This window comes from Cohnella sp. GCM10012308, from assembly GCF_042649185.1.
Taxonomy (GTDB): Bacteria; Bacillota; Bacilli; order Paenibacillales; family Paenibacillaceae; genus Cohnella.
Genome location: NZ_JBHRYU010000031.1, coordinates 53,608 through 111,278 on the forward strand (window position 1 = coordinate 53,608; position 57,671 = coordinate 111,278).

Sequence of the window (57,671 nt, forward strand, 5' to 3'; positions counted from 1 at the left end):
CGACTTCGACGACGTCGAACGTCGCGCCGGTCGCCATAAACTTGATCGGGGTGCCGGCGCGGAGCTTGCCGTCGATGACGCGGATATAACAGATAACGCCCTTGTAAGCATCGTAGTAAGAGTCGAAAATCAGCGCCTTAAGCGGCGCTTCGGGGTCGCCCTGCGGCGCCGGCACCTTTTGCACGACCTGCTCGAGAATCTCCTTGATACCGATGCCGTTCTTCGCGGACGCGAGGACCGCTTCGCTCGCGTCGAGGCCGATGACGTCCTCGACCTCCTGCTTGACCCGCTCCGGCTCTGCGCTCGGCAAGTCGATCTTGTTGATGACCGGGAGAATCTCCAGGTTGTTGTCCAGCGCGAGATAGACGTTCGCCAGCGTCTGGGCTTCGATCCCCTGCGCCGCGTCGACGATCAGCAGCGCGCCCTCGCAGGCCGCAAGGCTACGCGACACCTCGTACGTGAAGTCGACGTGCCCCGGGGTGTCGATCAGATGCAGCGTGTAAGTCTCGCCGTCGTCGGCCTTGTACTTGAGACGGACGGCCTGCAGCTTGATCGTGATGCCGCGCTCCCGCTCCAGGTCCATCGAGTCGAGCACTTGGTCCTGCATTTCCCGCGCGGTCAGCGTGCCCGTATATTCCAAAATGCGGTCGGCCAGCGTCGACTTGCCGTGGTCGATATGCGCGATAATGCAAAAATTGCGAATATGGCTTTGCTTGTGTTGGATGTCTGCCATCTTCTTTGTCCTTACCTCCACCGATACATGCCGTTGTCCGGCTATCCCATCTATTATATCAGCAGGGTCAAGACGCATCAATCGGCAGCTCCCGACTTTCCTGGCGCCGTTTCATCGTATGCCGACTTGACGAGACGATACGCCTCGCTGTCCTCGGCGGAATCGGGATCCTTTTCCAGCTTCCTCAGATTTTCTTTGTGCGACTTCAATTCCGACGTATAATCGGCGCGGCCTTTCTCCAGCTCTTGCTCCCGGCGCAGCAGGTTCTGAATGCGAGGGTCCGAGGGGTCCAGTCCTTTGAGCGCATCAAGCTTGCCATTGACAGCGGCGATCAAAAAAGCGAGATGCGCCAATTTTTTGAGCGTTTCGTCGATTTTGTTTCTGTACGTGTCGGCAGCCTGCGTGTACGCGCCTGTCTTGAGCTTGGCCCGGGACTGATCCTGTACCGCCTTGAATGCCGCCTCCTTAACGTGGTCGGAGAGTCCGGCGGCTGTCAAAACGCGTCTTGACTCCTTCTCCCAAGCTGCCACCGCCGTGCCGAACTTGGCGGGGTCTGCGCCCGCCATCGGCGGCTTGGTCGAACCCAGTGCCGTCAGCGCGCCGGTAAGCGCCTTGATATCGCCGTAACCCATCGTTTCAAGCGCACTCCCGGCTCCTGCAGCCTCCAGATAAGCGGCCGTCTCGCCCGGATGCGCAAGCGCGATCTGCTTGGCCGCCTCCGCCAGATCCGTCAAATGCTTGCGAAACGCTTCCCGGTCGAAAACTGAGGAATTCGCCGACATGCCGTACGACTCCAGATGAAGGCTCGCTCCGCCGAAGAACGCGTCGAAACGGGCGGTCAGCCGGTCCGCGGCCTCACCCGTCACTTCGCCGTATACTTCGTCCAGTAGCTTCAGCGCTTGCGACGAATCCGCCGCTTCGCCGCTCAGCAGCTCCTGCCGGATCTGGCCGTAGGTTTCTGCGTACGATGACAAATAGGCGGCCTGATTCGCTTCGCCATCCATCTCTTTGCGGAATCGAACGAGAAAGTCGGACTTGATGCTGCCGGCATCGGAGATGGACACGGCTATCGGAGATGCCGCGGCGTCCGCCAATCGCCGGATTTGAAATGCGGAATGACTGGCCGTCAGCGGCGACAGCGCCGGCGGCAGGTTCGCGCCATGGATTTTCATCGTCGAATGCCTCCAAAAAAGGGTTATTCACCTTTTATCGGCAGGGTAATTTTGGTAATGAAGAGCAAAAAGAAGCTGTCCCAAAAGTCATGAACTTGACTGGACCGCCATATGAATCGAGGCAAAGAAGCTCCACATAGAGCTACATCGCGAGAATGCGGCACCAACCGAGACGAAGAAGCTCTATATAGAGCTATATCGCGAGAACGCGGCACAACTCAAAAAGTAGCGACAGACCAAAAGCAAACGGGACGAAGCAGGAAATTCCTCTGCTTCGTCCCGTTTGACGTTTACGGCTTGGTTTGAAGGGTTTACAGGGCAGTATCAATCGATCAGTACATTCCTAAGCTCGCCCAGCTTCTCGATCCGGATCTCCACCCGATCGCCGGCCTTCAAGTAGACCTGACGATCCTCCGGATACCCCATGACTACGCCTTCGGGCGTTCCCGTCAAAATGACGTCGCCAGGCTGCAGCGTCATATGACGGCTGATGTAGCTGACGATCGTTTTGCAATCGAAGATCATGTCGCTCGTGTTGGAGTTTTGCCGCCGCTCCCCGTTCACGAAGCTCTGAATCTCCAGCCGGTTAGGATCGCCGACCTCGTCGGCAGTAACGAGCCAAGGCCCGAGCGGACAAAAGCCGTCGAGGCTTTTGCCGAGCAGCCATTGAGAGGTGCGAAGCTGCAAATCCCGGGCCGACAAATCATTCGCCGCGCAATACCCGAATACATAATCCAGCGCATCGCTCTCGCTCACGTTAAAAGCAGTTTTGCCGATAACGATGGCCAGCTCCGCTTCGTAGTCCATCTTGGCAGTGACAGTAGGGACGCGGACAGGCGCTTCGTGGGCAGTCAGCGCATTGGCGAATTTGTTGAAGAGAATCGGAAAGGCGGGAATCGGAGAGTTGGTTTCTTCGGCGTGCTTCTTGTAATTCAAGCCGACGCAGATGATCTTTCCCGGCCTTGCGACGCAGGGAGCCAATCTCGCTTCTCCCAGGCCGAGCGCGGATGCCTCTGCCAGCGCCTCGTCGCGAAGCGCTCCTTCGACTCGAGCAGCGAGCGCCGCGAGCCCTTCGTCGCCCATGCCGATCAGATCGTCGGTCGATCGGACGGTCCACGCCGCCTCCGAGCCCGCCGTCATCCGCTCGACGTCCAGCAAGCGATCCTTTACGACCACGCCCAGCTTCAGCGCTCCGTTATCGTCCCAATAGTTAACCAGCTTCAAGGTCTATTCCTTCTTTCTTGAAAATTAAGGCTGCAGCAAAATCTTGGCGATCGAGCCCGGCCCGCCGATCAGCGTCTCGAAGCATTCGCCCCCCTGCTCGAGCGGCCGATGTATCGTCCAGGGCAGCAGATCCACCTTGCCCTCCGCGATCCAACGCAGCGCTAGCTCGAAGTCCTGCGAATCGTAGGCGAAGGCGCCCAACAGCTTGAGTTCCTCGCGGATGATCGTATTGACGGGCAGCGTGCTGTCCGCTTCATGCAGTCCGGTAAGTCCGATCCGCGCGCCTCTGCGCACCGAGGCGATGCAGCGCAGCCGCGTCGCCTGCAGGCCGACGGCGTCGACCGCCGCCTCGAAGCCTTCGGCCGGCTTCAGCCGTTCGATCTCGGCGTCGCCGTTCGCAGGGATGCCGCCAAGCTCGGCCGCGATGCGCAGCCGGTCGGCGTTCAGATCGGCCACGACGACTTCGCGCACGCCGAGCAGCCTCGCCGCCGCGACCGCGAACAGGCCGATCGGACCGGCACCCATCACCAGAAGCCGGTCTTCCGGTTGCAGCGCGATCAGCCGGCACAGATGGACCGCGCAAGCCAGCGGCTCGGCCATCGCCGCGAGGTCAAAAGACAAATCGTCCGGTATGCCATACACGTTGGATTCCGCCACGACGGCGTATTCGGCGAATGCGCCGGGCAGGTGCGCGCCGAGCAGCTTGCGCTCCGGACACAGCTGCGCTTCGCCGCTCAGGCAATCCCGGCATTTGCCGCAAGTCTGAAGCGGATTGACGGCTACCCGGTCTCCGGGCTTGAAGCGCGACGCGCCCTCCCCCGTCTCCGCGACCGTGCCCGCGAATTCATGCCCCATCACAAGCGGAGGCTTGCGCAGCGTGTTATGTCCCAGGTAGCCGCTCAGCTCGGAGCCGCAGATGCCGACTCGCTCGATCTTGACCAATACTTCTCCCGCCGCCGGCGCCGGCACCGGAAGCGTCCTCATGTTCATCAGCCGCGGTCCTTCGTAGACCAGCGCCCGCATCGTCTGCGTCATGCGCGTATTCCTCCTATCGGACTCTGTAGCGGTTCAGCACCTGCTCGTCGATCTCGATGCCGAGTCCCGGCCGATCCGTCGGTACGGTCACATAGCCGTCCTTGAACTCGATCTCCCGGCTCACCAGATCCCGCGCGAGCGGCGAATTGGATACGGTGTATTCGATCATGAAGCCATTCGGAATGGCTGCCGCGAAATGCGTGCTCGCCGCGACGAGAATCCCCGTCTTGAAAGCGTGGGGCACGACCTTCTTATGCCGGTCGTAAGCCAGGTACGCGATGCGCTTGCCTTCGGTCAGGCCGCCGACGCGGGCGAGATCCGGCTGAATGATGTCGAGGTGACCCTCGTCCAGCAGCCGCTGGAAAGCCATCCGTCCGCTCTCCTGCTCCCCGCCCGCGATCGAGATGCGGCTGCGGTCCGCAAGCGCGCGGTAGCCCGCGATATCGTTCGAGTGCACGGGCTCCTCCAGCCAGTAGACGCCATACCGCTCGTACACCTCCGCCATGCGCAGCGCGCCCTTCAGATCCCAGGCAAGCCCCGCGTCGATCATGACGTCGACGTCGTCTCCGACGGCTTCGCGGATCGCCTTGATCTGCGCTTCGTCGAACTTGGCGTCCCGGCCGATCGGCCCCCAGCCGAACTTCATCGCCTTGTAGCCCAGCTTGGCGTACAGCTCCGCCATGGCCGCAGCTTCGGCGATCGTCTCGGGCATGAGGGCGCTCGCATAGGCTTTGAGCTTGCCGTTAAATACGCCGCCCATCATTTCGCACACCGGCCGGTTCATCGTCTTACCCAGAATGTCCCACAGCGCGATATCCACGCCGCTGATCGCGTGCAGCGCGGGACCCGTGCGGCCAAAGTAGATCGTGCCGCGGTACATCTTGTCCCACAGCCGCTCGATCTCGATCGGATTCTCGCCGATCAGCAGCGTGCGCAGACCCGTCGCGATCGAATGCGAGGCAGGCGCTTCTACGACCGCCTTGGCGACCAGCGGCGACGAATCGACCTCGCCGACGCCCACGATGCCTTCGTCCGTATGAATGCGGATGACGAGCGTATCCTGCGTGCCGTCGCACTGTTCGGCGTCCAGGTCGGGAATGCTCAAGTATATCGCTTCGACTTCGGTAATTTTCATAAGACCAGCTCCTCTTCTATCGTTAACTTCCCAGCAAATCGTCCCGCAAAGGGGTGAACACTTCCAGCACCAGCGAATCTTCCAGCGCTTCGACCGAATGTGAGACGCCGCCCGGAACGACGACCTGCTCCCCCGCCGACGCGACGATCTCGGCGCCGTCCAGCAGCATCCGGATTTTCCCCGATACGACATAACCTAGCTGCTCGTGCGGATGCGCATGCTCCGGACCGATGCCGCCTTTTTTAAATTCGATCGCCATCCCCATCAGCCGCTCTCCCGGAGGAAATATTTTGCGGCGAATGAGCGGATTAATCTGCTGCCACTCGTCAATCGGCATCTTGACCCCTACCTTTCTAAAACGTAATCGATAATCCGCCGTCCACGGGCACGATCGCGCCCTGCACGTACGAGGCCGCCTCCGAGGCCAGGAAGGCGATCACCGCCGCCACTTCTTCGGACTGGCCGGGGCGCGCTAGCGGAATCTTGCGTTCCCCGACGTAATAACGCTTGAACCACTCGGTCTCCAATTCGTTCTCGCCGCCGACGACGGACAAGCCCGTATCGATAAATCCAGGCGCCACGCCGTTCACCCGGATGCCGTGAGGCGACAGCTCTGCCGCCGTGCATCGCGTCAGTTGATCGAGCGCGCCCTTGGCCGAATTGTAATGGCTGGACTTGTTCAGGGCGCGAACGCCGTTGATCGAAGAGACGTTGACGATGACGCCGCCGCCCTGTTCCTTCATCGCGAGCGCGGCTTCGCGCGTGCACCAGTAGGCGCCGTTCGCGATCGTGTCGAACACCGCGCGCCAGCGGTCCGTCGTCTCCTGGAGGAAATCGCTTTCGTAAAACATCGCCGCGTTGTTGATCAATATATCGATGCGTCCCGTATGCGCCTTCGTGCGATCGATCAAATGCCGCACGGCGTCCTCGCTGCTGATGTCGGTCCGGACGAACAGCGGCTTACCGCCGATTGCCGCGAGCTCCGCAAGGGCAGCCGCCCCGCGCCTCTCGTCCCGGCCCGCGATGACGACGTTCGCCCCTTCGGACGCCAGCAGCTTGGCCGTCGCGAGACCGATGCCGGTCGCGCCTCCGGTGACAATGGCCGTCTTCCCTGTAAATCGACTCATTTTTAGCGCTCCTCTCGTCAGTTCCGCGTGCGTGTCAAGCTCAAGGCAGCAGCGTGCCCACGATATTGCGCGGATACGCTTTGGCGCGAATGAAGCCTTCGGCGTAACGCACCCCGCACTGAATGCCGCGGTAGCGCGAGGTCACCTCGACCATCTCCAACGCGTTGGAACCGTACTGGTCCTGCAGCCAATCGCCGACCTGGCTCTCGTGCGCGGCCAGCATTCTTTTTTTCGTATCGATAAAGTCCGTAATATCCACGTATTCGTCGGGCTGGAAGCCGATGCCCGCCATGCTGTCGACAAAATAAACGATCGGAATCTTCTTCAGCACGGGACTTGCGGTCACGATATTCGGCACCGTCGTCATGAGGGCAACATCGTTGGCGATCTGGCCGGTCAGCGTATGGTCCGGATTGTACAGGTCGTCCGGCCAGTGCGTCAGTACGACCTCCGCCCCGCTCGCCCGCATCGCCTCGATGAAATCCAGGCGCGTCTTCTCGGTATCGAACAGGAATTCGTCCGGGTATCCCATCCAGATCAGATCTGCGCCGATGACATCCGCGGCGGCCTTCGCTTCCTGCCGGCGAATCTCGGCGATCTCCGGCTTGGACAACGTCGGCGAACCGACTTCGCCGTTGGTCGAGATCGCGATGGTGATCTTGTCCCCGCGCGCCGCGTACTTCGCCAGCGTGCCGCCGCATAATATCTCGGCGTCGTCCGGATGCGCGCAAATGGCCAATACGTTCATCTTTATTCCTCCTCGTTAACGCTGAACTTTAGCTTCTCAGCCCATCATAAAGGCGATTTTGGTAGATTGTCAACAATCGATCCTCTTCAATTGATCGTTGAATTTAATCTGGCGCTGCACTATACTGGGGGCATCGCTTATCGAACGTTCGAATTAAACAGGCAGGGAGTCTTAGAAATGAAGCCCTATCAATTTAAAAGCCAGGAAAATCTGTCGCTGCGCCAGCGCGTATTCGCCGATATCCGCGACGCGATCGTACGCGGCCATCTGAAGCCGGGCGACAAGCTGCGGGAGCTCGACATTTCCAAGCAAATGAACGTCAGCCGCGGTCCGCTCCGCGAAGCGCTGCGGGATCTCGAGGCGCTGGGCCTCGTCGTGAGCGCTCCTTATCGGGAGACGGCCGTCGCCGACGTGCGCAAGGAAGAGGTCGTCGGTCTGCTGATTCCGGTACGGCTGCAGCTGGAGCTGTTCGTGCTCAAGCAGAGCCGGGACAAACGGGACGAAGCGTTTTTTGCGTCGCTTGAAGAGATCGTGGAAGAAATGAAACGCGCCGCGGCCGAGAACGACTTGTTCGCGCTGGTAGAGGCCGACATTCGTTTTCACGAGCAGGTGCTGTCGCTCGACGACTCGACCCACACGCAGCAAATCTGGCTCGGCATCGTGAACCGGCTGCGCCTGCATTTCATTAAAAATACCGGCGCGTTCGGCGACCTTGGACGGGTGCCTGCGGAGCATGCGGCGCTGCTGTCGGCGCTGCGGGACGAGAGCGACGAACGGATCGAGGAGCTATGGACCCGGCATATCCGGGACGAAGACTGCCTGCTCTGCTTTGACGAGAAGACGGATTAAGGAGAGATACGAATGTCCGAAACGCGGGAAGCGCATCTGAAGCAACTGGGCGAGCCCTATGTCAAACTGACCGCCGAAGACGGCGGAACGCTGCTCGTGCTCGTGCGGGGCGGTCGCGTGCACGATATGACTGTCCCGGGTGGGCTGGCGGGAACGTCTTTTTGGACGAATCCGCCTGCGCTGGTTGCCGGCGGCTGGAACACGGGCGGGGACCGCACCTGGGTCAGCCCCGAGATCGAATACTTCACGGACAGCGCCGGCAACTACGAGATACCGCCCCAGCTCGACCCGGGGCATTGGACGCTGATCGCGTCTTCTGGAAGCGAAGCGGTTGTAAGAACGACCTGCGAGCTGGCCCGCCGCTCCTCCCCCGCCGCTCCGATCCGGTTGGATCTGGAAAAGCGCTTTGCGACGCTGCCGAATCCGCTGCTCATGAATACGTCCCTGGCCGCGCGCGACTGGGCCGGCATCCGCTATGTCGGGTACGAAGTGAGCACGTCGCTTGAATTGGAGCCTGCCGCGCAGGACGGCAGCCCTGAAGGCGTTCCGTCAGGCTACTGCAGCTTATGGAGCATCATGCAGGTCCCGTCCGGCGGCGTCGCGCTGGTGCCCACCCGGGGGCATGTAAAGCCGCTGACGATGTTCGCGCAGCGTGAGCCGTCCGACATCGCGACGACGGCCTCGGGCGTCCGCATCCCCTGCGGCGGCAGCTACAGCTACAAGCTCTCGTTCGACGCCATCGCCTCGACCGGCCGCTACGGCTATATCCGCGAGCTCGGTGCAACCGAGAGCAGCCTCATGGTCCGTCAATTCCGTGTGAATCCCGCTGGCGTCTATCCCGACTATCCGCCGGACCGGCCGGATTATATGGGCTCCTGCATGCAGATCTACAATGACGGCGGCCACATGGGAGGCTTCGCGGAGCTCGAGTACCAATCGCCCGCCCTGGCGATCGGCAATCCCGGACGGACGACGGATGAATCGCAAGTGTTCCATTTTACGGGACCGACGGAGAAGATCAGGGAAATCGCTGCGATTCTGCTGGGGATGGACGATGTTTCGCAGGATTTAGTTAGTTAAGCTAGCCGATCAACGCATGAATTAAAGCCCTTCCCAGCACTTCGTCGAAGCCGCCCCAGTCGGGGTCTACGTTGCCGAAAGGATGATTAATCATGTTGCCCTTCAGCTCGGTCAACGAGTAGATGCCGAATTCGTGCAACCGCTCATAGTAACCGTATCCCCCGACAAAGGCGCAGCCGTACGCGGCGGCCAGCTGCCTGTACAGGCCATGCGCCCTTTTGACCTGCCCGGCCGTCCCTTCGAACAGCGGATGGATGCCGTTGTTGGTAACGATCAGGCATGGGATGCCATCCTCCCGCAGCCGCTCTAAAATGCCGGATATCGCCTGCTCCGTTCGACCCTCCGGCGAGAAGCTGTCGTTGAGCATATACTCCAGTATGATCAGGTCGGGCGCGACCGCGCGTACTTCGTCCGCATAGCGGAGGGCGCCTTGAATGGCGTTTTCTCCGCCTATCGCGACATTCGAGGTGCGTATGGCCGCTTGGGGATATGTGTCGCGCAGGGCGCGGGCCAGTCGGTAGGGCCAGCGGCCGGAGCGGGTCGTGCTCTCTCCGAAGAAAGCGATGCGTACCGGGCCGCCCTCCAGGAGCTTGGCGCGAAAGGGCGCAAGCGCGCCGCGGTTGTCGAACGGAATGACGGACAGCGGGTCGGGGGCGGGCAGCGCGAGATTCAATACCGAATGCGGGGAGGCCTCGATGCGATAGATTGTCCCTGCTTGGCGGTGGCCGGCGGGTACGCCTGACAAGTCGAGTCTGAGTCCCCAGTCGACGCGATGATTATAAGCGCTCTTAAGCAGCAAAGGGATCGGCTTCGTCGGATCGGCCGCCCGCAGCTCTAACCAGCGAATCCGCCCGTCCGCGAGCGCCTCGTCCAAACCGTAGTCAATGCCTTCGGCGCCGATCCGCATGTCCAGGCTACCGTCATCGCGGACCGCGGTCAGCTCGACGAGGTAATCGCGCGGCGAGGCATCGAGATAGCGTCCAGATACCTGCGGCAGCAGCGCAGAGCCGGGAAGATCGTCCAAGCTGCCCAATACCTTCTTTACCCTAGCGTGCCCTTCGTACAATCGGGGCTCCCCCCAGCCGGTGAATATATGAGCCAGCACGTACCCTTCTCTAACCTGCGGCGGGTCGGGAAGCAGCAGCTCCCGCGACTCCGGCGCTTCCTCTTCTCCCTCGATGACCGTAAGCGTACCGTCTCTCAGCAGAACTACCGCATCGTAGCGGCACTGCCATACCTCATAATCCAGCAGCAGCAGCTCGCCCGGCTGGATCGCGCCATGCGGATGCCGTTTGACGGTGCCCCAGTAATAATCGCGGCAATAATCGATATCCGCCCGATAGACGGTCGTGCGGCTCTTGTCGCGGACGCGCAGGCTGCCCGGCACCATTCGCTGGTACGGCGCGCCGCCGCTGCCGCGGATGCTCTCGGCATTCCAGTAACACGGCGAGGTCTGCGCCTCGCCCATTATCGTATAACGCTGATCGACATAGGACCGCTTGCCTCCGGGCCGTATGTCAAACGCGCCTCCCTTCGTCGCGAGCGCTGCGCCGTCCGCCAGCTTCAGCATGCCGGGCTCGACGCAGATCCGCCAATCTCCTTCGATGCGAATGCGCATGCCGATTTTCTCCAGCGCTTCCGGCCGTTCCTCTCGGATCACGTTCACGCCCCCCCTTTAAAAAAGCAGCTCGACGACCGCTCGGCCGCCGAAGCCGGCGATCCGGACGGATTCCGAGGCCTCGTCGTAGACGCCGCCGTCTACCTGGATCGGCCGCCGGCGTTCCGGATGCGGCGCCCGGATCTCGACGTTCGCCGGCCCGCGCTCCCCCTCGCATGCGACGCTGATTCGCAGCACGTTTGCCGCCAGCTCGGCTTTGAAGGAGAGCGCGCCGAAATAACTGGCCGCGCCGCTTACGCCGATCGGTCCGTCCGCAAGCCAGCGGCGCGGCACGCCCTGCAGCAGCTTAAGCGTATCGCCCGCCTCCATGTACAGCATCCAGCGCGTCTCCATGAGGAACCAGGCTTCCTCGTGCGTCTTGTGCTCGCTGATCTGCGGATTCAGGTGTTCGGAGAACGTGTATGTCTCCCGGTCGGCCATCGATGCGACCGTATAATAATAGGCCTGCAAAAAGGGATGGACTTCGCCGCGCTGAAGATGAATGCAGGGATGACGGCTATAATACGGCTGCGTGTAAGCTACGTTGTCCAGGCAAAGCAGCTCGCGGTGGGCGTCCAGCATGAAGGCCGCGCCTGGTTCCGCAGGATCGACAATCTCGCCGAACACGAGATAGAGCGGACCGCAGAGAGAGTCGCGAATGCCGGCCGCGCCATGCGAATACCACTGCCCCGGCATCGCGAACAGAACGGCCGGTCCTTGCCCGCCCGCCCAAGGGGCTACGGTCGGGCACCAGCTGCCGTCGGCCAGCGGGATGACCGGTCCCCGCGCCAGCGCATCTTCGTAGGCGCGCCGGATATCGCCTCGCAGTGCCATGGTTTCGGTTCGCAGCGCTTCAGCTTGCGCCGGATCGGTCCCGGCCAACATCTCCGCAGCCCGGGACAGACCGAGATAAGCATAGGCATTCAGCATAAACACGCGAACCGGCTGCTCGTCCTCCGGATCGGCAACTTTGCCGTCAAGCATGCCGTAGCCGGGGATCCCGGCGTCTTGCGATAGGTTCCGACGGCGCCATTCGATCATATAGCGGCAAGACTTCAGCAATCGATCCTGAATAGCAGCGACCCATTCGTCGTCGCGGGTATAGCGGTAATGCTCGCCGAGGCTCCATAAGACGCAGCCGGTCTCGATCATATAATGAAGGAAGTTAAAAATGCCTCCGTCCTCCTGCTGCTTGTCGAGGAAATATGCCAGGCAGCGCTCGGCAAGCTTGTGCTGGCCCATCGAATCGAGAAACTGTACGATCGGCGCGCTCTCGGAGCCGATCGGCGGGTAGACGCCGATCGTCGGCGTCAGGGGCCCGCCCGGCTCCAGCCCGTACAGGATTAGATCAAGATGAAGCAGCCCCGCCTGCACCATCTCGTCGATCCGCGGCTCGGGCAAATCGAACCGTGCTGCCGTGTCCAGTTTGGCCTGCCAATAGGTCCTGCACGCTTCCAGCAGCGCGCCTCTGTCCCGATCGCTGAGACGGGCGGCTCGCTCCTGCGACAAGGGCCGATGCGGGACCAGGATGTCGTAGGCTAGCGTCCCGCCCGGAGGTACGAGTATCGCCAGTTCCTCCTGCGGGGCGGGCTCGCCGTCCAGCAGCGCGATGAAGCCGACGCGCCCGGTCTCGAACACGCCGAAGCCGCGCGCGCCGTCGTAAACGCAGCGCATGCCGCTCGGCAGTACAGAAGGAACCCAGGTGCCGTTAGGCACAGGCGCCTTGAACCAGGCGTAGCGCGGAACGGACGCCCGGTTGACGGCTTCGATGCGATAGACCAGGACAGTCTCCTCGTCCTGCGCCAGTTCCGGCGCCAGCAGCGCGTCATAGGCCGCCTGCTGCTCCGCAGTGAACGTGATGCCGGACGTATGCCCGGCCGCCGTCCAGTGATGCGTGCCGCGCACATGCGCCTCCGTAAGCAAGTTGCGCTCCAGCGCAGCAAAGGCTGTCGTGCGATACAGCATATCGCCGTCGTCGACCTCGCCATGCAGGATCGGCAGCCTCCCGTCCGCAAGGCGCCGCGTCGTGGCCCGCCTGCAGCCGTCGCCGCGGCCGAAGCGGAAGTTGTAGCGCACCGGCGCGTCCCCGCTCTCGGGCAGCGATACCCGGCGCGCATGCAGCCGCGGCTCGATCCAGTCGTACGACTGCGCATCGTACTCCGCGAAGCCGACGCCGAACAGACGGATGTCGCGTCCGATACCAAGCCATGTGCCAAGCTGCTTTTCTTTGACGACGGCGGCAGCCTCCCCGAAGCTCGGCTCTCGCTCGCAAGGAACTTGGCCCTCCCGCGTTCGAAGCGATACGGCGTTCCGCAGCTCCCCATAGCTTCGTCCGTCGTCCGCTGTCGTGACGGCGATGCCGTACGCGGGAATCACGATCGGATTCGCCGCGTCGACGTCCCGCAGGAAAAATGAAAACGGATTCGCCGCCGTCCGCAGGCTGACAATCGCCGCTCCCGCTCCGCGAGCCCCAGCGCCCGCAAGTTCCAGTTGCAAAGCAACGCCACCCTTGCCGCTCCCTTCAAAAGCGTCTCCGGCAAGGCTGCCGCTCCCGCGAACGAATCGAGCCCCGAGCAAAGAACCGCCGGCAATGCCGACGGTCCCCTGCACGGACGCCACCTCCCAATGTACGGTGATCGATTTTTGCAAAGCGAGTCCTCACCTTTCGCCTTCTCAATTTGATGGCATTCTCTATAAAACGCCCGCAGCCGATCAGTCTTTACCGGTTCCGTACCAGTTTGAACGTCAAATCGTCGAACCAGGCCGCGCCGGAGGCGTTCCACACCCGGCTCTCCAGATAGACGTACTCGGTATTCGGCGGCAGCACGATCTTCCCGCTCACGTACGTCCAGCCGTTGGTGCCTGTCGCATACGAAGTCCTGGCTTCCTGCACGATGATCCCGTCGAAGTCCTTGGCCGAAACCGCGATGGCCGCGCCGCCGGCGCCTGCAATGGCCGAGGTTTTCACCCAGCCGCCGAACTCGTATTCGCCGCCCCGCGCTACGCTTGGCAGCAGTTGATTCCAGGACGCGTATGCCGCACCTCCGTTTACGATCTTGAGCGAGCGCCCGCCCGCGTGGTGCTCCGCCGAATCCCAGCTGAACGGCGTGCCTGCCGTCGTCCACGTGTTCCATCCTTCCGGCGCGGCAGCTCCGGTCTCCGCGCCCGGATTGTTAGCCCCGTTGTCCGCAGGAGCGACGACGATATCGTCGAACCATGCGGTGCCGGCAGCCGTCCACAGCCGTCCGCCGATATTGATGGACACGGTCCCCGCCGGCGGCGTGAAGCGCGCGCTCACCTTGGTCCAGTCCTGCGTGCCGGTCACGACCGGCGTCCACTGCTCGGCTATGATCGTGCCGGAAGCGTCTCTGGCTTCGATCGCGATCATCGCGCCGTTCGTACCTGTGACTCCCGAAGTTTTCACCCAGCCCGAAACGTTAAGCTCCTTGTTGAGCTCTGGATTCGCGACAACCTGCAGCCATGCGGAGTTCGCCGTCGCAGCATTGACGATTTTCACCGACTTCGCTCCCGTATGCGCGGTTGTGCCGTCCCAGGAGAAGGCGCCGATGCTGCCCGTCCAGCTTGACCATCCTGCCGGCGCGGCTGTGCCCGTTCCCGTCTCCATGCCTGCATTGGTGCCCATATTTGTCTTCGGAAATGTAATCGTATAGACTTCCCCGCTGTTCACCTGGAACCGCGGGTAGTAGCCTCGGATCCGGTAGCCGTTCTGGACCGACACCGCCTTCGTCCCGCCGAACCCATACTTGATCTGATACGGCGTGTTGAACTGCTGCAGCGCTACGGAAGAGACGCTCTTCTGCACGCTTTTCCAGAGACCGATCGAAGCCAGGTCGCCGATGGTGCCGTCCGGCCATAACGCGCGTCCGCCATACTTGTACGGATATCCCGCTTCTTCGATCAGATAGCCGCCGGGTTGAGGGCCCGTCACCTTCATCTCGATGCGGTCCGGATAGAAGTCGTACGTGAGCGTCTCGCTCCCTTGCACGGTGACGATTTGCTTATGCGAGGCGCCGAGATCGTTCGCCGTCACCGACGTCGGGCCGTTCGTCAGATCGGGAATCACCTTGGTGCCGGACTTGACGAGGCTGACGTCGTCGAACCAGGCGGTGCCGGCCGAGCCGTAGATACGCAGCTGGATAAGGACGGAATCGGTCCCGGCGGGGGCCTTGACGGAGATGTTGTTGTAAAACCAGCTGTGGGTATCCTTCTTGGAATCCAGCTCGCCCGTACTGGCGAGCTGATTGCCGGCGGCGTCTTTGAAAACGATGACCGCACTGGCGCCTTGACCTTCGTAACCGATCAGCGATACGTTCTCTAGCTTCATCCAATAGCCGAATTCAAAATTGGTGCCCGGCGTCACGTTCGGAATGGCCTGCAGCCAAGCGCTGTTCTGCGTGTCCGCCGTATTGGTTACCTTAAGCGAACGGCCGCCCGTATGCGAGACGCTCGAATCCCAGGTCAGCGTGCCGCCGCCGCTTGTCCAGTTCGACCAGCCGTCCGGCGCGGACGCGCCGCTCTCCATGCTACCGTTCGCCAGCTGCTCGGTGAAGGCGCCGCTATCGTACTTGTACACCATCGGATACGTGAAGCCGCCGCCCGCGATGTTCGTCCAAGAGGTGCCGTCCGCGTCCTCGACGTACAATCCGCCGCCCGAAGCCTTGGATATGCGGTATTTGTAGCCGCCGTCGTACGTGCTCGCCACCTCGTAATATTGACCGGAAGCATTGTTCGCGAGCGTGAGCGCATTGCCGAAGCTCTCCGGCGGCACGGTCGCGCTAGCCTGGGCCGATGCCGCACCGACATTCTCGGACGTATCGGCCGCCGCCACCTTATAGTAATACGTCCGTCCCGGCGCGACATTCCGGTCGCGATAGACGGGGCTGGCGCCTGTCTGGATCCATACCTCGTCAATCAAATTCGCTTCCGAAGGCGCGAAGCCGCCGGTCTCGGATCGATAGATTTTGTAGTAGGCCAGGTCCGTGTCCATATTGGCCGTCCAGGTGACCGTCGCTGTCTTCGCTGCGGCCGAAGCGGCTGCTCCGGTCACCTGCGCCGGCGCGATCGCATCCGGGATATCCGTGTAGACGTAGAGCGTCCTCGGCGGAATCGTGTCGCTGAAGGCGGTGCCGCTCACGTTTTTCGTCCCGATGCTGGCCGGAAACTTGCCCAGCCCGTCGAGCTGCTGCGACTCGTCGTATTTGTATACCTTAAACGTCGTGCTCAGCGCGCTCTGCAGCGCGAAGCTGACGGACGCCGGCTCGGAGCTCCAGTTCACGACGGCGACCGTATGCTTGCCGCCCGGCGCAGAGACGACGGCAGGCACGACAAGCGGATTGCTGGACGCCGTCGTATAGGTCGTCGAGCCCTTCGGTATGAACTTGGCCATCAGCGACATCGCATAGTAGGAAGGCTTGGGCGTAAAATGCTCCTGCTTGCCGTTAATCGCGCCCCAGCCGTAGTCGCCAGAACCCGTCATCGTCTGATTCGCGCCTACGAGCGCCGAATACCAGTCGTCGTATAAACGCCACTTGGAAAATCCGGCAACGCCATTGCGCAGGCCGTCCGCGATCTCGCTTGCGAAGTGCAATCCGTCCAGGGCCACGCTGCGGGTCTCGAGCGCCCCCATCTCGGTGAACATGAACGGCTTAACGCTGCCGTTCGCGTCATTCGTATTTTTCATTGCCGTCCATGAGGCGACACGGTCTGAGAAACTGCCGTCCATCAGCTGCGATACCGATGGCCCGGCGTGCGTCGTATAGGCGTCCATGTAATCGCCCATCGTCTGCGTGAAGCTCTCGAACCAAGGTTGGCCGAGCGTATCGAGGAAGCCGACCTCGATGCCGGACAGATTGATCGCGGAGGACAGCCCTTCGGCGGACAGACGGTTCGCCACATCTTGATACACCTGCTTGTAGTATCCGAGCCTGTCCTTGCCGGGAGGCACGGTAATAATATTTTCAGGCTCGTTGTACAGCGAGAGGAACTTGACGTTGGTATAGCCTTCGGTCACGACCAGATGCTTGACCAGCGCAGCCATGCTCTCCGCGAATTCGGGCCGCTTGTCGTCGGCGGGCAGCGCGTCGCCCCAATTGTCCCACAACAGCCAGGGATAGAGTTTACTCGGATCGTTGATCATCGTGTTGAGCTCGACGTCCACGCCGGCGTCCTTGAGCGCCGACAAATACCGTTTGAGACTTGTCATCTCAGGGCTGTTCCAGGCGAAGCCGGCGTCGTTCATCGTATTCGGATCGCTGTTGTCGTTGATCGGCTCCCACCAGTCGACCTGGATCCACATCCGTACGAAGCTGATGCCGCCCTTTTTGATCCGCGACATCAAAACGGCGAAGTCGTCGTCCGATACGCCCCGGATCTGCTCGTGAGGAAAGAACATGAACGGATCGGTCTGTCCCCCGATTCCGACGACCGTACCGCCGTAAGCGGGGGTGGCGTTGTTCAGACTCACATTCACGTTGACCGCCGCGTATGTCGGCTCCGGCCTAAGCAGCAGCGCCCCGAGCGCGACGGCGGCCATTCCCGCCGCCCCGATTCCCAATCTTTTCAACCACGTTCCCGTCATCATGCAGCCTCCCTTGTATTGGATCGCCGGGCGCCTTGTTCAGCCTTTGACGGCTCCGGCGGTGATGCCCTCGATGATGAATCGTTGCGCGAATAGATAGACCACGATCATGGGGAAGACGATCATGCAAACGCCGGCGAAGATGAGCGACCAGTCGTTAAAGTACATCCCCTGAAACGATGCGAGTTGTACGGTGATGGTCAACTTGGCACTGTCCTGAAGGTAGAGCATGGGCATCAGGAAATCGTTCCAGATCGTAAACAAATTCAGGATCGAGACGGTCAGAAGCGCCGGCTTCAGCAGCGGCAGGACAATGCGGAAAAACGTGCCGTACAGTCCGCAGCCGTCGATGCGAGCCGCTTCTTCCAGCTCGCGCGGCACCGACTTGACGAAGCCGCTGAGCAGAAACACCGTAAACGGGGCCAGCGCCGCAAGGTAAATAAAAATAATGCCGTGATAGGTACTGATGAGATGGAACGTGAGCATGATCTTGTACAGCGGAATCATCGTCATCTGAAACGGTATGATCAGGCCCGCCAGAAACAGGAGATACATCGCATTGTAGAACCGGTTGGCCCTTCTTGCGATCGCATAGGCCGCCATCGCGCCGATCGTCGCGGTAACGGCGATCGAGACGAAGCCGATGAAGGCGGTATTGCCGATCGAGCGAAAATAGTGCATCGTGCGGAACGCCGCCGAGAAGTACTCGAACGTCATTGCTTTGGGCAAGCCGTAAGGCGACAATGACAGATCGCGCTTGGTCTTGACGGAAGAGATCAGCACGAGCAGCACCGGATAGAGATTGACGACGCATAGCACCCATAACGAAGCGCGTCGTACATAGTCGGAAAATCGGCGATTCGCTGCGGTCATAGCTCGACCTCCCTTCTGCGCAGAAGCGTGACCGAAACGGTCGTCAGCAGGAGAATGAACAGAAACAGCACGATCGACATCGCCGAGCCGTAACCCCACCGGCCGCTGCCGCCGGAGCCGAAGCCGAGATGATAGATCATCGAGGCAACAGATTCGGTCTGATAGCCGGGACCGCCGCCGGTCAGCACGTAAATCTGGTTGAATATTTGCAGGTTGCCGATCAGGCTCAGCACGATGTTGATCGTAAAGGCGGGTGCGACGAGCGGGAACGTGATGTGAATAAATTTCTTCCAGCCGATCGCGCCCTCAAGCTGGCCGTATTCGTACAGCTCCCGATTGATCGACTGCAAACCGGCGATATAAATCACCATCGAATAGCCCATAAACTGCCAAGTCGTGACGAGCGAGATCACCCACTTGGCCCAGAACGGATCGCTCAGCCAGCCTACTTGCAGGCGCTCAAGACGCAAGTTCGCCAGCAAGTTGTTGACGACGCCCATATTAGGCTCCAGCATGAAGCTCCATACGTAACCGATCAACAGCGTACTGAAAATGCTCGGCAGGAAAAACATCGACCGCATAAAGTTCGCGCCGGCAAACCGGCGGACGAGAAGCAGCGCAAGAAGGAGGCCGAACAAGTTTTGCAAAATGGTAATCGTGACGGTAAACTGCGCGGTATTCCAGAAAGCGGTCAGTATCATCCGATCCCGGAACATCTCGGCATAATTGTCCAGACCGATGAACTTGCTGGTGACGCCGTTCCAATCCGTGAACGAGTAATAGGTGGAGCTTAGCATTGGAAACAGGGAGAAACAGAGGTAGAAAATTAAAGCGGGCAGCAGAAACAGCAGCCAGCCCAGCTCGTAACCGAGCTTGAAGCGGCCTGATCCGTAAGGCTTCATGGCGGACAATCCCTTCCTCTTGAAGCAAGTGGCAGGCATTAGGAGAGAATGCCTGCCACTTGCTTCAAGTTCGTTCGTGCATCAAGATGATCGCAATGTTAAGGGGACGCTTATTTGGCGGCTTCGAGCGCCTGGGCAATGCCTTTGTCGTAGTCCTCGATGAACCGCTCCGGCGTCGTGCCGTCTGCAAGCAAGCTCTGGAATTCCTTATCCGGCGCGAAGCCGGACAGACTGGCTGGGTGATAATAGTTGACGCCCCACCAGTCGGGCTGTACGTCTCCCGCCGCCATCGCCGCGTTGATATCGGCGACGAACGCATTATCGACCTTGACCTGCGTATTGGTCGGGATGCCGTTGAGATCCGTCATGATGCGGGTTTGGTTTTCTGCGCTAAGGTAGACATCCATCGCCAGCTTGGCGGCTTCCGGATTCGCGGTCTTCGCGCTGATGACGAGTCCGCCGGAGGCGCTCGTCGGCACGACTGTCTTCTCTCCCGGCCCGTTGAGCGGAAGGGCGAAGAAGCCGATCTGCGCCTTGGGGTCCGCATCCTGGATCGCCTTGTATTGCCAGGTGCCGCTGACCAGCATGGCCGCCTTGCCCGTGCCGACCATGGTGCTCGCGACGTTGGCGTCGGTGCCGAGGAAGTCCTTGGGGAAGTAGCCGCGGTCCCGCCAGTCCTGCTGTACGGCGAGCACCTTCTTGAAGTCGTCCGCGATATCCGACGCCTTCATCGTACCGTCGGCGATCTTGATCCGCGTCGTCATATCCTTGGCGTTGATATACTGGCCGTAGGCGATAAACGGAATGATCTGGGTCGTCCACGAGTCTTTGAATCCGCCCGCGATCGGAATGAGGCCCGCGCTCTTGAGCTTGTCGCTCGCCGCTTCGAACGCCTGGCGGTCGGTCGGCACGGCGATGGCGTTGTCCGAAAAGGTTTTCTTGTTGTACAGAACGCCCAGCGCGTTAGTCGAAACGGGGACGAAATACAGCTTGCCCGCCTTGTTGTCCTTCGCGTCGGCGACGACCGAGGGAATGTATTGAGAGACGGACGGGACGTCCGAAATATCGAGGAACAGATCGGGGTCCATCTGCGTGCCGTATAGCGTAAGATCCTTCGAGATCGTGTGCGTCATAAGCAGGTCGGGAATATCGCCCGCGGCCAATTTGGTTTTGACGGCCGTCTCGTACTGGTCGGTCGGTACGTTCTGCAGCTCGATCGTGATATTGTGCTTGTCCTTCATGTCCTTGATCCAGGCGTCCGTCGATTTGGTGCGGTCCGCGTACGTATAGGTCATAAACTTCAAGGTGACCGGTTTGCCGGACGCGGCGGATGGCGTCGTTCCTTCCGACGAGCTGGCGGCGGCCGACGATGCGGCCGGCTTGTCCGAAGAATCGTTGCTTCCGCAGCCTGCCAATGCCGCGGATGTCATCACAGCCGCAAGCGCTAACATGGACAGCTTTTTCATGGCGAATCCTCCCTTTTCTTTATCAAAGGCGTTGTCTGCCCCGTATCAACATCATAGAGGGATTCTTACCGCGCCAAAATCAACAAATCTGTCCGAAACGATTGCAATATTCCTACTTCATTCGCTATTTCGCCCGCGCATGCAGTCTTCTGTACGCGGTCGGCGTACAGCCGTACCGCTCCTTGAACTTCTTCAAAAAGTAGCTTACGTTGCCGTAGCCGACCATGCCGGATACGTCCTCGAGCTTCAGATCGGGCTGGTGCAGCAGCTTGGCCGCCGCGTCCATCCGCATGCGGTTCAGGTATTCATTAAAATTTTCGTTGTAGGCTTGCTTAAAGATGCGGGACAAGTAGGCCGGACTCATGTAAAACCGCTCCGCTACCCCGTTCAGGTTAATTTCCTCGCAATAGTGCTTGCCGACATAGTCGACGACGTCGTCGAGCGTGCGCCGCGAACCGGTCTTCTTCACGGATGCGATCCGGTCCAGCGTACGGTCGGTCTCTGCTCTAAGCCAGCGCACGATGTCGGCATATGTGAACAACTCGCGCATTAATTTATTGTGCGTGTGCGACTCCTGCAGCAGCTCGCCGCCGGCGGGCGGGCAGGACAAAGACGCCCTCCGCAGGTTCATGGCCAGCTCCAGCGAAGTCATCCGAAGGCTGAGCGGATGATACGTGCGATCTGCGCGGATTTCTGCCAGTACGCTGTCGATCCACGCCAGTGCCTGTATCCGGTATCCGTTGTCCAGATAGTGCAGGAACGCCTTCTCCTTATCCTCCGGGTAAACGTAGTAGCGGCTGCGGCCGGCCAGGGAAGCGTAAAAGACGATGCGGGTCTCGCTTTCAATGCCCGCATAGAGTACCGCAGCCGCAGCCTCCCTGTACGCGCGGGCGATCTGCTTCGGGTCGTCGGCGAGTCCGCCGAAGCCGACGTACAGCTCCATGTCCAGAAAAGAACGGGCGTCGGAAGAAGCCTCTATGCTCTTAACCTGCAGCGCCTCCAGCAGCGCCATACCCTCTTCACGGGAACCGCAGCCCGCGATCAGGACGATCTCTTCGCGCCTGTCGCCATGCCTGAAGAGAAAATGGTTAGCCGTCTCCCCGAAGTGCTCCCGAATCAGATTAAACAGCGCGTAGCCTGCGAGTTCGCGATCGCCGCCGAAGCGAGCGGCAGACACTTGCTCTTCGTTCGCCGCCCGGAATACGGCTGCCGCAAAGCAAGAGCCCGACAGTCGAATGCCGCTGCGGTCCAGCTTTGCAAGCAACGACGGAACGTGGTCCTCCGCTCCTTCCGCCAGGCGGGTCAACAGCCGTTCCTCAGCGAGTGCGCCGTTTTCTCTCAAACGCCTGTCCATGCGATGCAGGTCGTCTCGCGCCCGCTTTCGTTCATCGAGCTTGTCGACCGCGCGAATGAGCACGGCCTCGAGCTGATCTTCTTCGATCGGCTTCAGAATATAGTCGAACACCTGGAACGTGACGGCCTTCCTCGCGTACTCGAAGTCCGAATAGCCGCTAATGACAACGATCAGGATATCGGGGTGTTCCTTATGAATGGTCTCCATCAGTTCAATGCCGTCCATGAGCGGCATGCGGATGTCGGAGAGTACGATATCCGGGCGCAAGGACCCGATCATCTCGAGCGCATCCCGGCCGTTCCCCGCCTCGCCGGCGATCTCGATCCCGAGCGCTTTCCAATCAATTTGCTCGCGCAATCCCAGCCGAACCCACGCCTCGTCGTCAACGACTAATGCCCGAATCATACCGGATCACCCTCTTTTCTGTTCCTGCCGTCCTGTGACGCTTTCGCATTCCCTTTGCCGCCAGTCTCTTTTGCCGCCATCGGCCATTCGACGGCTACAACCGTCCACGCGCCGGGCTCGCTCTCGATCGAAATGCCGTAGGACTCGCCGTAAAAGAGCTTGATTCGCCGATGAATATTTCGCAGCCCCACGTTGGTATGGAGCCGATCCGCCTCATTCGCATCTTCGCCGACATCTGGCGCATCAAGCCTGCGAGTCAATTCGGCGACCCGCTCCGGCGGCATCCCGGCGCCGTCGTCGCGGATCTCGATGCGCAGCCGGTCGCCGTTCTGCCTGCCGGAGATGCGGATCACCCCTCGCCGGCCCGTCGGCTCGATTCCATGGCTCACCGCGTTTTCCGCGATCGGCTGCATGACGAGCTTCATCATCGGCGCGTTGCGCAGCGCGTCGTCGATAGCCGTCTCGTAGTCGAGAAGCTCGCCGAATCGCAGCTTCTGGATATCCAGATACCCGGTCACCGCGTCCAGCTCATCCTTCACGGCGACGGGGCCAGTTCGTTCCGAGATGCTGTACCGCATCATGCGGGCCAGGCTTTTCGCCGCGGTATTGATATGGGGCACTTTGTGTACGACCGCCATGCTGCTGATGATCTGGAGCGTATTGTAAATAAAATGCGGATTGATCTGGGCCTGCAAAAACCTGTATTCCGCTTCCCGGCGGGCGAGCCGTTCCTCGTACTTCTCCGTAATAAGCGACTTAATCGTCGCCACCATCGTGTTAAAGCTGCCCACAAGCTGCCCAAGCTCGTCGTTCGCGCCATGCGCGAGCTGGAAGTCGAACTGACCCAGCTTGACCTTGCCCATCCCGCGCTGGAGCTTGAGGATCGGCTTGAACAGCAGCCTGGAAAACCCGTAGGTGAGCAGCGCCGTGAACAGCAACGCGACGATTCCGAGCATCAACGTGAAAATAAGGAGCCGGTCGGAACCTTTCTCGATCGCGGCGAAAGGCGTGAACGTCAGCAGCTTCCAGCCCGTAATCTCCGATGTTCGATAAGAGACGAGGTACTTGGCGCCGGCCAACGTTAAAGTCAGCTTGCCTTCCGTGGACCCGGCAAGCTTTGCCCGGTCGATCTTGCCCAGCGCCTCCTCCTCGTAAGACGGATGCGTCGTATAGATGGACCTTCCTGCATCGTCCAGAAACAGCACGCCTGTCTCAGCGCCGAGATTGACCTTGTCGACGAGGCTGCTTAGCGAATCCATCGAGAGATCGATTAAAATGACCCCGTAGGGCGCCGCGTTGCGCGTGTCGATATTTTTAAGCAGTCTGGAGTAGGAGATGACGGGCTTGTCATAGTTGAGCTGATAGGGTCGGTGCGGGGCAAAAATGCTCGTCTTGCCGTCGGCCGCTACCGTCTGCCGGTACCAGTCTTCGCCGGTCGGATCGTACGCGAGCTTATTCGTGCCGAAGAGGGCGTAGGAGAAAGACTTCTCCGGGGTAGCGTACAGGTAAATGCTGTTGAAGTCTTTGCGGAGATACATCAACCGTTGAAAAAAATTGCCGACCACCTTGATCGCGTTCAATTCCTCGCCGTAACCGGCAAAGGAAGGCGTCGCGAGCACTTTTTTTAACGTATTGTTAGAGTCCGCGTAATCCGTCTCCGCATAGATCGACTGGATGATGCGGTCTACCTGATCCAGATTGTCCTCGAAGCCGGTATTGATGTTGTCTACCAGTCTTGCCGCGCTGCTCGCGGCCTCCCGCTCGTAGATGCCGCGCGAATAAGAAAACGAGAAAAATCCGGAGACGGCAAGTACGACTACGACGATGATCAAAATACCGTAGAAAATTTTATTGAAAATGCTAATATCCGCGATCATGCGCTTGTAAAGCCTCCGCGCGCCAGCTGCCATGGCCGTCCCACTTCCCGCGATCCGATTTTTACAACATTTTAACAGAGGATCGTGTCGAGTTATAGAATTTAATTGGCGGCGAGGACAGCGCAATGCGAGGACGGGCTAGCTGCGAAGTAAGGACGCACGATCCGTTATTTACTGTAAAACCATAGATTTTGAAAGCTTCGCGGACACAGGGTACGCTAACATAGTCCAATGAGCGGATATCCCGGCTTCGTAGGGCGAATAACGGAACTCTGGTCCGAATGGGTCGTGTACAAGGGGAAACGGGGGCGAATAACGGCTCCTGTGTCCCTCCGCCTCGCCAAAGGAAGGCGCATTAATTCGATTTGCGGCGGATGGACTTCGTCGCGGTCCATAATAAAACCGCCTCTCCGAAGAGAAGCGGTTCGCGATTTGCGGCCTGATTTGTGGCTTATTGTTTTATTCGAGCTCTTCCCGCTCGATCTTCAGTCCTTCAACGTGCCGCTTGGCCATAAGATTGCGTTTCTTGCGATTTTCAATCGTATCGAAGACGATATCCATGTCGTAATCGTCCGGGTACAGGTGCTTGCTCTCGATTTGCAGCCGCACGCGCTTGCGATTAATGAGCTGCTTGACGCCCCGGACCTGGACGATCAGGTTCCCTCGCTCGTCCGCTAGCCGGTAGACGACGCCGCGCTGCCCGAGCGACGGGATCCAGACGACGTCGCCGACGCCGAGCTCCGGCGGCGGCGCTGCCGCGGTCTCCTCGCGTTCGCTCAACGCGCCCGCTACGCCGTGACCGCCCCCTGCAAGTACCTTGTCGTTCTGGCCGTCTTCCGCCGCAGGCCGCATGGCTACATCCGCGTCGGCATTTGCCGCAGGGACGATCCCCTGCACGCCTTCGCGCAGCCCATCGCCGTGCGGTCGGTCGCGCACAGCGCCCTTGAGCCCTCGCGCGATCTCCTTCGCCCGGTCGATGATGTCTTCGCCGATGCCGAATTTGCGGGCGATGACAAACGCATAGCTATCGCCCGCCTCCCCCATATCTAACCGATAGAGCGGCTGCAGCGTATCCTCGTCGAACGCCATCCGGGCATTGCGGAAGCCAGGCGCGAGCCGCGCGTATTCTTTAATCTCGTTGAAGTGCGTCGTCGCGAGCACCGCCGACCCTCGACGGTACAGTTCCTCGAGCACGGCGATCGACAGTCCGACGCCTTCGCCCGGATCCGTCCCTGTCGCCAGCTCGTCAAGCAGCACGAGCGTCGAGCGGTCGGCGACGGAAAGGATATCGGTAACGTTGCGGATATGCGACGAAAACGTGCTGAGCGAACGGTCCAAGCTCTGTCCGTCGCCGATATCCGCTTCGATCGCGCGGAACAGCCCGACGCGGCTGCCCGCAGCCGCCGGGATCAGAAGGCCCGTCTGCGCCATCAGCGTCAGCAAGCCGACCGTTTTCAGCGCGACCGTCTTGCCGCCGGTATTCGGTCCGGTGATAAGCAGCGACCGATAGCTCGCGTCCATAGCGATGTCGAGCGGCACCGGCCTCGCGCTAAGGAACGGATGCCGTGCCCCGCGCAGCTCGAACGTGCCGTCGTCGGTAAGCGCCGGCGGCAGCGCGCCGATCGCAAGCGCCCACCTGGCCTTGGCGAACAGGAAATCGTAGTGCCCGACCGCCTCCGCATTTACCGACAGTTGCGGCAGCGCAAGCTCGGCCTCGCCGGTCAGCCTGGCGAGCACCTGGAGCTCCTCGCGCTGCTCCTCCGCCCGCAGCGCGGACAGGTCCATCTGCAGGCCGACCGTCTCGGACGGCTCCACGAATACGGTTTGACCGCTGGCCGATTCGTCCAGCACCGTGCCGGGCACCTTTCGGCGGTGCTCTTTTTTCACGGACAGCACGAATCGTCCGCCCCGCGAGCTGACGATTCGCTCCTGCAGATGCTCGGCGTGCTTGGACAGCAAGCCGTCCAGTCGCTTCTGCAGCTTCTCCTCCGCCTGCCGCAGCTTGCGCCGGACGCGGCCGAGCTCCTGGCTGGCCCCGTCCAATATACGGCCGCGATCGATGCTGCGCTCGATCTCGTCCAGCAACGCGCCGAGCTCATGCATCGACGACGCATAGCCGGCAACCGCTGGCGCCGTATCCGCTTTTGACGCCATGAACTTGCGGAGCTGTCCGCAGCTGCGCACGAATTGCGCCAGCTGGCCAAACTGCTGCTCGCCCGGCACGTAGCCGGTACCGAGCAGCGCAAGCAGCTCCTCCATGCCTTCCATAGATGGCAGCGGTACGTGCATGCCTTTCTCCAGCATCGCGCGCGCTTCTTCGGTCTCGCCGAGGCGGGCGGCAATGACGCGGGCGTCGTGCAGCGGTTCGAGTCGCTCCGCAAGCTTGCGTCCCATATAAGTGGTCGTACGAGTGGTTACCGCTTCGATGGCGCGCATATATTCTAACTTTTCGAGGGAATGGGTTCTCATGATTAGGGGGTGCTCCTTTGTTTAAGGGAAATGGGCATGGATCGAACGCGGCAAAGAACGCAAAAAAACCGTACCTGATCGGCACGGTTCGCATTCCCGCTCCTCGCCGCAGCGACGGACGGAATGTCGGACAGTTCCTCCCCGGCAATCAGAGCCGCTAGTCGAGCGCAACAAAATAAACGGGTCGAATCGCTTCGACCGTCCCTGCGCTCGCTAACGGGCTATCCAATTGATCAGTTAAGAACCATCGCAGACATCAAGTCGTTCCCCTTAAGATAAACAAAGTTAGATTTAACTTAACACAAGTTATATCTCGTTCACAAGCCATTTTTCGAGCCCGGCCCGGTCCTTGACCTGAATCATCTTCTGCTCGATCTCGATCAGCCCCTCGTCCTGCATGTCCTGCAGCACCTTGGACACGGTCTCCCGCACGGCGCCGACCATATCGGCGAGCTGCTGATGCGTGAGCTTGATTGGAATGCGCACGGGCGCTCCCGGGTCTGCGGCATTGCCGAATTCCTCGCACCAGTTGGCCAGACGCTTGATGATCCGCGAGCGGACGCTAAGAAAGGTCAAATCGTAAATTTGCTGGTTGGCCTTGCGGAGACGGTTCATCGTATCTTCGACCAAGTAGTGGAGCAGATTGCGGTCGTTCTCGAAAAGCAGCTGGAAATGCGTTCGCCGAAGCGACAGCAGACGGGTCTGTGACGCTGTCTCCGCGGTCGCCGAGCGGACGAGGCCGGGCTTGATGAGCGCCATCTCGCCGAAATAGTCGCCTTCGTGGAAAAACGCGAGCACGACTTTTTTGGATTTGTTGATCGTATGAATGCTGACCGAGCCCGAAAGGATGAAATAAATCTCGTCCCCTTCGCTGCCCTCGAGGAAAATGATCGAGCCCTTGCGGTACACTTTTTCCTGAACGTACGGGAGGACGCGGTCGAACAATCCGGGATCGATGCCTTTGAAAAAAGGAATTGCCCTCAGCTTGCTGGCGGTAATCGGCATATTTGCCCCCTTGCGCGTGTGTGGCAGCTCGCCGTATGTCCGCTTATACGACAGCCTCCACCATAAAGCTTGGATGCTCCATCAAGTTGAACTTCGTGCCGAACTGGTTCAAACGGACGACCGGCCTGGCCAGGTGTCCTTGGTTCAATTCGACGACCGTCGCGTGCAATCCGCCGGTCAGACGGATTTCGGTGCCGACCGGATACGGAACGAATGCCTTAAGGAAGCCGCGGACGACCGCATAGCTGTATGATGTATCTATTTTCGACATCACGTACTCGATTCCTCCACAAGGAAGCTTGTCCGCGAGCTTATCGTTCATAAAATAATCGAATTCGCTGCACAGGCCGCAGATCTGGGCTTCCTCCGACAGCTCCGCGCCTTTGGTCCCATACGGAAATCCTCTGCCGTCCAGCTGCTCGTGATGCTGCACGACGATTTGGAGCGCTGCGGGCGTCAGGCCGGGATACTGCCGCAGCAGCTCGTAGCCGGCCTGCGGATGGTTGATGATCATCGTGCCGTCATGCGGCTTGAACAGGCCGATATCATGAAGCAGGCTCCCGACGGCCACGCCCTGGATCCGATGCTTGCCGTAACCGAGCGCTTTGGCGGTCAGCATGGCGAGGAAACAGACATTCACGCTGTGCGCGACCAGGTCGCCGTCCCCTCGCAGCAGATCCTCGTAATGATAGAGCAGGTCGCGCTCCTCCATGACGATGCCAGCCATATGCTCGGACCACGACAGAACTTCGTCGACGGGGACGGGTCCGCCGCGCCTCACGGTATCGAGCACGAGCGTCAGCAGCCCTTTCATCTGAATCCGCAAGTTTTCCTTCAGCGCGCGCGGATCCGCGCCGTACGCCGGCGTCGTCTCGATCGACAAATAACGAAGATTTCGTTTTTTTATGGCTTCGATGAGCCGTTTGTCCAGCACGACTCCCTGCCTCAATATAAGCCGGCCGTCCTCCGTATAAATGCTGCGGCCGAGCTTGTCGCCTTCTTGCAGCTGGTCTGCACGAACTACCCGCACAGTCTCTCACTCCCGATTCTCTCTTGCGAGCTTCTCTTTACTGGTACGATATTACTATTCGCACCTCTCGCATTTCTGTAACTCAAATCACACAAAAAGGAAAATAGTCGCAGACTATCTCCCTCGGCAATAGACCTTATGAACCGGACAATTTGTCGAACAAGGAAACGACCGCACGCACGCCGCCCTGGGACAGCGACTGCAGCGCGGAAGCGGTTTTGTCCGCCAGACTGTCGACCAGCGGCTCGCCGTCGGGCCGCGGGATCGCGTACGGATCCTCGTCGCTTGCCGCTTGATTCGTCTGCGTTCGCGTCGCATCAGACGATCCGCCTGCTTTTGCGCCATCTCTCGTCGCGCCAGCATTCCGGTTTTCGCCCTCGTAGGCGATGCCTTGCGGCTCTTCGGCATAATAGCGGCTGCGCTGCTCGGCGCGGCTGTCTGCGGCGGTCCCGTTGCCGACGGTCGCCGTACCATCGTTAATCGGCCCGTACACGGTACGGATGCCGTCGTCCGCCAGCTCCATCCCGAACAGGATCGCAAGGCCGATCAGCACCGACAGCAACGCGAATCTTGTGAGCGAACGTCCCATTTCGGATCTCCTCCGTTAACCAGCCTTGGCCGCGTCGTTCTTGCCGGCATCCGCTGCTTCTGCATGCTGATTCTGCCAATACAGATCCGCGATCGTCTTGGCAAGCGCGTCTGCCGTGCGGTAGCATTCCTCGAGCGTATTGTCGACGCCGCCGATCTCGATAAGCACGCTGTCCGGCGCCAGCGACTGATTGTATTCGCCGTTGCCTGTGGCGGCCGTCTTGCCCCAGATGCCGCGCGATAGGCCGGGATAGGTCGACTCCAGCTTTTCGTGGATCTCGTTGGCGAAGCTTTCGTTCTGCTTCCAGTTCGGATTGCGCTGACCGATGATAAAAAACACTTGCGCGTAATCCTTGCCGCCGATCGTGACGGTCGATTCCTTGCGGCGAAGCGAGTCTCTATGAATATCGAAGAAAAAGGTCAAGTCCTTGTCGCCTGCCATCGCCTGCGTGACCGTCTGCTTGGAATACTTGTAGGATTGGTTCCAATCGTAGTCTTTAACCGTGCCGGCGTAATCTTTGGAAGAGTGCAGCGCGCCGATCCCCCGCTTCTCCAGCTGATCCGCGAGGCGCTTGCCGACCGACGTTACGTTGACCTTGCCCGAGTTCGGATCCTTGGTGCTAGGCGGCAGCTCGGGATAGTAGGATTCGCGGTTGTGAGAATGATAGATAAATACGACTTTGCGGCCTTCGGTCGTCTTCGACTCGCCCGGCGAAGCCTCCTTATCGGGCGTAGGCGCCGGGTTGGCAGTCTCTCCGTTCTGGTCCGGCTCGGGCTTTGCGGTTGGATCCGGCTTGTCCGTGCCTCCGCCTGGCTGGGTCCCCGTGTCCGTACCGGGATCGTCCGTCGAATCCGTGGCCGGCGGGCTGTAATCTTCCGGCGCGCTGTCCGAGCCGCCGGAGCCCGTCCGGAACAAGATCGGCTCGTCCCCGCCCGCACCCGGCATCTCGGCCGCAAGCAGGCTTTTCGGATCGCCCGGATTGACGTCCGTTAGAAACCGCAGCAGAAACGCCGCGATCCGCTCCCCGTCCATCCTGCTTCCTCCGCCCTTCTTATCCATCTGCGGCAGCTCGAGCCCGAGCATGGAGGAGAAAAACGTATCCGAGACGGAAGCCGCGAAGCCCTTCATCGATTGCGCGGGCGAGGCAGCCAGCTTAATCTGCAAGATGCCGCCCAGGCCGAGGAGGACGAACATGACCATCGAGCAAAAGCTTAGAAGCAAAAATGCGCGTCCCGATGCCAAAAATCTACGGAACTGTCTGTGCCAGACCGGCAAGTAATGCGATAGCGCCGCACGGATCATCCCGCACCTCCGTTTCCCCTGTCAGGGATCTCTTAGACTACCTTGTCTTCCGGCTTGCGAAAGCGATAGTGAAGTCTATGAGCATCTGAGAGATGCTAGAACTAGATTCGTCGCGGCACTCGATATTCGCGATCCGCGTCTCGGGCCTCCAGCTACCCGCCTCTCGACCTCTCCACCTCTCCGCCTCTCCACCTCCCCACCTCTCCGCCTCTCCGCCTCTCCGCCTCTCCGTCTCTCCACCTCTCCGCCTCTCCGCCTCTCCGCCTCTCCACCTCTCTGCCCCTCCGCCTCTCCACCTCTCCGTCTCTCCGTCTCTCCGTCTCTCCGTCTCTCCGTCTCTCCGTCTCTCCGTCTCTCCGTCTCTCCGTCTCTCCGTCTCTCCGTCTCTCCGTCTCTCCGTCTCTCCGTCTCTCCACATCTCCACACTCCACCGCTTCCTCTCTACTCCCTCCACTTCTCGACCTCGTCGCCTCTTCCCCAACTCGAGAAACGCATAAAGCCTGCAAATCTACATCCTTTTCATATAGGAAGGATCTTGCGCGATAAAAGGCTGCGAATCTGCAGGCTTTTATTGCTTTTCCTTTAGAGATTTCGCACTTCGCAGTTAAAAAGATGCTGATTTGCAGGCATTTCCGCTTCCGCTCGTATATTCGGGCTAAAAGCCTGCACGGTTGCAGGCTTTTATTTACCGTACCGTCTCTATCTCGGACTCCCAGCTAACGCTTCTAGATTTTGCTCGCCGTACCTCGCCACTTCCCCCTGCTCCTTTATTTACAAGGAGGCAAGGTGTTTTTAACGTTGCGAAAATGCCGAAAAAACCTCCCGGCGGCTGCCGGGAGGCTTTGGTTGGACGGCGTCCTGCGCCGTCGCTATGCGGTTCTTGATACGACACTTGTTGCTGCTTTTGGTGCAGCTCTTGATGCGACTCTTGTTGTAGCTCTTGATGCGGTTTTATTGCAGCTCTTGATGCGTCTCTTGTTGCGGTTCTTGCTGCGGTTTTGATGCGACTCTTGATGCAGTTCTCGAAGTTGCAGCTCTCGATGTTGCCGTCGGTTTAGCTGACCCGGTTACGGCTTAATAGCCGAGGTCCTTGCGAGCCTTCGCCCACTTGGCATTGAGATCGTCGAACGCTTTCTTCAGATCCTTCGCCACGATCAGGTCTTGGTCGACGGAGCCGGTGCCCAGCGCGATCTCGGCCTTCTTGGCGATCTCGTTGTAGCGAGGGTCGACTGCGACGCCTTCGATGTACGTCGGGTTGGAAGCGTTGAATTCTGCCAGCTGCGGTACGGCAGGCGTCTTGGTCTTGTCGACAGGCATGAAGCCGGAGTCGGTGTCATAGCCGGATTCTTTGACGAAGAATTCGACCCAAGCCGTTGCGAGCTCCTTGTTCTTGCTGTCCTTGCTTACGCCGACGAAGTAGTCGCCGCCGAGCGGAGCGTTGTACTTGCCGCTGTTGTCGTAAGGGAACGGGAAGAAACCGATGTCGTCGGAAGCCGCGCCGGCGCCGATGACTTGCGGGATAACCCAGTTGCCGAGGAAGTACATAGCGGCTTTGCCGGATGCGACTTCGCCCTTGGACATTTCCCAGTTGTTGGTGGACAGATCGGATTCGACCCACTTGTTCTCGACGAATTTGCGCGCGATCGTGATCAGTTGGCCCCAAGGTCCGTCAACGGTGAACGGCGTGTCGGTGGAGATCAAGGAATCGGTCCACTTGGCGTCGCCTGCTACGGTCGTGTAGGAATTCTCGCCCCAGCTGCCCATCGGCCATTGCGCGCCGAAGTTCATGTACAGCGGGATGATGCCGGCATCCTTCAGCTTCTGCGCGTCTGCGTACAGCTCGTCGAGCGTCTTCGGCGTCGAGGTGATGCCCGCTTTTTCGAACGCTTTCTTGTTGTAAACGAGGCCTTGCGTGTTGACGCCGGAAGTAATGCCGTAGCGCTTGCCTTCGAATGCGTCGAAGTCCGCGAAGTAGACGTTATCGAACATCGAGTCCGGCAACGGCTCATAGTACTTCGGATACTCGCTTGCAGCAAGACCCGTCGGGATCATGTTAACGTCGCCGGCTTCGCCGGTCGTCAGACGCGTGTTGATGTCGGTAGCGTAGTTGGTCAGACCTTCAAATTCGACTTCGGCCTTCGGATATTTTTCTTTGAACTTGGCTACGTACTTGTCGAACGTGCCGTCGCTGATGTAGTCGGTACGGTGAGTCAGCACGAGAATCTTGCCGGACAGGTCGGCGTTCGCTTCGCCGCTCGATGCGGACGCGGATGCGGATGCCGAAGCGCTGGCGGACGACGATGCCGATGCGGAAGGAGATGCGTTGTTATTGTTGTTGTTGCTGCCGCAAGCGGAGAGTACGGCGGAAGCCGTCAGCAACGACAAGATGGCAAGCGTGCTTTTCTTCATTTGTATGACCCCCAGATTGATGGTTTTAGCTGAACCTCCAGCTTTGTAAGCGCTGCGTTGGGATCGCTTACATGACCTAATTATACGCCGTTCCCTATGCAAAAACAGGCAATCGTTTTGTTTTTATTGTCATCTATTATGATAACAAATAAAAACTTTTAGCTTAAAATCCCCTAACCGGCCATTAGTATGCGCCGATTAGGGGATTTTTACCCATCCGATTCAATTTTGCTTGCGGGCGTTTAGCCGCGTTTCAAAAAGGCGTATTCGGGACGTTCCAGCAGCTCGAGGTTGCGCGCGATCAGCTCGTTGCGTGTTTCTACGCTGGCGCGCGAGCGAAGTCCGTCCTCGGGCGTGTTCAACACATAATCGATCATCCGGTCGATCGTCGTCGAGGCAACGTGCAAGCGCGTGTCGGACGAAGCATAGTAAATGTACAATTCGCCGGTCTCCTCGGCGATCAGGCCGTTCGTAAAGACGACGTTGGACACATCGCCGACGCGCTCGATGCCTTCCGGCGCGATCAGGTGTCCCGCCGGGGCGTGAATGACGCGGTTCGGTTCGTCGAGCGCGGTCATGAACGCGTAGATGACATAGCGCAGGCCTGCAGCCGTGTTGCGCACGCCGTGTGCGACATGCAGCCAGCCTTTGTCCGTCTTGATCGGCGCGGCGCCCTGTCCGTTCTTCACTTCCTTGATCGTGTGGTACACTTTCTCGTCCACGATCGCCTCATGGTCGACGACCGCCGGATTCATGCTGTCGGACAGCCCCCAGCCGATGCCGCCGCCGGCGCCCGTATCGATGAAGCCGTCTTGCGGACGCGTGTAAAAGGCGTATTTGCCGTTCACGAACTCGGGATGGAGCACGACGTTGCGTTGTTGCGGCGATGGGGTCGCCAGATCCGGGAGACGCTCCCAGTTGATCAGGTCCTTCGTGCGGGCGATGCCGCCTTTGGCGTTGGCGCTGGACGTGTCGCCCTTCGGCGCGTCCGGATCCTTGCGCTCGCTGCAGAACAGACCGTAGATCCAGCCGTCCTCATGCTGTACGAGCCGCATATCGTATACGTTGATGTCCGGATCTTCGGTCTCGGGGAGCAGCACCGGAAAGTCCCAGAAGCGGAAGCCTTCGGTCGGCTTGTCGCTCTCCGCGACGGCGAAGAACGATTTGCGGTCGACGCCTTCGACGCGCACCATGAGATAATATTTTTCGTTCAGCTTGATGGCGCCCGCATTAAATGCGGCGTTGACGCCGATCCGCTCCATCAGGTACGGGTTCGTCTCGGGATTCAGGTCGTAACGCCAGTAGAGCGGCGCATGCGCGTTCGTCACGACGGGGTGCTCGTGGCGCCAGTAGACGCCGTTGCCCGGTTCGACCTTCGGGTTAGGCTGCGCGATCAGTTTTTCGTACTGCTCGTTCAACTGCTTGATTTGGTTCAGAAATTCGCTCATGGATTATGCCTCCGTTTTCAAATGTTCGAGTCTCTCCAGCACTTCGATGCATGCGCGGCTATTGTGGTAAGGGCATTTCCATTGGCCGACCTTCGGCTGGTTCGCGTTAACGACCGGCTCGCCGGCTCGCGTCACTTGCCAGTGCCATTCCCCGCCCTCGCGGTCGCTGACGAAGTTCGAGATGAACGACCAGCTATGCTTGGCCGCTTCCAAATACTTCGCTTCTCCCGACAACTGGTAGGCGTTCAGGAAGCCGACCATCGCCTCGGCCTGCGGCCACCAATCCTTGCTGTCGTCGAGGTGATGTCCGTCGTACTCGTTGAACAAACCGCCGTCCTCGTCCACGCCCTGCTCGAGCGTCGCCTTCGCCATGCGGACGGCCGCTTCCTTGACGCGCGGGAGAAGCGACTCGTCGCCGAGCACCTCTGCCGCTTCCCACAGGAGCCAGCTGCCTTCGATGTCGTGGCCGTAGGACACATGCGAAACCTTGGAGTTCCACTCGTCGTCGAAAAACAGCAGGAAATGGTCGGTTTTCGCATCGATAATCTTGTCCAGGTGGATCTCGATCAGTTCCTTGAGCTTCGCCTTGAGACCTTCGGGCTTCCAGACGCGATACAGGTTCGTGTAAGCTTCCAGCACGTGGAGATGCGTGTTCATCGACTTGCGCTCGTTCAGATCCTTGCCGGAGAGGCTCAGTTCCTCCGTCTCGGTCCAGTCACGCGCAAGGGCCTCGATATAGCCGAGGTGTACCGGATCGTAAGCGTGCTTCTCGAGCAGCCGGTAGATCTCCTCCGCCCAGGCGAGCGCTTCCTGATCGCCGGTCACGCGTACGTATTCCGATAGCGCATAAATGACAAACGCCTGTCCGTACACCTGCTTCTTATCGGAAACGGCGCCGCCCTTAACGTCGATCAGCCAGTACAGGCCGCCATGCTCGGGATCGCGGAAATGCGTCTTGAGCGCCTCGTAAGCGCGCTTCGATGCGGACAGATACGTCTCGTCCTTGTACAGACGATAAGCGGACGCAAACGTCCACATAATGCGCGCGTGCAGCACGAGTCCTTTGTCCGCTTCCGGCTGCTTCTCGCCGCTGCTCGCAATCTCGCCGATATATCCGAAATACTTTTCGTCAACCGTATTGTTCAGCCAGTAGCCGAGGATGTTGTCTTTAAGCTCCGCGGTCAGCTCTTCCCGCCACTGCGCGCCCGTCAGTTGCTGCGTCATGCGTTAGTCCCCCTCTTCTTGTTCCGTCGCCGGACGTTCTGATGTTCAGGCGTTCAAGCCTTCCGGCGTCTGTCCCGACTTGTAAAAGTCGCCGACCGTCTTCGCAGCGGATTTGGCGTACATGCAGTAATCGTCGTTGGCCGCGGCATCCTTCGCGTCGTACAGCTTGGCCGGCCAATCCCACAGCATGTAGCCGCGCATCCAATCGCGCTTGGCGCAAGCGCCGAACATCGCTTCATAGTACCGCTTCTGCTCCTCCTCCGACGGACCGCCAGGCAGCGACCAGTCGTTCGGGCGCAGCGGCGAGCCTTCGCGGCTCGGGCAGCCGGCTTCCATGAAGAAGAACGGCTTGTTCCACTGGGCGAGCACGCCCTCGATGCGATCGAGATGCTCTTCCCACTCGTGAATCGGATAGTAGCCGCTCGATGAGATAATATCGACCGCGTCCCACCATTTGACCCGGCCCTCTTGATATTTATCGCAGTTGTAGGTAATCAGGCCGGAATAGATCGGACGGATATCGGCAATGAGCGCGCGCCATTCGGATTCGCGCTTGTCCGTCTGCACCATCTCGCAGCCGATGCACAGCATCTCGCAGCCTTCTTCCTCCGCGATCGCCGCGTAATGGGCGATGAACTTGCCATAGCTCGCGAACCATTGCGCCCAGCTAGGCTCCCCGGGCACTTCTTCGTCGAAAAAGCCGATGTGCGCGCGCCACGTTCCGTTATTCACGTTGACGACCGGCTTGAGGCACACCTTCATGCCCAGCGACTTCGCCTTGCGGATCGCCGAGCGAACCTCGTCGTCGGTCACCGTCGGCTCTTCCCAGTACGGAATCTCAGTCGATTGCGGCGTCTCCTGCAGCGCCGACAGCGCGATGGCCGTCCAGTTCACGCCAAGCTTCGCCATCTCCTCCATCGAGAAGTCCGCTTCGCTCCCCGTCCACGTGCCGCGCGTGCCGACCCAGCCCCAGGTCATGCCGCTGACCGTCTCGTTCCAAACCTGTTTGCTCATGCTTGCAGCTCCTTTTGCGCGAACTTTTGTAAACGCGTCTTGCTGTATTGTTATCTATTTTGTTAGCCATTTAAGATAACAATATTCTCAAGGTGATTGTACCACCTGGGGGGGAGAAGTCAATGGGGACAACCATCTTTCATTATTGGTCCGCGGAGCAAAAATGAACCGGAATTATCGGAAGAACGAGCAAGCAAGAAGGCAAGAAATAGAAGCGATACATGTTGCCTTCGTCCGGGCCGGACCACAGAGCTCCTATATCCGCAAATCGGGCATTGTTATACACGCTGCCGGACACCAGATCCGTTAATTCGGTTTCGAATGCCCTATGGTCTTCAAAAATGACGAGTTAACGAAACCACAGTCCGTGAGGCGCTAAAAAACCTGGATTTCCAACGAATAACGGATCTCTGGTCCACGAACCACTTTCCAATCCCATCGACACACGACAAAAAAACGCCGCAGAAGCGCCTGCGGCGTTTTGAATAAAAAATTGACTCTTTAACTTGCATTCACCCGTTGGCCAACCCCGTCGACTGCCTGAACACGAAATCCCCCGACAGCAGGATCCGCTCCTTGGGACTTTCCGGATGGTTGATGCGCCATAGCAGCGTCTCCACCGCCCGCTGGCCGAGCGCCTCCTTGTTGACGTTGACCGTGCTGAGCGTCGGCGTCGAGAGCGCGGCGTCTTCGATGTTGTCGAAGCCGGTGACGGAGACGTCCTCGGGCACACGGATGCCGTGCTTCATCAGCGCCGTGACGACGCACAGCGCGAGCGAGTCGTTCGCGCACACGAACGCGGTCGGCAGCGCCTCGCGCGCCTGCATGTCGCCTACGATTTCCGTGAGCGCTTCCGTATGCTCGGAGCGGTTCTCCCCCTCGAGCGAGATCAGTCCCGGCTCTTGCTCAAACGGAACTTCTTGCTCTTCGAGTAAGGAACGGTAGCCAAGCCAGCGGTCGTAGAAGCTGCGGGAGTATCGCGTGTTGCCGACGAACTGGAGCTTGCGGTGGCCGTTGCCGAGCAGGTAATTGGTCACGCGGCGCATGCACTCGTAGTTATTCATGAACAGCGCGTCCGACGGAATCAGCGGATCCTCATGGTCCACCATGACGAACGGGATCGACAAATTGCGAATCTCGAGCAGCAATTGGTTGCTGATGTGGCCGACGCAGACGATGCCGAGCACGCCGTCCGGATTGATAAGCTTGATAAAGTTGTCCGTAATATGCTCCGTGACGATCATCATGCCTAGCCGATGCTGCTCGAGTCCGGTCGTAATGCCGTCAATGATGCGTCCCCAGTAAAAGGAGTGGCGATTTTGCTCCCGTACGTTCGGGATGAGCACGATGATCGTTTCCCGCTGGGTCCTGCCCGCGGAATCGGCTCCTGCGCGGGAAGCCGTACTCTTGATCCGCTTGCCCGCAAAGTAGCCGAGCTGCGTTGCCGAGCTGATGATTTTCTCCCGGGTCTCCGCGCTCACGCCGGATTTGCCGGCCAACGCCTTGGATACGGCGAATTTGGAAACGCCTACATGATCGGCGATTTGCTGCATCGTTACTTTTTTAGACATCTATCGTACGACCCTTTCCGCCCATAAAAAATCCGAATGCGTTGATAACAAGATTAATTGTTATCATAACACATTCGGATCGTTAGCGTCATGGCCGGAAATCGTCTCTTACTTGACCGCGCCGTTCGTGACGCCTGCGAAAATGTAGCGCTGCAGGAACAAGTAAATCACGAGCGTCGGGATGAAGATGATGAGAATGCCCGCCGAGATGACGTTGATTTGCGCCGCGTTCGGACCGACGAACGAATAGATCGCGGTCGAGACGACCTGCAGCTTGCGGCTCGGCATGTACAGGTACGGCGTATAGAAGTCGTTGTAAATCGAGATCGTCTTCATGATGATCAGCGTGGCCGTCGCCGGCGCGAGCAGCGGGAAGATGATCGACCGGTAGATCTTGAACAGCGATGCGCCTTCGACCATCGCGCTCTCGTCGAGATCCTTCGGAATGTTGTTGACGAATTGCAGGTAAATGACAATTTGCAGGACATCCGCACCCAGGTACAACAGCATCGGCGCGTAAATCTCGTTGTAGGCGCCCAGGAACTTGATGACCTGGAACGTCGCGACCTGCGTCGTGATCATCGGAATGACCTGTGCGACGAGATACATGCCCATGATCGGCTTCTTCATCTTGAAGTCGAAGCGGCCAAGAGCGTAAGCGACCATCGTGCCGATCAGCACGTTGCCGGCCAGCGACACGACGAGGATGATGCCGATGTTTTTGAAGCCGAGGCCGAGACGTCCGACCTTGAACACCTTCTTGAAGTTGTCGAAGTTGAACCAGTCGTGCGGCAGCTGCAGTCCCGAGCTGTAGTACTCGGCTTGCGTCTTGAAGGCCGAGATGAACACCGAATAGATCGGGAAGAACACGATGAACAATGCGATCGCAATCGTTACGTAACGGAATATCGTCCAGGCTTTATTTTGGCGCTCCATCGCTTATTTCTCCTCCCTGAACAGCAGCTTGCGCTGCAGGATGATGAAGGCGATGACGATCAGCAGCAGGACGACGGCCATTGCGGACGCGAGTCCGGTTTGCTGGAACTTGAAGGCCATGTCGACCGTCTTCGAAACGAAGGTGTGCGTATCGTTGGCGCCGAGCATCATGATGTACGGAATATCGAACGCTTCGAGCGCGCCGGTCAGCGTCAGAATCAGCATCAGCTCAAGAACGCTGCGAATGCTCGGAAGCGTGATGAAGCGGAACGTCTGCCAGCCCGAGGCGCCGTCGATCTTGGCGGCTTCGTAGTTGTCGGCCGGAATCGACTGCAGCGCGCCGATGAAAATAACCATCGTCAGACCGAAGTATTTCCAGATCGAGATAAAGGCGAGCGAGAAGTTAACCAAGTGCGGATTGCCCAGCCATTGCTGCTGCCAGGAGCCCAGACCGATCGCTTCGAGAAAAATGTTCAGCGAGCCGTACTCGACGTGATATACGTTGCGGAACATGATGACGATGGCGACGCTGTGCAGGACGTACGGAATGAATAGCATCGAGCGGAAAATATTGCGTCCCCTGAGCCTGCTGGTCAGCACGACCGCGAAGTAAAGCGCGACGCACGTCTGGAGCAAGCCGCCTACGAAGTAGTAGGCATTGTTCTTAAAGACGCCGAAGATTTCCGGACGGGAGAAAATTTCCTTGTAGTTGTCGAATCCGACCCAATTCATATCCCAACCAAGGCCGCTCCAGTCCGTAAAGCTGTAGTAAAGCAACGACAGCGCCGGATAGTACGAAAAGGTCAACGACAAGAGGACCGGAATCGTGAGGAATCCGAAAAGAATGAGAATCCGCTGCGTTTTGTAACTCAGGTTAAACATAGACACCCCTGCTTTCGTCGTCGGTCAAGTCACCGTATGGAAATCGCTTACAATGATTATACCCGATTCAGTTATGCCTTTTAAGGTTCTACGTTTGTTTTCCTTGTCTTCAATTTGGATAACTACAACCTAACTCGCTCCCGATACTCCTTGGGGGTCAACCCGACCACTTTTTTGAAAACCTTGTTGAAGTATGCGGGGTCCCCGTATCCGACCATCTCGCCCACCTCGTACGTTTTGAGCGCGGGGTTGCGGATCAGATGCTCCTTGGCATGGGCGATGCGCACGGAAATGATGTAATCCGTGATCGTCTCGCCTGTCTCCGTCTTGAACAGCTTGCTCAGATAGCTGGGCGTCAAGTAGACGCGGTCCGCGAGCCGCTGCAGCTCGAGTTCTTCCGTAAAATGCTCCTGTACATAGGCCTTAACGGTTTCCACGACGCGATTTTCCTGTCTTGCTTCCTTAAGTATGTGAAGCAGAGCCGCTGCCGACTCCATAAACTCCGATGTAAATGTATGCCAGCTCACGAAACGCACCGGGGACAGCCGCAGCTGCTCGTCCTCGGTCTCGCCTGCCGGAAGCCGGGTCTGCCGGCCGCTCAGCTCGCCGCGCAGCAGGCCGAATACGGCGGACGCCGCTTCGCTGAGCGTCGGCCACGCCGGACGGAGCTTGCCCGCTTCCTCCAGCCAGGCCCGCAGCGCGTTTTCCGCCCGGGTCAGATCGAGCAGCTGCAGCGCGGGACGGAAATCTTTGTCCAGCAGACGCAGCAAGCCGGATACGTCTTCCGGCCGCTTCGCCAGATGCAGAAAATCGTTCATCGCCTTGATACCGTCTTCGTACCATACCTGCTGCATGGCGGCTTCCGCTTCCTGATAGGCGTCCCGCAGCTTGAGCGGCCCCTGGTGGACCGCACTCACGCCGATGCGCGCATGAACCGCATGCGGGATCCGCTGGAGCAGCGTCGAAGCGATGCCGCGGGCAGTATCGTCATGGTCGCCCTTTCCGATGGCCACGACGATGACCGATTGCCGCGGCTCCCACACGAAGCTGCGGTGCTCACGGTTCCAGGCTTCCATATAAAAGGCAAGCCGTTCGCCGGTAAGCTCCGGGTCCGTCCGCAGCAGGACGACCGCAAAGTGCTCCTTGAACAAGCCGATCTGCGACAGCTCGCGTCCCGCGCCTTCCGTCATATGGCTGGGCAGATGACGGACGTCGTTTCCGAGCAGCAGCCGGATATGCTCTTCGGCCGCGACGGCTTTGCGGTAGCTTTCCAGCTCGAGGTTGTTTTTGACGCGGCGGAGCAGCTCCTCGAGCTCGTCCTGGTCAACCGGCTTCAGCAGATAATCCTCTACGCCCTGCCGGATGGCGCCTCTCGCGAACTCGAAGTCGCTGAAGCCGCTGAGCACGGCGAATTTCACCTTAGGCCTGCGGCGCTGCACCTGCTCGATGAGCTGCAGGCCGTTCATTTGCGGCATTTTGATATCGGTGAAAATGAGGTCTACGTCGAGACTGCCCAGCTCGCCGAGCAGCTCCTGTCCCCCGGAATATATACCGACGATTTTGTATTCGTCGCCCGTCATTTCGATTAACTTGGCGAGTCCCTGCCTGATTTTTTCCTCGTCGTCGACGACTGCGATATTAACGATCATGTCGCTTCTCCCCCTTGTTGCGCTGCGGGCGCCGCCGGCAAGCGGACGGTCACGACCGTACCGTGGCCGAAGCGGCTGCGGATCGAGAGCCCGTAGGTTTCTCCGTATTTCAGCTTGATGCGTTCATTGACGTTTCTAAGGCCGATGCCGGTATTGTCGCCGTCCGGCGCCTGGAGCAGCGAGGCCTGCAGCTTGAGTAGCGTCTCTTCTTCCATACCCTCTCCGTCGTCCTCTACCTCGAACAGCAGATCCTTGCCCTCCTGCTTGCACAGGACGCGGATCCGCATTCCGCTGCGGGACTCGTGAAGCCCGTGATAGACCGCGTTTTCGACGATCGGCTGAAAAAGCAGCTTGATTACGCTGAGTCCTTCGGTCTCCCGCGCATCGGGCAGCTCCAGCTCGAAGCGGCTGCCGTACCGATAGTTCAGCAGCTGCACGTAAATGCCCAGATGCTCCCACTCCTTCGCGATCGGCACGCTCTCGAGCCCGCCATGGATACTGTAACGGAGCAGCTTGCCGAGCAACTGGGTCATCGTCGCCACTTCTTTGTTGTCGCTGAGCACGGCCGTCATGCGGATCGATTCGAGCGTATTATAGATGAAGTGCGGATTGATCTGATGCTGCAGCGACTGCAGCTCCGCTTCCTTTTTCCGTTCCTCGACCGCGTAAATGTCTTGAATCAGCGTCTTGATCCGGTCGATCATCCGGTTAAACGCGCTGCCGACCAGTCCCGCTTCGTCGCGACTGACGACGGGGAACGCCACGTCGAGATTGCCCGTCTGCACTTCCTTCATCATGCGGACGAGTCCCCGGAGCGGGCGCGTGATCGCGAACACCAGCACCAGCGAGATCAGCAGGGCGAACGCCATGATGGCAAGCGCCGCCGCGATCGTATACGTGCGGGTTCGCAGCGCGTCCGACATCAGCTCGTCCTCGGGAATCGTGATCAGCACCTTCCACCCCGTAACGGAGGACTCTTTAAAAATCGCCAGAACGCCTTTACCGTCGATTTTCGTGTGAAAGCTGCCTTGTTCGGTCAGCGGGCCGGGCATGAGCTCGCTGTTCTTCAGATTTTGCCCGATAAGCGACTTGTCGCTGTCGTACACGACGCTGCCGCTTTTGTCGACGACCAACGTCTTCCCGTGCGTAGACTTGTCCAAGTCCTTAATGATGTTGTCGATGACGCCGATGTTCGCGTCGATCGCGATCATCCCGATCGAATCGAACGTCCGCGGATCGATAATCTTGCGCACGACCGTGAATACGTAGCGGCTGCTCGTCGCCCTTCCCGCGACGTCCTGGGTGCTGACGAGCACAGGCGTGCCGTGCGCCTCCTCGGCGAGCTCCGTCCATCTGGGCAGCACGTCCTGCAGGTCGGAGCGGATGGCCGTATTTTTAATGGCAAAGTACGGATTGCCGTATACGTCGAACAAATACACGACATTCGTGCTGCTTTTAATATTGTTGATAAAATAAATGCTGCTGCCGATCTTGCGGTCGATGGCCAGCCGCGTGCGCTCCTGCTCCGTCAGCACGCCGCTGTCGCCCGTTTCTCCGCTCGAATGGCCGCCGTAGAAGCCGTTCGACATCTTGAGTCCTTCCATGATGTCGGCCTGGTAAGAAGGAATGATCGATATTTTTTTCATGTCTTCAATATAATCGTCCATCTTCCCCATCATCTGGTCGGACAATTGGGAGACGAACGTGACGGTATTGCTCTCGATCGAATTCGAATAACGCTGCGCTGCGACGTAGGTGAGCACCCCGATCGGCAGAATGATCAGGAACAGGAACACGATGATCAGCTTGCTCTCCATCCGTTCCGGCCACCATCTACGCGGGCGGGCGAGCCGCCGTTTCCCTTTTATCATGAGCTTCTCCTCGCAGAAGGCCACGCCTTACGAATATGACGCGCCATGTACGGTTATCGTTAGCGATACCCATTATACATAACAAAGGCTAACGAAGTAAGCGGATACGATCGGACGCGGGGAAATTTCCTCTTTGAACGGTGTTCCGGTAAGGTAGTCCCAACCAGGAACAAATGTTAACCTCGCCTCACCTGCTATGCGCAGGTAGCCCCAGCCAGGAACAAACAAGTACCTCGCCTAACCTGCTACGCGCACATAGGGCCAACGAGGAACAATTCCGCCCTTTACAACGGCTGCTCCGCTTAAAGAGTCCTGGCTAGAAACAAACGCTTCGGCGCATAAAACAAAGCCGCCTCCCGGCAGCCGCAAGCTGCTCAAAGAGACGGCATGTCCGATCTGCCGGGCATCCCGGATCGGATCAGTGCGTGTAAGCGGCCACGTTGTCCGTATCGATCGCCTGGTGCATCGCCGCGTTAAGGCCGCTCGCGACGATGTTGCCGAGGTCCTCGATGAAGTCGTCGATTTCCTTGGGCGTGACCAGCAGATCGTGGCCGATCGGCTGCAGCACCTCTTTGACCAGCTGAAGGCGTTCCTGGCCCGCCATCGTGCCGAAGACGCCGAACAGCGGATCGGTATCGGGCGTATGCTTCTTCATGTGAGCCAGCACCATGTCCATCGCGTCGTTAACGATCGTGGAGGCGTACAGCACCGTCGGCACGCCGATCGCCAGCACCGGCACCCCCAACGTCGCGCGGGTCAGTCCCTTGCGCTTGTTGCCGATGCCGGAGCCCGGGTGAATGCCCGTGTCCGCGATCTGAATCGTCGTATTGACGCGCTCGAGCGATCTCGCCGCCAGCGCGTCGATCGCGATGACGAGCTCCGGCTTGGCCTGCTGCACGGCCCCGAGCACGATATCGCTCGACTCGATGCCCGTCGTGCCGAGCACCCCCGGCGCAATCGCGCTGACGGAGCGGTAGCCCTCGCCGACCTGGCCGGGCATCAACTCGAAAAACTGGCGCGTCACCATCAGATTTTCGACGACGATCGGGCCGAGCGCATCCGGCGTGACCTTGCCGTTGCCGAGTCCGACGACCATGACGGACGTTTTCGGTCCGACGCCGATCCGGGCGAGAAACGCTTCGAATTCTCTGGCGAACGTCGTCGCGACGCGATTTTGAAGCTCCGTATCCCCGCGCCTCAGCTCCGGAACCTCCAACGTGACGTAATGCCCCTGCATTTTGCCGATCGCCTGCGCACCCTGCTCCGTCTGAATTTCCATCCGCGTGACGGTGATGCCGCCCTCGCGCGCGGTCTCGGTCCAGACGCCCGGGATGCTGCCGCCAGACTGGGACTCCGCCCTCTCCTTGGCCTCGAGCGCCAAGTCCGTTCTGACGTCGTACATGCTTAGATCAAGCTCGCTCAACGCATATTCGCTCCTCTCCGACTGCTGAACGGGGCACCCGCTATCCGCTCGCGTGCCGGCCGCGCATTCGCGCCTCATGGACGATGCCGCGACGGCTCCGCGATTGTCTTGCGTTTTGCCCCCTTGCATGATAGAATGTTACAAGTTGTGTGGAGAAATACTTGCAGTTTTTGCAGGAGGTGAAATCAATGCCGAACATCAAATCCGCGATCAAGCGTACCAAGACGAACGAGAAGCGCCGCCTTCGCAACGCTTCCCAGAAGTCCGCTCTTCGTACTGCCGTTAAGCAAGCGGACGTAGCCGTAGTGGGTACGGACGTCGAAGCAGCGAAGAATGCGCTTCAAGTGGCACAGAAGAAGCTGGACAAGGCAGTAACCAAGGGCCTCATCCACAAGAACGCGGCTTCCCGCAAGAAGTCCCGTCTCGCCAAGAAGTTGAACGCGCTGTCCGCGCAAGCGTAAGCCAGCGACTGAATCCATAATGGCGTTTAAAAGCCGTACCCTCCGGGGTACGGCTTTTTTGAACTTTGGATGACTTGCTCTTGGGTGGCTAGCTCTTGGACGCGATCTACTCTTGGACGCGATCTACTCTTGGACGCGATCTACTCTTGGATGCGGCTTGCACCTGGATGCAACTCGCATTTTTGGATCCGGTTCGCCTTAGACCCCCGGCGCCCGCTTCAGCTCTTCCGCTCAAGCACGCGAAATGACGCCGTAGCCATCGACGACAGCTTGCCGTCCACGGTGTACAGTCTCCCCTCCGCTGTCACCATCCGCCCCGACATATGCACGACGGTCGCGATCGCACGCACCTTGCCCGCCCGCGCCGGCGACGTAAAATGAATGTTCAGGCTCGACGTCACGACGTCCTCGTCCGGGCGCGCCGTCATCGCGGCCAGCCCCATCGCCGAGTCCAGCAGCGCCGTATGCACCCCGCCGTGCATCATGCCGATCAAATTCATATGCCGCTCCTCGACCTCCAGCTCGACGACGGTCTCGCGCGCGTCCCGCCGGATCAGCTCGCACCCCAGGTATCCCCAGAACGTGCGGCTGGCCCGCTCGGCCATCTCCTCATCGGACCCGGACGCCGGGTTCGTTCCTTCCATGACGCTTCCTCCCCCTCGGGCATGCCGCCAGAGCGACGCCCGGTGCCCTTATCGGTCGTTTGGACCGCGGCCGGCCGACTCCTCTTCGAGCAGCTTGCGCCGCAGCACCTTCCCCGCCATCGTTTTCGGCAGGCTGCTCCTGAACTCGTATACGCGCGGCACCTTATAGGCGGCAAGGCGCTCCTTGCACCACGCCTTGAGCTCCGATTCGGTCAGCTTCGCTCCGGGCTTCAGCACGGCGTACACCTTGACGGTCTCGCCGCGATACGGATCGGGTACGCCGAGCGCCGCCGCCTCCTCGATCGCGGGATGCTCGAACAGCACCTCCTCGATCTCCCGGGGAAATATATTGTAGCCGCCCGCGATGATCATATCCTTCATCCGGTCCATGATATAGAAAAAGCCTTCCTCGTCCATGCGCGCCATGTCGCCCGTGCGCAGCCAGCCGTCCCGGAGCGCACGCTCCGTCTCCTCAGGCCGGTTCCAATAGCCCTTCATAACCTGCGGCCCCTTGATCGCGAGCTCCCCCGTCGACCCGATCGGCAGATCCTCCCCGGTGGCGGGATGCACGATTTTCGCAAAAGTATCCGTAAAAGGCAGCCCTATCGATCCTTTTTTGCGGTATTCCCAAATGTTGTTCGCATGAGTTACCGGCGACGCCTCCGTCAGTCCATACCCTTCGATAAGCTTGCCGCCGGTGATCGCCTCGAAGCGCTCCTGTACCTCGTATGGCAGCGGCGCGGCGCCGCTGATGCAAATTTCGATCGATGACAGATCGTAGTCGCGGACCTTCGGATGGTTGATGAGCGCGATGTACATCGTCGGCGCGCCGGGGAACACCGTCGGCTTTTGCCTGTCGATGATGCGCAGAATGTCTTCGGCTTGGAACTTGGGCACGAGGATCAGCTCGCCGCCCAGCATGATCGCCTGATTCATGAGCACGGTCAAACCGAACACGTGGAAAAAAGGAAGGGCCGCCAAATAACGCTCCCGTCCGGGCACGCTCTTGTAAAACCACAGGCTCGTTTGAATCGTGTTGGCGACGAGATTGGCATGGGTCAGCATGACGCCTTTGGAGACGCCCGTCGTGCCGCCCGTGTATTGGAGAAGCGCCAGCTCGCGCTCCGCGTCCACTTCCGCGTGAAGCGGCAGCGGGGGCATATCGCGCAGCAGCCGGGCGTACCGATGGACGCGCGGCCCGTAGGAAACCTGGCGATCGAGCCCCTCCCTTCTCGCTTTGATCGGGTACAGCCAGCTTTTCGGAAGCGGAAGCCCGTCTTTAATGGATGTCACGATCATTTGCAAATCAGGCAGTTCTTCTGCGGCCTCCTTCACTCTTCGGAACAGCAGATCGAGCGTCAGAATGACGACGGCGCCCGAATCCTTGAGCTGATGCGCGATTTCCCGCTGAACGTACAGCGGGTTGGTCATGACCACGACGGCCCCGGCAAGCAGCGTCCCGAAATAGGCGACGACAAGCTGCGGACAATTCGGAAGCATGATCGCGACCCGCTCGCCGCGACCGACGCCCAGTCTCCCTAAGACGCCCGCGAACCGGTATGCGTCGTCCAGCAGCTGCGCGTAGGTTATTTTTTTGCCCATAAAGCTGAGCGCGGTGCGGTCGGGAAAACGTTCTGCGGAGGCGACGAGGAAGGCTGCCAGATTGTGCTGCGGATACGGGTAGGTCTTGGGCACTTCGCTAGGATAATGAACATACCAAGGCGCTTGTGACAAACCCATCACCTCACGGTCCGGAGTCTATCGCTGTCCTAGCTGATATAGCCTTCCTCCCGGATGACGGCCGCCGCGACCTGACGTTTGAGCCCGATCGTGTCCAGCGGGCTGCGGCGCGTCAGCTTCTTGAGCGCAGACAGCTGCGTGCGCAGCGAATCGCCGGAATCGACGGCCGCCAGCGTCTCTTTGGCGAGCGCCTCGATCTGTCCGAACGCGTCATGCACGAACGTGCGCGTCATGGCGATGGCGAGCGCCGCCCGCTCTTCACCCTGGCTCGCGTGCTGCTTTTTCGCGCGGAGGAGCGCGCTCTCCATCGCATAGAGCTGGATCAGGATGTCGGCCAGCGCCGCGAGCGCCTCCTGCTCCTCCTCCAGCCTTGGACCGAAGCGCTGAACGGCAGCCGCGCCTGCCATCAAAAATATTTTTTTGGCCATCGCCGTCAGATGCGTCTCTTCTTCGAGCGCGCCTTCGAACGTTCGCCCCGGCATCGGCTGCAGCAGCTCGGCCTGGAGCGCCTGCGCCTTTTGCAGCAGCGGCAGCTGCCCTTTGAGCGCCCGCTTGACGAGCGTACCCGGGATCAGCAGCCGGTTGATTTCGTTCGTGCCCTCGAAAATGCGGTTAATGCGCGAGTCGCGGTATATCCGCTCGATTTTGTACTCCTGGATGTAGCCGTAGCCGCCATGAATCTGGACGCCTTCGTCGGCCGCGAAATCCAGCGCTTCGGAGCCGAACACCTTGTTGATCGAGCATTCGATGGCGTATTCCGCGATCGCTTTGGCCGATTGAACGCCCGAATCCGACGAGGCAAGATCGATGTCCGACAATCCCGCATCGATAAGCCCGGCGGTACGGTAGATGACGCTCTCGAGGACGTAGGCGCGCGCGTTCATCTCGGCGAGCTTTTTCCCCACGAGCGGAAAAGCGGAGATCGGCTTGCCGAACTGAACGCGTTCGTTGGCGTACTTCGCGCTTAAGGCGATCGCCTCCTTGGCGCCCCCCAGGCAGCCGACGGCAAGCTTGAAGCGGCCGATATTCAAAATGTTGAAGGCGATCAGATGGCCCTTGCCGACCTCCCACAGCAGATTTTCGGCCGGCACCTTCACGTCCTCGAGCACGAGCGGCCGCGTCGAGCTCCCTTTGATGCCCATTTTTTTCTCTTCGGGTCCGACGCTCACGCCCGCCAGCGTCCGCTCGACGATAAAGGTGCTGAAGTGCTGGCCATCGACCTTCGCATAGACGATAAAGATGTCCGCGAAGCCCGCGTTCGTAATGAACTGCTTCGTGCCGTTGAGCACGTAATGGCTGCCGTCCTCGGACAGCCGGGCGGTCGTTCTGGCGCCCAGCGCGTCCGAGCCCGACGACGGCTCTGTCAGGCAGTAGGCCGCGATCCGCTGCCCGCTCGCAAGATCGGGCAGATATTTGCGCTTCTGCGCCTGCGAGCCGAAATAGACGATCGGCAGCGTGCCGATTCCGACATGCGCGCCGATCGACAGGGCAAAGGAAGCCGCGCGGGACAGCCGCTCGCTGATGAGCGCCGAGCTGATCTTGTCGAGCCCGAGGCCGCCGTATTCCTCGGGAACGTCCGCGCCGAGCAAACCGAGCTCCCCGGCCTGGCGCATGAGCTTGACGGTCAGCTCGTAATCGAGCTTCTCGAGCCGCTCGTCATGGGGCAGCACGTCGCGGTCGACGAACGCCTCCGTCGTCTCGGCGATCATGCGCTGCTCCTCGGTCAAGTCCTCGGGCGTTGCGACCGAGGCAAAGTCGGCGTCCGCGACGACAAAGCCGCCGCCCGCCGTTTTTTCGAACGTTTTTCCTGTCATTAGCGAGGAACCTCCCTTGAACGCTGATAACGCTTATGACGCTTATGACGCTTATGACGCTTAAAGACATAGATGGCGAGTCGCGGTTCGGCTTCCCGCTAAGCAGGATAAACTTCGAACGCGCCGGCAGCGCCCATCCCGCCGCCGATGCACATCGACACGATCCCGCGGCCGCCGCCGCGGCGGCGCAGCTCGTAGATGAGGCTAGCGCTGAGCTTGGCTCCCGTGCAGCCGAGCGGATGCCCGAGCGCGATCGCGCCGCCGTTAACGTTCACCTTGCCTTCGTCAAGCGCCAGCGCGCGGACGATGTGCAGGCATTGCGAAGCGAACGCCTCGTTGATCTCGTACAGATCGACGTCGGCCATCGACCAACCCGCCATGCGTACCGCCTTCGGAATGGCCTCGACAGGACCGACGCCCATCACGTCCGGGTCGACGCCGGCAAGCGCGAACGACCTGAACGCGGCGAGCGGCGCGAGCCCGAGCGCCTCCGCGCGCTCGCGGCTCATGACAAGCAAGGCTGCGGCGCCGTCGCTCATCTGGGAAGCGTTGCCCGCCGTGACCGTGCCGCCGGCCTTGAAGGCCGGCTTCAGCCTTGCGAGCCCCTCCGGCGTCGTATCCGGCCGGACGCCTTCGTCCGCCTCGAGCACAAGCCGCCGCTCCCACGGCTTGCCGTCCGCGCCGAAGCCGCGGACCGACGTCGCCACGGGCACCGTCTCTTCCCGGAAAGCGCCGGACGCCAGCGCCAGCGCAGCCTTGCGGTGGCTGTCCGCGGCGAAGCGGTCCTGGTCCTCGCGGGAAATGCCGAAGCGCTCGGCGACGTTCTCCGCCGTGTGGCCCATCGCGATATAAATATCCGGCCGCTCGTCGACGATCGCCGGATGCGGCGAGGGCCTGAATCCCGCCATCGGCACATGGCTCATGCTCTCGACGCCGCCCGCGACGATGACGTCCGCGCCGCCGGCGGCGATCCGCTCGGCCGCGAAGGCGATCGCCTGCAGCCCGGACGCGCAGAACCGGTTGACCGTAATCGCGGGCACAGCGGACGGAAAGCCCGCGTACAGCGACATGATGCGAGCGAAGTTGAGGCCCTGCTCGCCCTCCGGCATCGCGCAGCCGACGATGACATCCTCGACGTCGCGCTTGGCGACGCCCGGCGCCCGCGCAATGACGGCCTCCAGCACGGCCCTGCCCAGGTCCTCGGCGCGCGTATGGACGAAGCTTCCTTTTTTGGCGCGGCCGACGGGCGTGCGCACGGCCGATACGATGACTGCCTCTCTCATGAAATCTCGGCCTCCTTCGCTCGTTAATTGCGCAGCGCCTTGCCCTTGGCGAGCATGTGCTGCATCCGCTGCTGGGTCTTCGGCTCGCCGCACAGGCTGAGGAACGCCTCGCGTTCCAGATCCAGCATGTACTGCTCGGTCACGTACGTACCGGCCGGCACGTCGCCGCCCGCCAGCACGTGCGCGAGCTTGCTCGCGATGAGCAGATCGTGATCGCTGATGTGCCCGCTCGTATGCATGCCGCGCGCTCCCAGCTTCATAACCGCCTTGCCCTCAGCCCCCACGACGCGGATCCGCTGCGGCACCGGCGCGGGGATGCCCGTTTGCGCGAGCCGAAGCGCGCTTCTTTTCGCTTCGTAGATCAAGCGCTCCTGGCTCATGACGATCCGGTCGCCCGTCCGCAAGTAGCCGAGCTTTTTTGCATCGTGCGCGCTAGCTGACACTTTGGCCGTGCCGATGTTCAGGAACAGCCGGTTCACGTGCGGCTGCAGGTCGATCTCCGGATCCGGATTTTCTCCGCTGATCCGAAGCGTGAGCTCCTTGCATCCGCCGCCCGCCGGAATGAGGCCGACCCCGGCTTCGACCAGGCCGAAGTACGTCTCGGCCAGCATCGCGATCTCGTCCGCAGGCAGGCACACCTCCACGCCGCCGCCGAGCGCCATCCGATGCGGCGCCGCTACGACCGGCTTCTCGAAGCGCTTCAGCTTCGTCATCGTATCCTGGAACAGGCGGATGATCGCGTCCACTTCGTCCCATTCCTCGCCCTGCGCTTCCATCAGAAGCAGCATGAGGTTCGCGCCGACGCAGAAGTTCCGGCCTTCGTTCGCGATGACGAGCGCGTCGTAGTTGCGCCGGACTTCCTCGACGCTCTCTCCGATCATCGTCAGGATATCGCCGCCGATCGCATTGCTGCGCGAATGAAACTCCAGCACCGCCGCCCCGTCCCCGACGTCGATCAGGCTCGCGCCGGCGTTCGACCGCACGACGCGCCCTTGCTCCTTGAGCGCGCGCAGCGATATCGCCTCCGGCGGCTCGTCAATCTCCCGGTAGACGCCGCGGTAAGCATAAGTGGTACGTCCTTCCTCCCTGCGATAAAACGACGTATGTCCCGCCGCGATCCAGTCCTTCACCCAGACCGGCACGGCCGTGCCTTCCGCCTCCATTCGCGCCGCGGACCCCGCGAGCCCGATCGCGTCCCACAGCTCGAACGGCCCGAGTTCCCAATTGAAGCCCCACCGCATCGCCTTGTCGATGTCGTCGATCGAGCCTGCGATCTCGCCGACCTTTTCCGCAGAGTAAACAAGCGTCTGCTTCAAAATTTGCCAAGCCAACGCCGCGTACCGGTCCTTGCCGCCGAGCAGCGCCTTCGTCTTCTCCTTCGCGCCTCTGGCCGCCGCCGCAGCCGCAAGCGACGCCCCGGCCGGCCTGGACGCCGGCACGTACGTCATCGTGCCTGGATCGAGCGACAAAATCTCGCTGCCCGTCGCGTCTTTGACTTTTTTGTAAAACCCGGCGCCCGCCTTTTCGCCGATCCATCCCCGCGACGCTAGTTCCCGCAGCAGCCTCGGAGGCTCGAACGCCGCTTTTTCCGCCGGATCGTCCGTCTTCCCGTACACGTTGCCGGCTACGTGAAGGAACGTGTCGATGCCGACCAGGTCGAGCGTGCGGAGCGTCGCGCTCTTCGGACGGCCGATCGCCGGTCCCGTAACCGCATCCACTTCTTCTACGGTGAAGCCCCCGGCATCCATCGCGTGCAGCGTCGCGAGCAAGCCGTAGGTGCCGATCCGGTTGGCGACGAAGTTGGGCGTATCCTTGGCGACGACGACGCCTTTCCCGAGGACGCGCCCCGCGAATTCGGCCATCCCGCTTACGATCGCCGGATCGGTGCCGTCTCCGGGAACGAGCTCCAGCAGCTTCATATAGCGGGGCGGGTTGAAAAAGTGCGTGCCTAGAAAATGGGCTTTGAAGGGTTCGCTTCGCCCCTCCGCCATCTCCCGAATCGAGATGCCGGACGTGTTGGAGCTGACGATAAGCCCCGGGCGCCAATATTGCTCGATCCGCTCGAGCACCTCGCGCTTGACGGACAGCTTTTCGACGACGACCTCGATGACCCAGTCGACCTCGCGGATGCGATGCAGGTCGTCCTCGAGATTGCCGGGCTCGATCAAGCTTGCGAGGGCATCCTCGTAAAAAGGCGACGGATGGACGGACGGAAGCCGCGCCAGGGCGTCGGCCGCCAGCCGGCTGCGTACCGCGGGATCGGCGGGCGTCAACCCTTTGGCTGCTTCGCCCGGGGTGAGCGAGCCGGGTACGATGTCCAGCAGCAGGCTCGGTATGCCCGCGTTCGCCAGATGCGCGGCGATGCTCGCGCCCATGACGCCGGAGCCGAGGACCGCTGCTTTTCTGATCTTGAGTGCCATGCGACAATCCCTCCTTATTCGAGGTCGGTGATGCCAAACGATTCTCCATTCGCTTGACCTTCCCGGCGAACGGCCGCGGCGGCTCAAACAGTGCCGAACACCGCAAGCTCCAAAATTTCCGCGACGTCCCGCGCCTTGACCCGGTCGTCCGCTTCCTTCTGCTTCGTGCCGTCTTCAAGCATGGTCAGACAGTACGGGCACGCGCTCCCGATCATCGTCGGCCGCGTCTGCAGCGCCTGCTCCGTCCGCGCCACGTTTACCCGTTTGCCGGCGGTTTCCTCCATCCACATCAGGCCGCCCCCCGCGCCGCAGCACATCGCGTTTTCCCGCGTGCGGGCCATTTCCGCTAGCTCAAGTCCTGCGATCGCGCGCAAAATGTTCCGCGGCGCATCATACTCGCCGTTGTAGCGGCCGAGGTAGCAGGAGTCGTGATAGGCGATCCGCTCCTTGACCGGATGCGAGGGCACGAGCCTGCCTTCCTGCAGCAGCCGGTCGAGCAGCTGCGTATGGTGCAACACCTCCACGCCTTCCAGGCCGAACGCCGGGTATTCGTTTTTCAGCGTATTGAACGTGTGAGGGCAGGCCGTCACGATCCGGCGAACGCCGTATTTGCGAAACGTCGCGATGTTTTCCGCGCACAGTTGCTGGAAGAGCAGTTCGTTGCCCATCCGCCGCGGGGTGTCGCCCGAGTTTTTTTCCTCGTTGCCGAGAATCGCGAAGTCGACGCCGGCCTCGTGCAGCAGCCGGACGAAGGCGCGAGAGACTTTGCGGCTCCGGTTGTCGTACGCGCCCATCGAGCCGACGAAAAACAGCGTATCGAAGGCCGGATTGTCTTTGACCGTCGGAACCGCGATCCCGCCGATCTCCCCGGTCCATTTGACTCGGTCGCTGCGGCTCAGGCCCCACGGGTTGCCCTGGCGTTCGATGTTCTGCATCGCGCGCTGCGCCTCGTGCGGCACGCTCCCTTCCGTCAGGACGAGATAGCGCCTCAGATCGACGATCTTGTCGACATGCTCGTTGCCGACGGGGCATTGATCCTCGCAATTGCGGCAAGTGGTGCATGCCCAAATTTCCGATTCCGTCATCACGTCGCCGATAAGAGACAACGCCTCGGGCTTGCGGTCCGACCTGCTCCATCGCTCCCGCTGCCAGTCTATCGTCGGCCGGATGTCGGTCAGGACGCCGCCGGCTGCGGCTACCTGCCAATCGGGACCCTCCCGTTCGTCCGCCCCCACTGGCACGGACATGCTGTGAGCGCTTCCATTTACAAACGCGAAGGCCGGCACCCAAGGCGACTTACTCGTGATCGCGGCCCCCTTTTCCGTGAGATGGTCCCGCAGCTTCGTGATCAGGTGCATCGGAGACAGCGCCTTGCCCGTGCCGGAGGCCGGACACACGTTCGTGCATCTGCCGCACTCCACGCATGCGTAAAAATCGAGCATTTGCCCCATGCGAAAATCTTCGATTTTGCCGACGCCGAACGTCTCAGCCGTCTCGTCCTCCAGATCGAGCCCGCTCAGCTTGCCGACGGGCTCCGCCCGGCCTACGAACAGGTTGATCGGCGCGGTGATCAGATGGAAGTGCTTCGACTGCGGCACGTAAACGAGAAATGTCAGAAGTACGATCAAATGCGCCCACCAGCTGACGAAAAAAGCAGCTTGGGCGGTGGACTGCGACAGGCCGGACGCGGCGCTTGCGATCAGCGAGGATACCGGCGCATAAGCGGATGCGTCCAGTCCTTCCGAGGCGCGGTGGAAGCCGAGCGACAGCAGCACCGTCAGCATCAAGGCGCATATCAACAGCAGCACGATCGCGGGCTTCCAGCCCCGCTTGAGCCGCGCCAGCTTCTCGCCGTACCGTCGGAATGCCGCGTATCCGGCCGCCGCGAGGACGAGGAGCGCGGTAATCTCCTGCGTCAGCCCGAAGACGCCGTGCCCCGGAATCGGAAGCGGTTCGCCGCCGGACAGCCCGGTATAGATCAGGTCGAGCGCGCCGAATTGAAGCACGATAAAGCCGTAGAAAACGACCAGATGCATGGCGCCGCTGCGACGGTCCTTCAACAGCTTCGTATGTCCGAGCGCCTGGGCCAGCACCTCGCGGATACGGTTCCGCCAGTCCGGCGGCTTGCCTGAAGACTTGCCCAGCTTGATGTACGCGTAGCGGCTGTAGACCGCCTGGTAAAACAAAGAAAGGGCGTAACCCGTAACGAGCAGAAACAGCGCGTAGTGCAGCCAGGACAGCAGCATGAGCACCCTCCCTTCTATGGATTCTATGAGGCCGGCATGCGCTTGATCGCTTTGCGGCGGCAGAGAACCCAGGTCATTTTTCGCCGGCTCTTAAATATAGATCTAGAAATGAATGAGTATTCATTTCATTTGACGGTGCCCGGTACCTGGTACCGGGTCGGGAGGCGGTCGCATGCCGATCGGCAGGCTGCATCGATTCGAAGGAATTCTGGACGCGGCCGTGAAGGTGTTCGCCGAGCACGGATATCACGGCTCGCAAATATCGAAAATCGCGAAGGAAGCCGGCGTCGCGGACGGTACGATCTATTTATATTTCAAAAACAAGGAGGATATCCTCGTTTCGTTGTTCCGGGAGCGGCTCGGCGGCCTGATCGGCAAGTTCGAGGCTTCGGCGCGCGATTCCAAGACCGCCGAGGAAGCGCTGCGCACGATTTGCGCGCTTCATTATGCGGAGCTTGAACGCCATCCCCTGCTCGCCCATGTCACGCAGATCGAGCTGCGGCAGAGCGCGATCGAACTGCGCAAAGAGATCGGCAAGACGCTGAAGCCCTATCTCCGACTCATCGAAAACGTGCTCCTCGAAGGCATGGCAACCGGGGCGTTCAGGGCGGAACTCGACGTGAAGCTGTCGCGCCAGCTGATCTTCGGGGCGATGGACGAGGCGGTGTCGTCCTGGCTGCTCTCGGATCGCAAGTACTCGCTGTCGGCACAGGTCGAAGGCACGGTCGATTTTTTTCTGCGCGCTTTGAGGGCATGATCGATTTTAGCCGCGCTGCTTTTTGATTTTGCCCGGACCAGCTTTGTTTTCACATTCATTCCCTTTTCGAGAGGAGCCTGTCCCATGAATATTGCGGTGCTGCTGAAGCAAACGTTCGATACCGAGGAAAAAATCGTCTTGCGCGACGGTAAAGTATCCGAGGAGGGCGTTAAGTTCGTCGTCAATCCGTACGACGAATATGCGATCGAGGAAGCGATCCGGCTCAAAGAGACGCATGGCGGACAGGTGACCGCGCTCTCGCTCGGGCCGGCGAGAGCCGCCGAAGCGCTGCGCACCGCGCTCGCGATGGGCGCGGACGAGGCGGTCTGGATCGACGACGCCGGGATTCCGCTGGACGAATTCGCCGCCGCCGAGGCCATCGCCGCCGCACTGCGGCAGCAAGCCTACGATCTTGTGCTTGGCGGCAGCTTCTCCGTCGACACCGGCGGCGCGCAGGTCGCCGTGCGCGTGGCGGCCGCCCTCGGCCTCCCGTATGTGACCTCGATTACGAAGCTGTCGGTGGATGGCGCAATAGCTAGCGTCGAACGCGACGCGGAGGGCGACCTCGAGAGGATCGACGTGACCCTGCCCGCGCTGTTCACTGCGCAGCAGGGATTGAATGAGCCTCGCTATCCTTCGCTGCCGGGCATTATGAAAGCCAAGAAAAAGCCCTTCAAATCGCTGACCGCGGAAGACTTGGGCTTAGACGGCGGCCAGGATGCCGCAAGAACCGTGCGCGTCTCCTTGTCGCTGCCTCAGAGCCGGCAAGCCGGACAGATCCTGCAGGGGTCGCTGCAGGATCAGACGGCCGCGCTCGTCGGCTTGCTGCGCGAAGGGTCCAGCACGATCTGACGCCGGCGCCGCTTCATTGCTTCCATTAGAGGAGGAATGCGTTGATGAGCAAAACGTATTTGATCGTGGCGGAGCACCGGGACGGCAAGCTTCGGCGGGTATCGCTGGAAGCGCTTCGGGCGGCGACGGATTGCGCGGACGCGGGTGACGAGATTCACGCCGCGCTGCTTGGCGAAGGCTTGGACAGCCTGGCCGCCGAGCTGGCAGGCTATGCGCTTGCGCAGGTGCATGCGATTGAGAGCGAGGAATTGCGGCATTATAATCCCGAGGCCTATGTGCGCGCGCTGATGCCCCTGCTCGAATCCCTCCGGCCTGCCGGCCTGTTCCTCGGCCATACCGCGATCGGTCGCGACCTGGCTCCCGCTCTGGCGGCCAGACTATCCGCGGGGCAAATCTC

Annotated in this window: 45 protein-coding genes (2 of these 45 only partly in view); 8 read left to right on the plus strand and 37 right to left on the minus strand. The window is 60.3% G+C overall.

The features are described from left to right. From lepA to ACFOTD_RS26520, 8 genes are all read right to left on the minus strand, one after another. Positions 1 to 733: the beginning of a translation elongation factor 4 gene (lepA, locus tag ACFOTD_RS26485; RefSeq protein WP_378122956.1), read on the minus strand. 1,082 nt of this gene lie to the left of the window's left edge; only the first 733 of its 1,815 coding nucleotides appear in the window; its start codon is at positions 731 to 733; its stop codon lies beyond the left edge, outside the window. 77 nt (positions 734 to 810) lie between these two features. Continuing rightward, entirely contained in the window at positions 811 to 1,905 is a 1,095-nt protein-coding gene (locus ACFOTD_RS26490) for a hypothetical protein (RefSeq protein ID WP_378122957.1), read from the minus strand. Positions 1,906 to 2,229: 324 nt separating this feature from the next. After that, positions 2,230 to 3,129, minus strand: a complete 900-nt coding sequence (locus ACFOTD_RS26495) for a fumarylacetoacetate hydrolase family protein (protein WP_378122958.1) — start codon at positions 3,127 to 3,129, stop codon at positions 2,230 to 2,232. Positions 3,130 to 3,153: 24 nt separating this feature from the next. Beyond that, positions 3,154 to 4,164 carry a zinc-dependent alcohol dehydrogenase gene (locus tag ACFOTD_RS26500; protein WP_378122959.1) on the minus strand — a complete coding sequence of 337 codons (1,011 nt, stop codon included), beginning with the start codon at positions 4,162 to 4,164 and terminating at the stop codon, positions 3,154 to 3,156. Positions 4,165 to 4,177: 13 nt separating this feature from the next. Further along, the gene (locus tag ACFOTD_RS26505) at positions 4,178 to 5,299 is read right to left on the minus strand and encodes a mandelate racemase/muconate lactonizing enzyme family protein (protein ID WP_378122960.1); all 1,122 of its coding nucleotides are present in this window, start codon (positions 5,297 to 5,299) and stop codon (positions 4,178 to 4,180) included. Positions 5,300 to 5,321: 22 nt separating this feature from the next. Continuing rightward, positions 5,322 to 5,636, minus strand: coding sequence for a cupin domain-containing protein (locus tag ACFOTD_RS26510; RefSeq protein ID WP_378122961.1), 315 nt, complete (start codon positions 5,634 to 5,636; stop codon positions 5,322 to 5,324). A 16-nt stretch (positions 5,637 to 5,652) separates the two neighbouring features. Continuing rightward, positions 5,653 to 6,426: an SDR family NAD(P)-dependent oxidoreductase gene (locus ACFOTD_RS26515; RefSeq protein WP_378122962.1), complete on the minus strand. Its 774-nt coding sequence runs from the start codon at positions 6,424 to 6,426 to the stop codon at positions 5,653 to 5,655. 40 nt (positions 6,427 to 6,466) lie between these two features. Then, entirely contained in the window at positions 6,467 to 7,174 is a 708-nt protein-coding gene (locus ACFOTD_RS26520; RefSeq protein ID WP_378122963.1) for a PIG-L deacetylase family protein, read from the minus strand. A gap of 177 nt (positions 7,175 to 7,351) precedes the next feature. Here ACFOTD_RS26520 and ACFOTD_RS26525 point away from each other — a divergent pair, with 177 nt between their 5' ends. Together ACFOTD_RS26525 and ACFOTD_RS26530 are read left to right on the plus strand one after the other, a co-directional pair. Then, on the plus strand, positions 7,352 to 8,023 hold the full coding sequence (locus tag ACFOTD_RS26525) for a GntR family transcriptional regulator (protein WP_378122964.1): 672 nt from the start codon (positions 7,352 to 7,354) through the stop codon (positions 8,021 to 8,023). Positions 8,024 to 8,035: 12 nt separating this feature from the next. Beyond that, the gene (locus ACFOTD_RS26530) at positions 8,036 to 9,103 is read left to right on the plus strand and encodes a DUF6786 family protein (RefSeq protein WP_378122965.1); all 1,068 of its coding nucleotides are present in this window, start codon (positions 8,036 to 8,038) and stop codon (positions 9,101 to 9,103) included. Between the two features lies 1 nt (position 9,104). On the opposite strand, the gene ACFOTD_RS26535 is transcribed toward ACFOTD_RS26530, so the two are convergent. From ACFOTD_RS26535 to ACFOTD_RS26575, 9 genes are all read right to left on the minus strand, one after another. After that, positions 9,105 to 10,763 carry an SGNH/GDSL hydrolase family protein gene (locus ACFOTD_RS26535; RefSeq protein WP_378122966.1) on the minus strand — a complete coding sequence of 553 codons (1,659 nt, stop codon included), beginning with the start codon at positions 10,761 to 10,763 and terminating at the stop codon, positions 9,105 to 9,107. Between the two features lie 15 nt (positions 10,764 to 10,778). Beyond that, complete coding sequence (locus ACFOTD_RS26540) at positions 10,779 to 13,409, minus strand: glucosidase family protein (RefSeq protein WP_378122967.1); 2,631 nt, start codon at positions 13,407 to 13,409, stop codon at positions 10,779 to 10,781. A 70-nt stretch (positions 13,410 to 13,479) separates the two neighbouring features. After that, the gene (locus tag ACFOTD_RS26545; protein ID WP_378122968.1) at positions 13,480 to 17,358 is read right to left on the minus strand and encodes a carbohydrate binding domain-containing protein; all 3,879 of its coding nucleotides are present in this window, start codon (positions 17,356 to 17,358) and stop codon (positions 13,480 to 13,482) included. Positions 17,359 to 17,397: 39 nt separating this feature from the next. Further along, complete coding sequence (locus ACFOTD_RS26550; RefSeq protein WP_378122969.1) at positions 17,398 to 18,231, minus strand: carbohydrate ABC transporter permease; 834 nt, start codon at positions 18,229 to 18,231, stop codon at positions 17,398 to 17,400. Then, on the minus strand, positions 18,228 to 19,133 hold the full coding sequence (locus ACFOTD_RS26555; RefSeq protein WP_378122970.1) for a carbohydrate ABC transporter permease: 906 nt from the start codon (positions 19,131 to 19,133) through the stop codon (positions 18,228 to 18,230). The genes ACFOTD_RS26550 and ACFOTD_RS26555 overlap by 4 nt, the downstream gene beginning before the upstream one ends. Positions 19,134 to 19,243: 110 nt before the next feature. Next, positions 19,244 to 20,599, minus strand: a complete 1,356-nt coding sequence (locus tag ACFOTD_RS26560) for an ABC transporter substrate-binding protein (protein WP_378122971.1) — start codon at positions 20,597 to 20,599, stop codon at positions 19,244 to 19,246. A gap of 124 nt (positions 20,600 to 20,723) precedes the next feature. Continuing rightward, entirely contained in the window at positions 20,724 to 22,358 is a 1,635-nt protein-coding gene (locus ACFOTD_RS26565) for a response regulator transcription factor (protein ID WP_378122972.1), read from the minus strand. After that, on the minus strand, positions 22,355 to 24,268 hold the full coding sequence (locus ACFOTD_RS26570) for a cache domain-containing sensor histidine kinase (RefSeq protein ID WP_378122973.1): 1,914 nt from the start codon (positions 24,266 to 24,268) through the stop codon (positions 22,355 to 22,357). Before ACFOTD_RS26570 ends, ACFOTD_RS26565 begins: the two co-directional genes overlap by 4 nt. Before the next feature lie 426 nt (positions 24,269 to 24,694). Continuing rightward, a complete protein-coding gene (locus ACFOTD_RS26575; protein WP_378122974.1) occupies positions 24,695 to 26,704 on the minus strand; it encodes an endonuclease MutS2 in 2,010 nt (669 codons plus the stop codon). A gap of 17 nt (positions 26,705 to 26,721) precedes the next feature. Here ACFOTD_RS26575 and ACFOTD_RS26580 point away from each other — a divergent pair, with 17 nt between their 5' ends. Then, on the plus strand, positions 26,722 to 26,865 hold the full coding sequence (locus ACFOTD_RS26580) for a hypothetical protein (protein WP_378122975.1): 144 nt from the start codon (positions 26,722 to 26,724) through the stop codon (positions 26,863 to 26,865). Positions 26,866 to 27,010: 145 nt separating this feature from the next. On the opposite strand, the gene ACFOTD_RS26585 is transcribed toward ACFOTD_RS26580, so the two are convergent. The 4 genes from ACFOTD_RS26585 to ACFOTD_RS26600 form a co-directional block, all read right to left on the minus strand. Further along, the gene (locus ACFOTD_RS26585) at positions 27,011 to 27,709 is read right to left on the minus strand and encodes a Crp/Fnr family transcriptional regulator (protein ID WP_378122976.1); all 699 of its coding nucleotides are present in this window, start codon (positions 27,707 to 27,709) and stop codon (positions 27,011 to 27,013) included. A gap of 43 nt (positions 27,710 to 27,752) precedes the next feature. Then, entirely contained in the window at positions 27,753 to 28,739 is a 987-nt protein-coding gene (locus tag ACFOTD_RS26590) for an HD-GYP domain-containing protein (RefSeq protein WP_378122977.1), read from the minus strand. A gap of 136 nt (positions 28,740 to 28,875) precedes the next feature. Next, a complete protein-coding gene (locus ACFOTD_RS26595) occupies positions 28,876 to 29,328 on the minus strand; it encodes a hypothetical protein (RefSeq protein ID WP_378122978.1) in 453 nt (150 codons plus the stop codon). Between the two features lie 15 nt (positions 29,329 to 29,343). Further along, the gene (locus ACFOTD_RS26600) at positions 29,344 to 30,630 is read right to left on the minus strand and encodes a stage II sporulation protein P (RefSeq protein ID WP_378122979.1); all 1,287 of its coding nucleotides are present in this window, start codon (positions 30,628 to 30,630) and stop codon (positions 29,344 to 29,346) included. Between the two features lie 846 nt (positions 30,631 to 31,476). Here ACFOTD_RS26600 and ACFOTD_RS26605 point away from each other — a divergent pair. Further along, entirely contained in the window at positions 31,477 to 31,632 is a 156-nt protein-coding gene (locus ACFOTD_RS26605) for a hypothetical protein (RefSeq protein ID WP_378122980.1), read from the plus strand. 72 nt (positions 31,633 to 31,704) lie between these two features. Here the strand turns inward: ACFOTD_RS26605 and ACFOTD_RS26610 are convergent, their stop codons facing one another. The 10 genes from ACFOTD_RS26610 to gpr all read right to left on the minus strand — a co-directional run bounded on the left by ACFOTD_RS26610 (position 31,705) and on the right by gpr (position 45,036). Continuing rightward, a complete protein-coding gene (locus ACFOTD_RS26610) occupies positions 31,705 to 33,039 on the minus strand; it encodes an ABC transporter substrate-binding protein (protein ID WP_378122981.1) in 1,335 nt (444 codons plus the stop codon). A 242-nt stretch (positions 33,040 to 33,281) separates the two neighbouring features. Then, positions 33,282 to 34,487, minus strand: coding sequence for a glycoside hydrolase family 130 protein (locus ACFOTD_RS26615; protein ID WP_378122982.1), 1,206 nt, complete (start codon positions 34,485 to 34,487; stop codon positions 33,282 to 33,284). A gap of 3 nt (positions 34,488 to 34,490) precedes the next feature. Further along, on the minus strand, positions 34,491 to 35,711 hold the full coding sequence (locus tag ACFOTD_RS26620) for an AGE family epimerase/isomerase (RefSeq protein WP_378122983.1): 1,221 nt from the start codon (positions 35,709 to 35,711) through the stop codon (positions 34,491 to 34,493). Between the two features lie 45 nt (positions 35,712 to 35,756). Beyond that, positions 35,757 to 36,725 (minus strand): glycoside hydrolase family 113, encoded by a 969-nt coding sequence (locus ACFOTD_RS26625; protein WP_378122984.1) that lies wholly within the window; start codon positions 36,723 to 36,725, stop codon positions 35,757 to 35,759. A gap of 512 nt (positions 36,726 to 37,237) precedes the next feature. Continuing rightward, positions 37,238 to 38,296, minus strand: a complete 1,059-nt coding sequence (locus ACFOTD_RS26630; protein WP_378122985.1) for a LacI family DNA-binding transcriptional regulator — start codon at positions 38,294 to 38,296, stop codon at positions 37,238 to 37,240. Between the two features lie 108 nt (positions 38,297 to 38,404). Continuing rightward, a complete protein-coding gene (locus ACFOTD_RS26635) occupies positions 38,405 to 39,232 on the minus strand; it encodes a carbohydrate ABC transporter permease (RefSeq protein ID WP_378122986.1) in 828 nt (275 codons plus the stop codon). Between the two features lie 3 nt (positions 39,233 to 39,235). Continuing rightward, a complete protein-coding gene (locus ACFOTD_RS26640; protein ID WP_378122987.1) occupies positions 39,236 to 40,114 on the minus strand; it encodes a carbohydrate ABC transporter permease in 879 nt (292 codons plus the stop codon). 122 nt (positions 40,115 to 40,236) lie between these two features. After that, positions 40,237 to 41,763, minus strand: coding sequence for a response regulator (locus tag ACFOTD_RS26645; RefSeq protein ID WP_378122988.1), 1,527 nt, complete (start codon positions 41,761 to 41,763; stop codon positions 40,237 to 40,239). Beyond that, a complete protein-coding gene (locus ACFOTD_RS26650; protein ID WP_378122989.1) occupies positions 41,760 to 43,634 on the minus strand; it encodes a cache domain-containing sensor histidine kinase in 1,875 nt (624 codons plus the stop codon). Before ACFOTD_RS26650 ends, ACFOTD_RS26645 begins: the two co-directional genes overlap by 4 nt. 418 nt (positions 43,635 to 44,052) lie before the next feature. Then, a complete protein-coding gene (gene gpr / locus ACFOTD_RS26655; protein ID WP_378123001.1) occupies positions 44,053 to 45,036 on the minus strand; it encodes a GPR endopeptidase in 984 nt (327 codons plus the stop codon). Positions 45,037 to 45,245: 209 nt separating this feature from the next. On the opposite strand from gpr, the gene rpsT reads away from it, so the two are divergent. Beyond that, positions 45,246 to 45,518 carry a 30S ribosomal protein S20 gene (rpsT, locus tag ACFOTD_RS26660; protein WP_090114936.1) on the plus strand — a complete coding sequence of 91 codons (273 nt, stop codon included), beginning with the start codon at positions 45,246 to 45,248 and terminating at the stop codon, positions 45,516 to 45,518. A 218-nt stretch (positions 45,519 to 45,736) separates the two neighbouring features. Here rpsT and ACFOTD_RS26665 read toward each other — a convergent pair whose 3' ends face one another. The 6 genes from ACFOTD_RS26665 to ACFOTD_RS26690 form a co-directional block, all read right to left on the minus strand. After that, a complete protein-coding gene (locus ACFOTD_RS26665) occupies positions 45,737 to 46,162 on the minus strand; it encodes a PaaI family thioesterase (protein WP_378122990.1) in 426 nt (141 codons plus the stop codon). A gap of 48 nt (positions 46,163 to 46,210) precedes the next feature. Continuing rightward, positions 46,211 to 47,902, minus strand: coding sequence for a long-chain-fatty-acid--CoA ligase (locus tag ACFOTD_RS26670; protein ID WP_378122991.1), 1,692 nt, complete (start codon positions 47,900 to 47,902; stop codon positions 46,211 to 46,213). Between the two features lie 29 nt (positions 47,903 to 47,931). Further along, positions 47,932 to 49,716 (minus strand): acyl-CoA dehydrogenase family protein, encoded by a 1,785-nt coding sequence (locus ACFOTD_RS26675; RefSeq protein WP_378122992.1) that lies wholly within the window; start codon positions 49,714 to 49,716, stop codon positions 47,932 to 47,934. Positions 49,717 to 49,814: 98 nt separating this feature from the next. Beyond that, on the minus strand, positions 49,815 to 50,999 hold the full coding sequence (locus ACFOTD_RS26680; protein ID WP_378122993.1) for an acetyl-CoA C-acyltransferase: 1,185 nt from the start codon (positions 50,997 to 50,999) through the stop codon (positions 49,815 to 49,817). A gap of 23 nt (positions 51,000 to 51,022) precedes the next feature. Beyond that, the gene (locus ACFOTD_RS26685) at positions 51,023 to 53,419 is read right to left on the minus strand and encodes a 3-hydroxyacyl-CoA dehydrogenase/enoyl-CoA hydratase family protein (RefSeq protein ID WP_378122994.1); all 2,397 of its coding nucleotides are present in this window, start codon (positions 53,417 to 53,419) and stop codon (positions 51,023 to 51,025) included. Positions 53,420 to 53,502: 83 nt separating this feature from the next. After that, complete coding sequence (locus ACFOTD_RS26690; RefSeq protein ID WP_378122995.1) at positions 53,503 to 55,665, minus strand: heterodisulfide reductase-related iron-sulfur binding cluster; 2,163 nt, start codon at positions 55,663 to 55,665, stop codon at positions 53,503 to 53,505. 172 nt (positions 55,666 to 55,837) lie between these two features. Between ACFOTD_RS26690 and ACFOTD_RS26695 the strand changes: the two genes are divergently transcribed. The 3 genes from ACFOTD_RS26695 to ACFOTD_RS26705 all read left to right on the plus strand — a co-directional run. Continuing rightward, a complete protein-coding gene (locus ACFOTD_RS26695; RefSeq protein WP_378122996.1) occupies positions 55,838 to 56,422 on the plus strand; it encodes a fatty acid metabolism transcriptional regulator FadR in 585 nt (194 codons plus the stop codon). Positions 56,423 to 56,506: 84 nt separating this feature from the next. Next, a complete protein-coding gene (locus ACFOTD_RS26700) occupies positions 56,507 to 57,274 on the plus strand; it encodes an electron transfer flavoprotein subunit beta/FixA family protein (RefSeq protein ID WP_378122997.1) in 768 nt (255 codons plus the stop codon). A 44-nt stretch (positions 57,275 to 57,318) separates the two neighbouring features. Continuing rightward, positions 57,319 to 57,671, plus strand: the beginning of a protein-coding gene (locus ACFOTD_RS26705; RefSeq protein ID WP_378122998.1) for an electron transfer flavoprotein subunit alpha/FixB family protein. Its footprint extends 628 nt past the window's final position; 353 of the gene's 981 nt are visible here — the first part of the coding sequence; it begins with the start codon at positions 57,319 to 57,321; its stop codon lies beyond the right edge, outside the window.

Excerpts from the sequence above, each read along its gene's own strand:
- ACFOTD_RS26490 (WP_378122957.1), bottom strand. The coding sequence starts at position 1,905 with ATGAAAATCCATGGCGCGAACCTGCCGCCGGCGCTGTCGCCGCTGACG.
- ACFOTD_RS26500 (WP_378122959.1), bottom strand. The coding sequence starts at position 4,164 with ATGACGCAGACGATGCGGGCGCTGGTCTACGAAGGACCGCGGCTGATG.
- ACFOTD_RS26505 (WP_378122960.1), bottom strand. The coding sequence starts at position 5,299 with ATGAAAATTACCGAAGTCGAAGCGATATACTTGAGCATTCCCGACCTG.
- ACFOTD_RS26510 (WP_378122961.1), bottom strand. The coding sequence starts at position 5,636 with ATGCCGATTGACGAGTGGCAGCAGATTAATCCGCTCATTCGCCGCAAA.
- ACFOTD_RS26515 (WP_378122962.1), bottom strand. The coding sequence starts at position 6,426 with ATGAGTCGATTTACAGGGAAGACGGCCATTGTCACCGGAGGCGCGACC.
- ACFOTD_RS26520 (WP_378122963.1), bottom strand. The coding sequence starts at position 7,174 with ATGAACGTATTGGCCATTTGCGCGCATCCGGACGACGCCGAGATATTA.
- ACFOTD_RS26525 (WP_378122964.1), top strand. The coding sequence starts at position 7,352 with ATGAAGCCCTATCAATTTAAAAGCCAGGAAAATCTGTCGCTGCGCCAG.
- ACFOTD_RS26530 (WP_378122965.1), top strand. The coding sequence starts at position 8,036 with ATGTCCGAAACGCGGGAAGCGCATCTGAAGCAACTGGGCGAGCCCTAT.
- ACFOTD_RS26545 (WP_378122968.1), bottom strand. The coding sequence starts at position 17,358 with ATGACGGGAACGTGGTTGAAAAGATTGGGAATCGGGGCGGCGGGAATG.
- ACFOTD_RS26550 (WP_378122969.1), bottom strand. The coding sequence starts at position 18,231 with ATGACCGCAGCGAATCGCCGATTTTCCGACTATGTACGACGCGCTTCG.
- ACFOTD_RS26555 (WP_378122970.1), bottom strand. The coding sequence starts at position 19,133 with ATGAAGCCTTACGGATCAGGCCGCTTCAAGCTCGGTTACGAGCTGGGC.
- ACFOTD_RS26560 (WP_378122971.1), bottom strand. The coding sequence starts at position 20,599 with ATGAAAAAGCTGTCCATGTTAGCGCTTGCGGCTGTGATGACATCCGCG.
- ACFOTD_RS26565 (WP_378122972.1), bottom strand. The coding sequence starts at position 22,358 with ATGATTCGGGCATTAGTCGTTGACGACGAGGCGTGGGTTCGGCTGGGA.
- ACFOTD_RS26570 (WP_378122973.1), bottom strand. The coding sequence starts at position 24,268 with ATGGCAGCTGGCGCGCGGAGGCTTTACAAGCGCATGATCGCGGATATT.
- ACFOTD_RS26575 (WP_378122974.1), bottom strand. The coding sequence starts at position 26,704 with ATGAGAACCCATTCCCTCGAAAAGTTAGAATATATGCGCGCCATCGAA.
- ACFOTD_RS26585 (WP_378122976.1), bottom strand. The coding sequence starts at position 27,709 with ATGCCGATTACCGCCAGCAAGCTGAGGGCAATTCCTTTTTTCAAAGGC.
- ACFOTD_RS26595 (WP_378122978.1), bottom strand. The coding sequence starts at position 29,328 with ATGGGACGTTCGCTCACAAGATTCGCGTTGCTGTCGGTGCTGATCGGC.
- ACFOTD_RS26600 (WP_378122979.1), bottom strand. The coding sequence starts at position 30,630 with ATGATCCGTGCGGCGCTATCGCATTACTTGCCGGTCTGGCACAGACAG.
- ACFOTD_RS26610 (WP_378122981.1), bottom strand. The coding sequence starts at position 33,039 with ATGAAGAAAAGCACGCTTGCCATCTTGTCGTTGCTGACGGCTTCCGCC.
- ACFOTD_RS26615 (WP_378122982.1), bottom strand. The coding sequence starts at position 34,487 with ATGAGCGAATTTCTGAACCAAATCAAGCAGTTGAACGAGCAGTACGAA.
- ACFOTD_RS26620 (WP_378122983.1), bottom strand. The coding sequence starts at position 35,711 with ATGACGCAGCAACTGACGGGCGCGCAGTGGCGGGAAGAGCTGACCGCG.
- ACFOTD_RS26625 (WP_378122984.1), bottom strand. The coding sequence starts at position 36,725 with ATGAGCAAACAGGTTTGGAACGAGACGGTCAGCGGCATGACCTGGGGC.
- ACFOTD_RS26630 (WP_378122985.1), bottom strand. The coding sequence starts at position 38,296 with ATGTCTAAAAAAGTAACGATGCAGCAAATCGCCGATCATGTAGGCGTT.
- ACFOTD_RS26635 (WP_378122986.1), bottom strand. The coding sequence starts at position 39,232 with ATGGAGCGCCAAAATAAAGCCTGGACGATATTCCGTTACGTAACGATT.
- ACFOTD_RS26640 (WP_378122987.1), bottom strand. The coding sequence starts at position 40,114 with ATGTTTAACCTGAGTTACAAAACGCAGCGGATTCTCATTCTTTTCGGA.
- ACFOTD_RS26645 (WP_378122988.1), bottom strand. The coding sequence starts at position 41,763 with ATGATCGTTAATATCGCAGTCGTCGACGACGAGGAAAAAATCAGGCAG.
- ACFOTD_RS26650 (WP_378122989.1), bottom strand. The coding sequence starts at position 43,634 with ATGATAAAAGGGAAACGGCGGCTCGCCCGCCCGCGTAGATGGTGGCCG.
- gpr (WP_378123001.1), bottom strand. The coding sequence starts at position 45,036 with ATGTACGACGTCAGAACGGACTTGGCGCTCGAGGCCAAGGAGAGGGCG.
- rpsT (WP_090114936.1), top strand. The coding sequence starts at position 45,246 with ATGCCGAACATCAAATCCGCGATCAAGCGTACCAAGACGAACGAGAAG.
- ACFOTD_RS26665 (WP_378122990.1), bottom strand. The coding sequence starts at position 46,162 with ATGGAAGGAACGAACCCGGCGTCCGGGTCCGATGAGGAGATGGCCGAG.
- ACFOTD_RS26670 (WP_378122991.1), bottom strand. The coding sequence starts at position 47,902 with ATGGGTTTGTCACAAGCGCCTTGGTATGTTCATTATCCTAGCGAAGTG.
- ACFOTD_RS26675 (WP_378122992.1), bottom strand. The coding sequence starts at position 49,716 with ATGACAGGAAAAACGTTCGAAAAAACGGCGGGCGGCGGCTTTGTCGTC.
- ACFOTD_RS26680 (WP_378122993.1), bottom strand. The coding sequence starts at position 50,999 with ATGAGAGAGGCAGTCATCGTATCGGCCGTGCGCACGCCCGTCGGCCGC.
- ACFOTD_RS26685 (WP_378122994.1), bottom strand. The coding sequence starts at position 53,419 with ATGGCACTCAAGATCAGAAAAGCAGCGGTCCTCGGCTCCGGCGTCATG.
- ACFOTD_RS26690 (WP_378122995.1), bottom strand. The coding sequence starts at position 55,665 with ATGCTGCTGTCCTGGCTGCACTACGCGCTGTTTCTGCTCGTTACGGGT.
- ACFOTD_RS26695 (WP_378122996.1), top strand. The coding sequence starts at position 55,838 with ATGCCGATCGGCAGGCTGCATCGATTCGAAGGAATTCTGGACGCGGCC.
- ACFOTD_RS26700 (WP_378122997.1), top strand. The coding sequence starts at position 56,507 with ATGAATATTGCGGTGCTGCTGAAGCAAACGTTCGATACCGAGGAAAAA.